The 57,671-nt window shown below is 43.5% G+C and carries 57 protein-coding genes and 5 pseudogenes (1 of these 62 cut by a window edge); 10 read left to right on the top strand and 52 right to left on the bottom strand.

All coding sequences use genetic code 11. The annotated features are described in order from the left end of the window. From NXM86_RS06990 to NXM86_RS06970, 5 genes are all read right to left on the bottom strand, one after another. A protein-coding gene (locus NXM86_RS06990; RefSeq protein WP_089097782.1) for an EAL domain-containing protein crosses the window boundary here: on the bottom strand, positions 1 to 1,224 show its 5' portion. Its footprint begins 807 nt before the window's first position; the window shows 1,224 of its 2,031 coding nt (coding positions 1–1,224); it begins with the start codon at positions 1,222 to 1,224; its stop codon lies off the left edge, out of view. Between the two features lie 152 nt (positions 1,225 to 1,376). Continuing rightward, the gene (locus tag NXM86_RS06985) at positions 1,377 to 2,123 is read right to left on the bottom strand and encodes an IucA/IucC family C-terminal-domain containing protein (protein WP_015864148.1); all 747 of its coding nucleotides are present in this window, start codon (positions 2,121 to 2,123) and stop codon (positions 1,377 to 1,379) included. Then, complete coding sequence (locus NXM86_RS06980; protein WP_062677957.1) at positions 2,120 to 2,935, bottom strand: ABC transporter ATP-binding protein; 816 nt, start codon at positions 2,933 to 2,935, stop codon at positions 2,120 to 2,122. The genes NXM86_RS06985 and NXM86_RS06980 overlap by 4 nt, the downstream gene beginning before the upstream one ends. A gap of 18 nt (positions 2,936 to 2,953) precedes the next feature. Beyond that, positions 2,954 to 4,000: a FecCD family ABC transporter permease gene (locus NXM86_RS06975; protein ID WP_089097784.1), complete on the bottom strand. Its 1,047-nt coding sequence runs from the start codon at positions 3,998 to 4,000 to the stop codon at positions 2,954 to 2,956. Then, the gene (locus tag NXM86_RS06970) at positions 3,997 to 4,998 is read right to left on the bottom strand and encodes a FecCD family ABC transporter permease (RefSeq protein ID WP_062755181.1); all 1,002 of its coding nucleotides are present in this window, start codon (positions 4,996 to 4,998) and stop codon (positions 3,997 to 3,999) included. The genes NXM86_RS06975 and NXM86_RS06970 overlap by 4 nt, the downstream gene beginning before the upstream one ends. Before the next feature lie 182 nt (positions 4,999 to 5,180). On the opposite strand from NXM86_RS06970, the pseudogene NXM86_RS06965 reads away from it, so the two are divergent. Both NXM86_RS06965 and NXM86_RS06960 read left to right on the top strand, forming a co-directional pair. Further along, a pseudogene (locus NXM86_RS06965) lies at positions 5,181 to 6,156 on the top strand (ABC transporter substrate-binding protein). A 147-nt stretch (positions 6,157 to 6,303) separates the two neighbouring features. After that, positions 6,304 to 6,798 (top strand): PCYCGC domain-containing protein, encoded by a 495-nt coding sequence (locus tag NXM86_RS06960; protein WP_097354954.1) that lies wholly within the window; start codon positions 6,304 to 6,306, stop codon positions 6,796 to 6,798. Between the two features lie 65 nt (positions 6,799 to 6,863). Here NXM86_RS06960 and NXM86_RS06955 read toward each other — a convergent pair whose 3' ends face one another. The 3 genes from NXM86_RS06955 to NXM86_RS06945 form a co-directional block, all read right to left on the bottom strand. Further along, the gene (locus NXM86_RS06955) at positions 6,864 to 7,271 is read right to left on the bottom strand and encodes a VWA-like domain-containing protein (protein WP_062755294.1); all 408 of its coding nucleotides are present in this window, start codon (positions 7,269 to 7,271) and stop codon (positions 6,864 to 6,866) included. 93 nt (positions 7,272 to 7,364) lie between these two features. After that, positions 7,365 to 8,195, bottom strand: coding sequence for an EamA family transporter (locus tag NXM86_RS06950; RefSeq protein WP_498958798.1), 831 nt, complete (start codon positions 8,193 to 8,195; stop codon positions 7,365 to 7,367). A 93-nt stretch (positions 8,196 to 8,288) separates the two neighbouring features. After that, positions 8,289 to 8,486, bottom strand: coding sequence for a YozQ family protein (locus tag NXM86_RS06945; protein ID WP_062677965.1), 198 nt, complete (start codon positions 8,484 to 8,486; stop codon positions 8,289 to 8,291). Positions 8,487 to 8,790: 304 nt separating this feature from the next. Between NXM86_RS06945 and NXM86_RS06940 the strand changes: the two genes are divergently transcribed. After that, complete coding sequence (locus NXM86_RS06940) at positions 8,791 to 9,252, top strand: YndM family protein (protein ID WP_328268505.1); 462 nt, start codon at positions 8,791 to 8,793, stop codon at positions 9,250 to 9,252. Between the two features lie 29 nt (positions 9,253 to 9,281). On the opposite strand, the gene NXM86_RS06935 is transcribed toward NXM86_RS06940, so the two are convergent. Continuing rightward, on the bottom strand, positions 9,282 to 10,472 hold the full coding sequence (locus NXM86_RS06935; protein ID WP_062755172.1) for a toxic anion resistance protein: 1,191 nt from the start codon (positions 10,470 to 10,472) through the stop codon (positions 9,282 to 9,284). A gap of 16 nt (positions 10,473 to 10,488) precedes the next feature. Further along, positions 10,489 to 11,121 (bottom strand): 5-bromo-4-chloroindolyl phosphate hydrolysis family protein, encoded by a 633-nt coding sequence (locus NXM86_RS06930; RefSeq protein ID WP_498958797.1) that lies wholly within the window; start codon positions 11,119 to 11,121, stop codon positions 10,489 to 10,491. A gap of 222 nt (positions 11,122 to 11,343) precedes the next feature. Between NXM86_RS06930 and NXM86_RS06925 the strand changes: the two genes are divergently transcribed. Both NXM86_RS06925 and NXM86_RS06920 read left to right on the top strand, forming a co-directional pair. Further along, entirely contained in the window at positions 11,344 to 11,478 is a 135-nt protein-coding gene (locus tag NXM86_RS06925; RefSeq protein ID WP_015864160.1) for a hypothetical protein, read from the top strand. 19 nt (positions 11,479 to 11,497) lie between these two features. Next, entirely contained in the window at positions 11,498 to 12,160 is a 663-nt protein-coding gene (locus NXM86_RS06920) for an SIMPL domain-containing protein (protein ID WP_015864161.1), read from the top strand. Between the two features lie 35 nt (positions 12,161 to 12,195). Here the strand turns inward: NXM86_RS06920 and NXM86_RS06915 are convergent, their stop codons facing one another. After that, entirely contained in the window at positions 12,196 to 12,960 is a 765-nt protein-coding gene (locus tag NXM86_RS06915; protein ID WP_015864162.1) for a TcaA second domain-containing protein, read from the bottom strand. Between the two features lie 225 nt (positions 12,961 to 13,185). Further along, on the bottom strand, positions 13,186 to 14,457 hold the full coding sequence (locus tag NXM86_RS06910) for an MDR family MFS transporter (protein ID WP_062755170.1): 1,272 nt from the start codon (positions 14,455 to 14,457) through the stop codon (positions 13,186 to 13,188). 344 nt (positions 14,458 to 14,801) lie between these two features. Here NXM86_RS06910 and NXM86_RS06905 point away from each other — a divergent pair. Beyond that, positions 14,802 to 16,242: pseudogene (locus NXM86_RS06905) on the top strand (IS1182 family transposase). A 281-nt stretch (positions 16,243 to 16,523) separates the two neighbouring features. Here the strand turns inward: NXM86_RS06905 and NXM86_RS06900 are convergent. The 17 genes from NXM86_RS06900 to hpaB all read right to left on the bottom strand — a co-directional run bounded on the left by NXM86_RS06900 (position 16,524) and on the right by hpaB (position 32,342). Then, on the bottom strand, positions 16,524 to 16,709 hold the full coding sequence (locus NXM86_RS06900; RefSeq protein ID WP_375781772.1) for a flavin reductase family protein: 186 nt from the start codon (positions 16,707 to 16,709) through the stop codon (positions 16,524 to 16,526). A 97-nt stretch (positions 16,710 to 16,806) separates the two neighbouring features. Then, the gene (locus tag NXM86_RS06895) at positions 16,807 to 17,562 is read right to left on the bottom strand and encodes an ABC transporter ATP-binding protein (RefSeq protein ID WP_062677969.1); all 756 of its coding nucleotides are present in this window, start codon (positions 17,560 to 17,562) and stop codon (positions 16,807 to 16,809) included. Continuing rightward, positions 17,563 to 18,339, bottom strand: a complete 777-nt coding sequence (locus NXM86_RS06890; RefSeq protein WP_143415307.1) for an ABC transporter ATP-binding protein — start codon at positions 18,337 to 18,339, stop codon at positions 17,563 to 17,565. Then, positions 18,336 to 19,400 (bottom strand): branched-chain amino acid ABC transporter permease, encoded by a 1,065-nt coding sequence (locus NXM86_RS06885; RefSeq protein WP_062677971.1) that lies wholly within the window; start codon positions 19,398 to 19,400, stop codon positions 18,336 to 18,338. Before NXM86_RS06885 ends, NXM86_RS06890 begins: the two co-directional genes overlap by 4 nt. Positions 19,401 to 19,414: 14 nt before the next feature. Then, positions 19,415 to 20,296, bottom strand: coding sequence for a branched-chain amino acid ABC transporter permease (locus NXM86_RS06880; protein ID WP_062677972.1), 882 nt, complete (start codon positions 20,294 to 20,296; stop codon positions 19,415 to 19,417). Between the two features lie 82 nt (positions 20,297 to 20,378). Further along, positions 20,379 to 21,548, bottom strand: a complete 1,170-nt coding sequence (locus NXM86_RS06875) for an ABC transporter substrate-binding protein (protein WP_498958796.1) — start codon at positions 21,546 to 21,548, stop codon at positions 20,379 to 20,381. Between the two features lie 252 nt (positions 21,549 to 21,800). Further along, positions 21,801 to 22,445 carry a GntR family transcriptional regulator gene (locus NXM86_RS06870; RefSeq protein ID WP_062677974.1) on the bottom strand — a complete coding sequence of 215 codons (645 nt, stop codon included), beginning with the start codon at positions 22,443 to 22,445 and terminating at the stop codon, positions 21,801 to 21,803. 53 nt (positions 22,446 to 22,498) lie between these two features. Next, positions 22,499 to 24,013 (bottom strand): 5-carboxymethyl-2-hydroxymuconate semialdehyde dehydrogenase, encoded by a 1,515-nt coding sequence (hpaE, locus tag NXM86_RS06865; protein ID WP_062677975.1) that lies wholly within the window; start codon positions 24,011 to 24,013, stop codon positions 22,499 to 22,501. Between the two features lie 22 nt (positions 24,014 to 24,035). After that, the gene (locus tag NXM86_RS06860) at positions 24,036 to 24,422 is read right to left on the bottom strand and encodes a 5-carboxymethyl-2-hydroxymuconate Delta-isomerase (protein ID WP_062677976.1); all 387 of its coding nucleotides are present in this window, start codon (positions 24,420 to 24,422) and stop codon (positions 24,036 to 24,038) included. Positions 24,423 to 24,440: 18 nt separating this feature from the next. After that, positions 24,441 to 25,178: a fumarylacetoacetate hydrolase family protein gene (locus tag NXM86_RS06855; RefSeq protein ID WP_081188911.1), complete on the bottom strand. Its 738-nt coding sequence runs from the start codon at positions 25,176 to 25,178 to the stop codon at positions 24,441 to 24,443. After that, entirely contained in the window at positions 25,153 to 25,968 is an 816-nt protein-coding gene (locus tag NXM86_RS06850; protein WP_062677978.1) for a fumarylacetoacetate hydrolase family protein, read from the bottom strand. The genes NXM86_RS06855 and NXM86_RS06850 overlap by 26 nt, the downstream gene beginning before the upstream one ends. 24 nt (positions 25,969 to 25,992) lie before the next feature. Continuing rightward, the gene (gene hpaI, locus NXM86_RS06845; protein WP_081188912.1) at positions 25,993 to 26,910 is read right to left on the bottom strand and encodes a 2,4-dihydroxyhept-2-ene-1,7-dioic acid aldolase; all 918 of its coding nucleotides are present in this window, start codon (positions 26,908 to 26,910) and stop codon (positions 25,993 to 25,995) included. Between the two features lie 123 nt (positions 26,911 to 27,033). After that, complete coding sequence (locus tag NXM86_RS06840; RefSeq protein WP_498958795.1) at positions 27,034 to 27,912, bottom strand: adenylyltransferase/cytidyltransferase family protein; 879 nt, start codon at positions 27,910 to 27,912, stop codon at positions 27,034 to 27,036. A gap of 4 nt (positions 27,913 to 27,916) precedes the next feature. Beyond that, entirely contained in the window at positions 27,917 to 28,393 is a 477-nt protein-coding gene (locus NXM86_RS06835; protein WP_172713570.1) for a flavin reductase family protein, read from the bottom strand. A gap of 23 nt (positions 28,394 to 28,416) precedes the next feature. Next, positions 28,417 to 29,838, bottom strand: coding sequence for an aldehyde dehydrogenase family protein (locus NXM86_RS06830; protein ID WP_097354635.1), 1,422 nt, complete (start codon positions 29,836 to 29,838; stop codon positions 28,417 to 28,419). Positions 29,839 to 29,858: 20 nt separating this feature from the next. Next, on the bottom strand, positions 29,859 to 30,842 hold the full coding sequence (hpaD, locus tag NXM86_RS06825; RefSeq protein ID WP_062677982.1) for a 3,4-dihydroxyphenylacetate 2,3-dioxygenase: 984 nt from the start codon (positions 30,840 to 30,842) through the stop codon (positions 29,859 to 29,861). Between the two features lie 24 nt (positions 30,843 to 30,866). Then, positions 30,867 to 32,342 (bottom strand): 4-hydroxyphenylacetate 3-monooxygenase, oxygenase component, encoded by a 1,476-nt coding sequence (hpaB, locus tag NXM86_RS06820; RefSeq protein WP_062677983.1) that lies wholly within the window; start codon positions 32,340 to 32,342, stop codon positions 30,867 to 30,869. A gap of 255 nt (positions 32,343 to 32,597) precedes the next feature. Here hpaB and NXM86_RS06815 point away from each other — a divergent pair. Next, a pseudogene (locus NXM86_RS06815) lies at positions 32,598 to 33,763 on the top strand (IS256 family transposase). Between the two features lie 167 nt (positions 33,764 to 33,930). Then, a complete protein-coding gene (locus NXM86_RS06810) occupies positions 33,931 to 34,821 on the top strand; it encodes a LysR family transcriptional regulator (RefSeq protein ID WP_062677984.1) in 891 nt (296 codons plus the stop codon). Positions 34,822 to 34,891: 70 nt separating this feature from the next. On the opposite strand, the gene NXM86_RS06805 is transcribed toward NXM86_RS06810, so the two are convergent. Then, positions 34,892 to 35,596 (bottom strand): CAP domain-containing protein, encoded by a 705-nt coding sequence (locus tag NXM86_RS06805; RefSeq protein ID WP_498958794.1) that lies wholly within the window; start codon positions 35,594 to 35,596, stop codon positions 34,892 to 34,894. Positions 35,597 to 36,072: 476 nt separating this feature from the next. Here NXM86_RS06805 and NXM86_RS06800 point away from each other — a divergent pair, with 476 nt between their 5' ends. After that, positions 36,073 to 36,381, top strand: a complete 309-nt coding sequence (locus tag NXM86_RS06800) for a hypothetical protein (RefSeq protein ID WP_223812193.1) — start codon at positions 36,073 to 36,075, stop codon at positions 36,379 to 36,381. On the opposite strand, the gene lpdA is transcribed toward NXM86_RS06800, so the two are convergent. The 10 genes and pseudogenes from lpdA to NXM86_RS06750 all read right to left on the bottom strand — a co-directional run bounded on the left by lpdA (position 36,373) and on the right by NXM86_RS06750 (position 46,864). Beyond that, positions 36,373 to 37,821 (bottom strand): dihydrolipoyl dehydrogenase, encoded by a 1,449-nt coding sequence (gene lpdA, locus NXM86_RS06795; RefSeq protein WP_062755149.1) that lies wholly within the window; start codon positions 37,819 to 37,821, stop codon positions 36,373 to 36,375. The genes NXM86_RS06800 and lpdA overlap by 9 nt on opposite strands. After that, positions 37,822 to 39,075 (bottom strand): dihydrolipoamide acetyltransferase family protein, encoded by a 1,254-nt coding sequence (locus NXM86_RS06790; RefSeq protein WP_062755147.1) that lies wholly within the window; start codon positions 39,073 to 39,075, stop codon positions 37,822 to 37,824. A gap of 17 nt (positions 39,076 to 39,092) precedes the next feature. Then, on the bottom strand, positions 39,093 to 40,088 hold the full coding sequence (locus NXM86_RS06785) for an alpha-ketoacid dehydrogenase subunit beta (RefSeq protein ID WP_081189488.1): 996 nt from the start codon (positions 40,086 to 40,088) through the stop codon (positions 39,093 to 39,095). Next, on the bottom strand, positions 40,085 to 41,155 hold the full coding sequence (pdhA, locus tag NXM86_RS06780) for a pyruvate dehydrogenase (acetyl-transferring) E1 component subunit alpha (RefSeq protein ID WP_062755145.1): 1,071 nt from the start codon (positions 41,153 to 41,155) through the stop codon (positions 40,085 to 40,087). Before pdhA ends, NXM86_RS06785 begins: the two co-directional genes overlap by 4 nt. Positions 41,156 to 41,173: 18 nt before the next feature. After that, a complete protein-coding gene (locus tag NXM86_RS06775; protein WP_081189487.1) occupies positions 41,174 to 42,310 on the bottom strand; it encodes a Leu/Phe/Val dehydrogenase in 1,137 nt (378 codons plus the stop codon). Between the two features lie 14 nt (positions 42,311 to 42,324). Further along, the gene (locus tag NXM86_RS06770) at positions 42,325 to 42,723 is read right to left on the bottom strand and encodes a thioesterase family protein (RefSeq protein WP_062755141.1); all 399 of its coding nucleotides are present in this window, start codon (positions 42,721 to 42,723) and stop codon (positions 42,325 to 42,327) included. 149 nt (positions 42,724 to 42,872) lie between these two features. Next, positions 42,873 to 43,667 carry an ABC transporter ATP-binding protein gene (locus NXM86_RS06765; RefSeq protein ID WP_062755139.1) on the bottom strand — a complete coding sequence of 265 codons (795 nt, stop codon included), beginning with the start codon at positions 43,665 to 43,667 and terminating at the stop codon, positions 42,873 to 42,875. Next, a pseudogene (locus NXM86_RS06760) lies at positions 43,642 to 44,632 on the bottom strand (ABC transporter permease). Before NXM86_RS06760 ends, NXM86_RS06765 begins: the two are co-directional and overlap by 26 nt. A gap of 20 nt (positions 44,633 to 44,652) precedes the next feature. Then, positions 44,653 to 45,666, bottom strand: a complete 1,014-nt coding sequence (locus NXM86_RS06755) for an ABC transporter substrate-binding protein (protein WP_062755135.1) — start codon at positions 45,664 to 45,666, stop codon at positions 44,653 to 44,655. A gap of 244 nt (positions 45,667 to 45,910) precedes the next feature. After that, positions 45,911 to 46,864: an NAD(P)H-dependent flavin oxidoreductase gene (locus tag NXM86_RS06750; RefSeq protein ID WP_081189486.1), complete on the bottom strand. Its 954-nt coding sequence runs from the start codon at positions 46,862 to 46,864 to the stop codon at positions 45,911 to 45,913. Positions 46,865 to 46,932: 68 nt separating this feature from the next. On the opposite strand from NXM86_RS06750, the pseudogene NXM86_RS06745 reads away from it, so the two are divergent. Continuing rightward, positions 46,933 to 47,456 (top strand): annotated as a pseudogene (locus NXM86_RS06745) (gamma carbonic anhydrase family protein). 61 nt (positions 47,457 to 47,517) lie between these two features. Here NXM86_RS06745 and paaX read toward each other — a convergent pair. The 12 genes from paaX to paaA form a co-directional block, all read right to left on the bottom strand. Next, complete coding sequence (gene paaX, locus NXM86_RS06740) at positions 47,518 to 48,393, bottom strand: phenylacetic acid degradation operon negative regulatory protein PaaX (protein WP_062755293.1); 876 nt, start codon at positions 48,391 to 48,393, stop codon at positions 47,518 to 47,520. Positions 48,394 to 48,524: 131 nt separating this feature from the next. Next, positions 48,525 to 49,313, bottom strand: coding sequence for an enoyl-CoA hydratase-related protein (locus NXM86_RS06735; protein ID WP_081189484.1), 789 nt, complete (start codon positions 49,311 to 49,313; stop codon positions 48,525 to 48,527). Positions 49,314 to 49,327: 14 nt separating this feature from the next. Next, positions 49,328 to 50,536: a thiolase family protein gene (locus tag NXM86_RS06730; RefSeq protein WP_081189483.1), complete on the bottom strand. Its 1,209-nt coding sequence runs from the start codon at positions 50,534 to 50,536 to the stop codon at positions 49,328 to 49,330. Next, a complete protein-coding gene (locus tag NXM86_RS06725) occupies positions 50,530 to 51,408 on the bottom strand; it encodes a 3-hydroxyacyl-CoA dehydrogenase (RefSeq protein ID WP_062755125.1) in 879 nt (292 codons plus the stop codon). Before NXM86_RS06725 ends, NXM86_RS06730 begins: the two co-directional genes overlap by 7 nt. A 97-nt stretch (positions 51,409 to 51,505) precedes the next feature. After that, on the bottom strand, positions 51,506 to 53,023 hold the full coding sequence (locus NXM86_RS06720) for an aldehyde dehydrogenase family protein (RefSeq protein WP_062755123.1): 1,518 nt from the start codon (positions 53,021 to 53,023) through the stop codon (positions 51,506 to 51,508). A gap of 25 nt (positions 53,024 to 53,048) precedes the next feature. Next, the gene (locus tag NXM86_RS06715; protein WP_498958792.1) at positions 53,049 to 53,822 is read right to left on the bottom strand and encodes an enoyl-CoA hydratase-related protein; all 774 of its coding nucleotides are present in this window, start codon (positions 53,820 to 53,822) and stop codon (positions 53,049 to 53,051) included. A gap of 16 nt (positions 53,823 to 53,838) precedes the next feature. After that, positions 53,839 to 54,615 carry an enoyl-CoA hydratase/isomerase family protein gene (locus tag NXM86_RS06710; protein ID WP_081189481.1) on the bottom strand — a complete coding sequence of 259 codons (777 nt, stop codon included), beginning with the start codon at positions 54,613 to 54,615 and terminating at the stop codon, positions 53,839 to 53,841. After that, positions 54,608 to 54,919, bottom strand: a complete 312-nt coding sequence (locus NXM86_RS06705; RefSeq protein WP_062755118.1) for an EthD family reductase — start codon at positions 54,917 to 54,919, stop codon at positions 54,608 to 54,610. Before NXM86_RS06705 ends, NXM86_RS06710 begins: the two co-directional genes overlap by 8 nt. A 28-nt stretch (positions 54,920 to 54,947) precedes the next feature. After that, positions 54,948 to 55,427, bottom strand: coding sequence for a 1,2-phenylacetyl-CoA epoxidase subunit PaaD (gene paaD, locus NXM86_RS06700; protein WP_062755116.1), 480 nt, complete (start codon positions 55,425 to 55,427; stop codon positions 54,948 to 54,950). A gap of 32 nt (positions 55,428 to 55,459) precedes the next feature. Then, positions 55,460 to 56,302 (bottom strand): 1,2-phenylacetyl-CoA epoxidase subunit PaaC, encoded by an 843-nt coding sequence (gene paaC / locus NXM86_RS06695; protein ID WP_062755114.1) that lies wholly within the window; start codon positions 56,300 to 56,302, stop codon positions 55,460 to 55,462. Further along, positions 56,278 to 56,631, bottom strand: a complete 354-nt coding sequence (paaB, locus tag NXM86_RS06690; protein WP_062755113.1) for a 1,2-phenylacetyl-CoA epoxidase subunit PaaB — start codon at positions 56,629 to 56,631, stop codon at positions 56,278 to 56,280. The genes paaC and paaB overlap by 25 nt, the downstream gene beginning before the upstream one ends. Positions 56,632 to 56,649: 18 nt before the next feature. Continuing rightward, positions 56,650 to 57,618: a 1,2-phenylacetyl-CoA epoxidase subunit PaaA gene (gene paaA / locus NXM86_RS06685; RefSeq protein ID WP_062755111.1), complete on the bottom strand. Its 969-nt coding sequence runs from the start codon at positions 57,616 to 57,618 to the stop codon at positions 56,650 to 56,652. Between the last annotated feature and the right edge of the window lie 53 nt (positions 57,619 to 57,671).

The raw sequence follows: 57,671 nt of genomic DNA, 5'->3' as shown, positions 1-57,671 counted from the left end.
AAACTCATAACCATTTTTTCCTCTTTTTTTCACATTATATAGAGCTTGATCGGCGTATTTCATGACTTGCTCGATTCGGTCGCTATCTTTTGGGAAAAAAGCAATTCCCATCGATAGCGTAGACTGAATAAGCTGTTTTTCATAATAAAACGGCTTATGGAACGTTTGAACAAGCTCATCGGCGAGTTTCGTCACTTCTTCTTTTGCTATGTTCGGAAGCAAAAGCACAAATTCATCTCCGCCAATGCGCGCAAAAAAATCTTCGGAGCGCAGCACGCTTTGCACCCTTCTTACCGCTTCCTGCAAAAAATAGTCGCCAGCTTGATGGGAAAAGTGATCGTTAATCCATTTAAATTTATCAAAATCCAAATAACATAACGCAAAATCGGTTTGGCTTTCGATCAGCTGCTTTATGTATCTCTCAAAATAGCTGCGGTTCGCAATGCCTGTTAACGAATCAAAGTAGGCAAGCTGCCGTAACTTTTCCTCGTATTTTTTCCGTTCGCCAATGTTTTTCACCGTCACAATCACATAATCAAGTTCATTTTGTTCATTCACAATCGCTTTCCCTTGCGCTTCCATCCATATCCATTTTCCTTCGTTATCGCGCTTGCGAAATTCAGCGATTTGAGTGTCATATGTACGATATAGCTCATCAAACTTCCTCACAATGTTCGGCAAATCATCAGGATGCACAAATTGTAAGATATCTTCATACGAATATTGGTGAATTGCCGTGCCTACTTTCTCAAGAGATGATGGTATGTATAATAGCTCACGTTTATTGGAAAAAATAAGAATATAATCCGTAGAATGTTCAGCGATGAGTTGAAAATGTTGTTTGCTTTCTTCCAATGCTCGTTCTAGTTTCTTTTCCTTCGTCACATCGCGGCATACGCACAAAATCGAATCGATTTCTCCTTGTTCATTTACAATCGGCGAAAAAACAGCACTCACTGGAACGATACGGTCATCCGCTTTTTTAATCGTCCATTCTACATTATGTATGGATTTCCCGTTTCTAACCGATTGCAATAACGGTTCTACTACGATGGTTTCCATCTCAGCAATGGTTTCAAAATGGGCGTGTCGTACCGCGCCGCTGCCATTTGTACCTAACAGTGCTTGAAACGCAGGATTCGTATAAATGACATATCCTTCTGTATTTAAAATCGCGACTGCCTCGGTAAAATGATGGAAAAAAGCAGCATACTTACCTGTCATGAAGCAATTACCTCTCAATGATAGTTTTTAAGAAAAGCTGCCTTGTATACTTTCATTTTTACGAAAACATATACAAAAATCAACAAAATTCGCGAAAATTTCTTGAAAAAAAAGAAACAACACCGCTTTTGCGATGTTGCTTCATCAGGTTATCAGCTGATCGCCTGACAGCGCTGACTAGCTATACAAGGACATGTCTGACAATGTGTTCCTCCATCTGTTTGGTAATAAAGGCAACATGTTGACCGCTGTCTCGGATGAGCGTTTCCTTTCCAAAATCGTTTTAACGGATTTTGTCGAGGAGTGCCGAATAACGCTCCATCTGCATCGTGAACGAGATAATGAAAATCATCGCAAAGCTGTTCGTGGACATGGGCAAGGGTTTCATCATTCATAAGCGTTTCATACAGCCAATAAATGTAAATCGCGATATTCTCCCATAATATATGGGCAGATATTTTTGTGATTTTCCGCAATTTTTCTATCAGCGGGAAAAGGTGCACCGCAAATAGCTGTCTCACCGTCTCTTCCCGCCATTGATCACGACAGCCCGTGCATATTTCTGTCTTGGGCTCCTCAAAACGAAAAGTCGGCAGCCACCTATCATCATGATCGTCCGTTTCCATCCAAATCCGCTCTGGTGACAGCACAAGCCGTTTATTCCAAACGGACATCGCATAAAGCGACATCGCGACAAGGAAGCTATATCGTTTGATCAACATCGATGCCGCGACAGCGTCATTGGCAGCGCCAAGCCTGTCGCGCACTTTTGCTACATAATCGATGAGCACGCTATCCTCAGACAGACGATCCAAGCGAATCGATAGCGGCGAATTGGTTTGAACGGTTGAAATCCGATATGTTTCTAATACCTTTATTTCCTCCGCGGAAAGAATCATGATGAAACGCCTTCTTTCTGTAGAATGCATCTTCCTTTTCCATATGGAATGCAAAGTGGAGTTCCAAATAGCGGATCATATGTCACTTGACAATCCATTTGAAATACGTCTTTCACCAATTGACAGGAAATGATTTCTTCCGGTTTTCCTTGCGCATATATTTTTTTATCGCGAATCGCCACAATATGGTGAGCGTAGCGGCAAGCCAAGTTTAAGTCGTGAAGCACCATGACAATCGTGCGCTTTTCCTTCTCGTTTAACTCAAACAATAAATCAAGAATTTCAATTTGGTGCGTCATATCCAAATACGTCGTCGGTTCGTCCAATAAAATAATGTCCGTATCCTGCGCCAGCGTCATCGCAATCCAAGCCCGCTGCCGCTGTCCCCCTGAAAGCGAATCGACCGGACGCTCCGCTAATTCTGTCATCCTCGTTGCTTCGAGCGCACGCCGCACCGCTTTTTCATCTTCTTCGCTCCATTGTTTCAGCCACGTTTGGTACGGATATCTCCCTTGCTTAACAAGCTGCAGCACGGTCAATCCTTCCGGAGCCGTTGGCGACTGCGGCAAAATCGCTAACTTTTTCGCCACCTCTTTTGTCGGCAATTTCGCGATTTCCTTTCCTTCCAGCAAAACCGCACCGCCCGCCGGTTTCAAAAGCCGTGCCAAAGCGCGCAATAACGTCGATTTCCCGCAGCCATTTCCCCCGATAAATACGGTAATTTCTCCTTTTGGAATCATTAAATCTAATTCATCAATAATGATCGTGTTTCCATATGATAACGTTAGCTCCTTTGCTTGTAAGGCGTTCATGTTCTTCCACCCCTTTTATTATCGGCTTTTATATAATAAGTAAACAAAATACGGCGCCCCAACTGCCGCAGTAAACACCCCGGCTGGAATTTCCATCGGCGCAAACAACATGCGCCCAGCAAGATCAGCGGCCATCACGAAAATAGCTCCTAATAGCGCGGAGGCCGGAAGAAGCGCTCCAAATGAGGAACCAACAAGCCTTCTCGCCATATGCGGCGCCATCAACCCGACAAAGCCAATGCCTCCCGCGAAAGCGACCGCTCCTCCAGTTAAGGCAGTGCTTAGTAATAGAAGGAAAAAACGCTGCTTTTGCAGGGAAACTCCCGCGCCGATTGCCAATTCATCGCCTAATTCTTGAATGTTCATCTTCCGTACTGATAAAAAACTGATTGCTAATAAGATCAATGCCCATGGTGCAAGCAGTGTAACATGTTTCCACGAAGCGCCATAGACGCTTCCGGTAATCCAAACGTTCGCCTGACTCGCCCGATAAATCGGTCCGGTAATCATCAATAACGTTGTGCATGCCTGCATGAGTGCCGATATTCCAACCCCAATTAATACAAGCCTTAGCGGTGCCATTCCATTTTTCCATGAAAGGACATAGACAAGAAGCGCCGTTATTGTTGCACCAAGAAAAGCGGCGAACGGCAGCCAATGAATACTAATAGTCAAGGAATGGTTTTCATCGCTAAACAACGTCAAAAACGCAACGACCGCTGCCGCGGCCCCGCCCGTAATGCCGAGCACGTCTGGCGAGGCGAGCGGATTGCGAATCATCCCTTGCAAGATCGCTCCCGCCGCCGCAAGCAACATTCCCGCCAACAGTGCGACAAGAATCCGCGGCAAGCGAAACGTATAAATCACGACTTCGTTCATATCCGAACCATTTCCAAACAACGTCTTCGCTATTTCCAACGGGGAAATATACATTTCGCCGCTTCCAATGCTGACAAGAAATATAACCACATTAACAGCTAATAGTATCAAACTAATAGTTATCGCTTTTTTGTCGACTAAAAACGAGATCGACTTCCCAATTCGCAACGATGTATACTTCTTCATTTCGCTAAAATCCCCCTACGGGCAATATAAACAAAAAACGGAACGCCGAGAAACGCTGTCACTATTCCGACCGGGACTTCGCGCGGCATTAAAATATAGCGGGCCCCGATATCGGCCGCAATTAATAAAATCGCTCCGATCAAGGCACAGTACGGCAATACCCAGCGATGGTCCACGCCAACTAGCGCACGCGCAATATGAGGAACGATGATGCCGATAAACCCGATCGGTCCGGCAACAGCAACCGAACTTCCGGCAAGCAGCACGACAAGGAGCGCTGCTCCTGCTTTCACCGCATTCGTGCGCTGTCCTAAACCTTTCGCCACATCATCTCCCATCATTAAAATGTTCACCTTTTGCGCAAACAGCAGCGAACCAATCCAGCCAACGATAAAGTATGGAAGAACGGCTGTTAACATTTCCAGCTTCCGTCCGGCTACCGAACCAGCCAACCAAAATAAGACTTCTTCAAGCGCCTTTTCATTCGCCGCTAACATTCCTTGTGTTAATGAAGCAAACAAGGCGGCGACCGCCGTGCCGGCAAGCGTTAATTTCAAGGGGGTTGCTCCGTCTTTTCCAACAGCGCTAATGATGAACACGATTGCCGCTGCCAGCGCGGCACCGCTAAAAGCGAGCCATGTAAATACTTGCAGCGAATGTACTTGGAAAAAGGTCACAAATAGAACGATAAAAAAGCCAGCACCTGCATTAATGCCGAAAATTCCCGGAGAAGCAAGCGGATTTTTCGTCAGCGCCTGCATGAGCGCTCCCGCCATTGCTAAACTCGCTCCTACCGCCGCAGCAATCAGCGCCCGCGGCAGACGGACCGTTTCAATAATGATATGGGCATTCGAACCGTTATTGTTTGTAAATGCCTCTATCGCATTTTTCCAACTTGTATCGGTATATCCGTAAATGATGCTCATCCAAATGGTTGCAAGCAACAACAAGCATAGGAGGAACAAGCCAATCGATTTCTTCTGGTTTGTGGCTAACATCGTAAATCTCCCTTATATATTATCTATCTCTATCGATAAGTCTATTTGATAATGACTCTCAACGTCAATGGTTTTTTATTTTATTTTCACTCATATTTTTTATTGACAATGATTATCGACATCATTTATTATTTTTGGTGTAAATGAAAATCATTATCAAATAAACTAAAGGGGGATACATAATGTTCAAATCTAAACTCTCCTTTCTCATCGCCGCCGTTCTCTCTCTTCTTGCCATTCTCGGCGGCTGCGGCAAAAATGAGGAGGCAGATCCAAAACAAACGAACAGCAATAAAAAACAAACAGAAACAACCTATACCATTGAACACGCCATGGACACCACAGAAATAAAAGGAACACCGGAGCGCGTCGTCATTTTAACGAATGAAGGAACCGAAGCGCTATTGGCGTTAGGCGTCAAACCGGTCGGCGCGGTCAAATCATGGACAGGCAACCCATGGTACGATCACATTAAAGACAAAATGGAAGGCGTCAAGGAGCTTGGAACGGAAGCAGAACCAAACCTAGAAGCGATCGCGGCATTAAAACCGGATTTAATTATCGGCAATAAACTGCGCCATGAAAAAATTTACGAACAGCTAAAAGCCATTGCCCCGACTGTTTTTTCCGAAACGCTTCGCGGTAACTGGAAAGATAACTTTATGCTCTATGCCAAAGCAGTGAATAAAGAAGAAAAAGGAAAAGAAGTCATCGCTGAATATGACAAGCGTATTGAAGACTTAAAAGCAAAATTAGGCGATAAATTGAAAATGAAAGTATCCATCGTTCGCTTTATGGCAGGAGATGTCCGCATTTATCATAAAGACTCCTTCTCCGGTGTCATTTTAGATCAGCTAGGATTTTCCCGTCCGGAATCGCAAAATGTCAACGACTTTGCCGAAATGGCGTGTAACGAAAGAACGCATCCCGGCGATGGACGGCGATATCCTCTTCTACTTCACCTATGAAACAGGAGACGGAGAAGCAAGCAAACTAGAAAAAGAATGGATTAACGATCCGCTCTTTAAAAGCTTAAACGTCGCAAAACAAGGAAAAGTGTACAAAGTAAGCGACACGATTTGGAACACGGCAGGCGGTGTGCTCGCTGCCCATTTAATGCTCGACGACATCGAAAAATATTTCTTGCAACAACAATGAATGCAATAAAGCTGCCCTGCATACGCAGGGCAGTTTTTTGTGCAAGCAGCCTCCATCAACAGCGCTGTCGGCAGAAAAACGTTGCCGCTTCCGCTGCACTATGTTAGATTGAAAGTACAAGTTTATTATAGAAAGGATGACGATGGCATGAAGCGCACCGCCATTATGGCAGCGTGTCTGCTTTCATTTGGCATCATCATGGGCGCTTGCTCCGATGACAAAGCAAGCGAAACAAAGCATGACCATTCCATGACATATACAACCAATTCCGGGGATATCCGCGAAACGACAAAATCGATCGACCATCTTCCAACCTTTTTAAGCAATTTTGAAGAAGATATGGCTGTTTTGTATCAGCAAGCCGCCAAGCATAAAGACTTGCTCGAGCATATTCCTTGCTACTGCGGCTGCGGAGAAGCGGCGGGTCATAAAAATAACTACGATTGTTTCGTTCATGAAACGAAAAAAGATGGCTCCATCGTTTGGGATGATCACGGAACAAAATGTGGTGTATGCCTTGAAATCGCAAAAGAAGCGATTACGGAATATGACCAAGGCAAATCGATCAAAGAAATACGGAAAATGATTGACGAGAAATATAAAGAAGGCTACGCGGAACCGACACCAACGAAACCGCTGTAATGCAAAAGAGGCTGTCCCCAAAAGGTCGGTTTAACGACCTTTTGCGACAGCCTCATTCTGTCCGCTTACGCCACGCGGATTGGTTTGCCAAACGGCACACGCGGCGTATAATCATCGGGAACAATCCAAAACACTTCGTAATCCACTTCCAATTCTTCGTAAAAATATCCGGTTACATCGGTAATGTAAAAAAGCGTATCGATTTTTTGTTCTTTTGCCCATTCCAATACTTCCGTATATGACGATTTTCCATGTTTAAAATATTTAATAGCCGCCATTCCGACAGGAGACACGTCACGAATTTTAAAATCGGCCTGTACTAACAATGTATCCGGTCTTACTTTTTCAAACAGCTTAACAATGTTTTGAATTAAAATCGGGCGTGACGGACGATTGGATGTATCAATCGCCAAGGCAATGGAATGATCTTTTCGTTCCTTCAGCAGTGAAAGAAGCGCCCTTTGCCATTTCACGATCATCAGCCTCCTTAATTATGATGTTAAAAATCAGTATTAGTATGGACGGGAAGGAAGCTGAGTACGAACTGTTTTTCTTTCCTCTTTCTCCTACAATTTTGTCAAAATCAATCCGAATAACGCAGTAATAATTCCAATAAGCTGGTATGATTTCAATTTTTCCTTAAATAAGTAACAACCAAGCACTACTACGACTAAACAGTTTAAACTAACAATCGGAAATACGATAGAAGCAACACCTTGGTTCAGCGCATAAAGGTAACAGCTAAATCCGATGACGCTAAATAGCGCCACCGCTGTCCCAAGGCGCAACTCCCGCTTTTGTATCATTGTGTTGCGACAGTTCCAAAATAAATACATCCCTCCACCGCCATACATAGCAGTCAGCAAATCCAATGAACCGATGCCGATAACAGAACACCACTTCATCAAAACCCCAACCGCTCCAAACGAAACAATCGCCGTGCCGATATGGATCAGCCAAGGTATGTATTCATAATTTCCTTTCGCCTTCGGAGTGTATTGGATAATGGCAGCAGAACATAACATGCATAAAACGCCAATCCAATGCAGGAGTGGAATGTGTTCGCCAAATACCATTCCAGCCGCCAGCACAGGAAAAATCGCATTCACCGCAATGAGCGGTGCCGTTAAGCTAGCTGGACCTTTTTCAAACGCTTCGGACATTTGAATGTTTCCCGTTGCGTTGCAAATTCCGATGAACGCTCCGAGAATAATCGATGCCACACTAGGATGCAGCGATTTCGTCATCCATCCATACAACGCCATGATAAAAAATGCGATGACATAAAAATAAAACTGAATATGTTGTTTCGACATCGAATGGCGCGTGCTCCACTTCAACAGCGTATTGTTAATGCCGAAACAAACAGCGGTGAATACAGAAGCAGCCAACCACACTTTTGTCTCTCTCCCTGGTGACGATGTACAACTTTTATTATAAATCGAGAAGATGAAATAACGTCAAGGATTTTCACACCTTGACGCCTTTGCTTACTGCTCATTTTGTCCAGAAAGGGGAATATCTTTTCCATTTACATCCTCAATGACCCCATCGACTGTCCCTTCCATATACACATCGCTCACTTGTTCGTGCGTTGTCGCCAACGTGGAAGATAAAGAATCAGTACGTTCATAATCAGACGGATCATATTGTTTTCCCGCAATATTTAAGTTTTCTTGTTTTTTCATTATTCATGCCTCCTTGTTCATTCTACTCATTATTAATGTGAAACAATCAGAAAAAATAAAAAGAGGGAGTTTATGGTTATTTACATGTATACGTTCACACTAAAAAGACAAACTAATGATAAAGAATGATAAGAGAGGATGAACGCAACTTGAAACAAGAAAACAAAATAAGAGCATCGAACAACAACAAAAAGACCGCCAACCGGAAAAAGAGATGGAGAAACAATCCGGATACGGGGATAAAAAACTAGAAGGACCAAATTTTCCGGCTGAATAATTGTTTGCTAAAAGATGACGTTCAGCGATGAGACATTTACTCGCTCTTGCATGGAAATACATGTTGCTTGCCACTGTCTTTTTTGCGATAATCCCGTTATTTTTACGCGTTTCCTCAGCAGAACTGTTATGGTTCAGCTTATGGATGACGCTTGTGGCTTATGCGCTCGGCGATTTATACATTCTTCCGCGTTTTGGCAATTTATCAGCGGTGATTGCCGATTTTGGCCTCGCTTTTGTCGGCGTATGGATCGGAATCGGCATTTTTTACAATGCTGGCGGTGCTGCTGTTATAAACGCCGCATTCTTTTCCGCACTGCTTGTCGCACTAGGCGAAATATTGTTTCACGCCTATATGAATCGAATCGTTCTTCGCCATCAAGATGAGAAAAAAGAACATTCTATGCGGCGAGGGCTGCAAACAGAAATTGCGGAAGAATTTGATGTTCGAAGCGCAACAGACCAAGAGGAAGACAAACAAGAAAGCTGACCTCACTCGATAAGAGGTCAGCTTTTTATTCATCGCTCGTCTCGCTTTAATGACAACAACGTTTGTTTCAGCTGTTCTTCCATCGTAACGAGCTCTCGTTCTACTTGCTGCCGTTTGAGACGGCCTTCTTGCTGGATTTTTAACGTTTCTTCTAATGTCGTCACTAAATTTTCCTGCGTTTTTTTCAACGTTTCAATATCAATGAGCCCACGTTCATTTTCTTTCGCGACTTCAATGCTGTTTGTTTTCAGCATTTCCGAATTGCGAAGTAGCAAATTGTTCGTCGTTTCCGTTACTTGTTTTTGCGCCTCGACCGCTTTTTGCTGGCGGAATAATGTCAGTGCGATCACAACTTGGTTTTTCCATAGCGGAATCGCGGTTAAAATCGAGGATTGAATGCGCTCGACCAGCGTCTGGTTCATATGCTGAATCATGCGGATTTGCGGCGCGGTTTGAATCGTTACTTGCCGGCTTAATTTTAAATCGTGGATACGTTTTTCCAGCCGATCGGCAAACTGCAACAAATCATTCACTTCTTGCATTTCCATTTGGTTTCCTGACCGTTCTGCTTGGGCGCGTTTTTCCGGAATCACTTTCGTCCGCAATTCTTCCAGTTTATGCTCTGCCGCCGCGATATAAATGTTAAGCGCATCAAAGTATTCTTTATTTTTTTCGTACAATGTTTCTAGCATCATAATGTCGCGAAACAGCAATTGACGGTGCTTTTCCAGTTGATCGGCGATTTTATCAATTTCCACGCCAATTTTTTGATACTTCGCGATCATGCCTTGCAGCGATTTTGATACAGAGCCAAACAGCCGCGCAAACAATCCTTTTTTCGCCGGAAGCAAGTCATCCGGATTCACTTCTTTAATTTTCGTCATTAAATCACTGATCACTTCCCCAACGGGCCCTGCATCTTTTGTTTGCACATGATGTAAAATCGTATGGGAAAACTTCGACAGCTCTGCCTGCGCCGCAACCCCGTATTGAATGATGGCTTGCTGGTTGCGCGGATCGATTTGTTTCGCAAGCTGCAGTGCTTTGTCGCGATGTTCCGGCTTTAACGTATCGATCAGTCTTGTCGGCTGCGTTTGTTTATGAATATCCGTCTCCTCTTGTTCATTCGGTAAGGAAAACGGATTTTCCAAAAGCGAATCCAGCGAGCTTGTCCACTGCTCGCGAAGATCGTTTGCCGGCATGTGATCAGACGGTTTCATAGTCGTTCTCCTTTCTTCACTTTATCGTTTCTGGCAGCTTTTGTTGCTCTAACGACTGCTCGAGCAGTTTCGTTTCTACTTGTAAATCAAACACATCATTCGAAAGTATCTCCAATAACCGCCGCTCCGCCGAAGCGGCTACTTCATCAAGAAGCCGTTCCGTCTTCCACAACGCCTCTTTCATCTCTTGATTGCGTACAGGCTGATTGATTAAATAAACATATTTTTCGATCATCGTCACCGCCATTGGCAGTTCGTTTAAGAAAAACGATTGGGCAAGACGAAATTGATGTGGATGTTGTTCCACCGCGCGAATCATTTTATCGACAGCCGTACATATTCGCGAAATTTTTTGCCACATGACAAGGGAGCGAACGCGGAAACGAGCGATGCGCATTTGTTTCCATTTTTTCCGCGCCTCATGAAGCTGTGAGTGAATATACACTTTCTCTTCTTTTAAAAGCCCTCCCGGCGTAATTTTTCCATCCCTCTTTTTCATCACGAACGATGTAGCAAGCATTGCTCCCATTCCGGATAAAAAGGAAGGAAAAAAGCGAAAATCAGCAAGAAAAAACGTTGTTACCGCCACTATAACACCTACATTCCAAGAAACAAACCAGCGCCATAACGTTCTAAGCAACTGTTTCATCGTCCATCCCTTTCTCCTGATCTATTTACTTTCATTATAGCATGTCCACTTTCTTTCATACGTGTCAATTGCCGATTTTGTTTCATTTATCTAACTGGTAATCGTTAGAGTTCATATGGAAAATTTGTGACGCTGTCATGGATCCATCACCTCTTCGCGCATAGGACAACATAACGGACGAATATGCTGTAACAAAAAGCATATACAAAGGAGCTGGGCCGCATGAAACATATTGATTGGCAAATGGTATATTTTGTCGGTGCCACGTTATTAAAAGAATATTGGTGCTATATCGGGCTGCCGCGCGTTTACTATTGGAGCATCAACGATTATGAGGATAATAATAAAGCAGCGTAAAAATGAAAGGAGAATCATGATGCAAGAATGGTATATGCCGATTCAAAGAAGCAAGCCAGCCGTGAAAACGATCACGGTCACCGGACAAGGGACCATCATTACGAAACCCGATACGGTCATCATTACACTCGGAGTACGAACAGAACATAAAAACGTACACGAAGCGCTCGCAGAAAACGCAAAACGAGCGAATGCCATGATTCACGCGCTGAAAGCAATTGGAGTGAGGGAAGAAAATATCGATACTGCTTCCTTTTCGATTTATCCGAAATATGATTACTCTAACGGAAATGCCGCTTTAATCGGCTATGAAGTAGAGCATATTTTCGACATTACCGTCAAAGATCCAAAATCCGTCGGCAACATTTACGATACCGCTGTCCAAAACGGCGCAAATATTGCCCGCCACATTCAATTCCGCCTCGCTAATGAACAACCGTACTACCAGCAAGCACTTTCTCTTGCCGTAAAAAACGCGAAAGAAAAAGCCATCGTGATTGCCCGCACTCTCGGTCTTCCATTGCACGACATACCGATCCAAGTAACAGAAGAAAGTGTCGCTCCATCGATTCCGCGCACTCCTTCCTCCATCGCAACGCTAGCCGCCTCAAAAGCAGTCACGCCGATTCAGACGCAAGATATTATCATCACCGCTACAGTGCAGGCCGTATTCCCATATTAGACAAAAAGATCCTTCCACTTCGTGAAGGATCTCCATCATTCTCTCGTCAAATCCACTTCATGTACTCGTGAACCGCCAAATAAAGCAACTTTTTTTGTTTGTTTTTCACGTTTTTCCCCGTCCTTTTTTACGCTAGTAATCGTATATGTCCCAGGCAAATACGGACCGACCTTTTTCACCAATGGATCTTTTGTCGGTTTTCCTTTTACTTCCTTGCCATTAATGATAATTTTATCATCCGGCTCATTCAAACGAATGTTAAAAAAGTACAAGGTCGGTTCAAAAACGTAGCGATCTCCATATACTTTAATGGTAAAAATAGGAGGTTTTGACGTCAGCCCTTTTATATATACGTGCTTCATTTTCTGCTGTTTCTCAAAGTCCTTCTCTAACTTTTCATACGCGTTCGGATGATCCTTTAAATAGGCGAATAAAGGCTGAAGCGTCGTTTCATTGACGGAAAGCGACTCATCAGGAATACGGATATACTTTTTCAAATCGGCGATATCTTCGTCTTTTAAAGCTTGTTCCAACCGCATAATCGCCACTTTTCTCTCCGCAGTATTTTTGAGGGCTCCATATCCTTTTAAAATCAGCCCTCCAATGCCCCATACCGCCATGACAGCGAGAGCGATGCGCCAAATGAGGCGATAATATTTTTTTCGCCGCTTTTGCATAAAAAGACGCGCTTGTTTTCTCTGTTCATAGCGCGCTAACATCGCTGTGCCGCTTCCCTCGGTTCTTGTTTCTGTACGATTTGACCCCCTTATCGTTTCATCGAGAGACACCTGTTGTTTCACTGTGCTTCCCCTCTCCTGTCTTTATTTCTAGTTCATCTTTATGCCAGAATCAGGGAATCTATGTTACGAAAACAACCAGTATGCCCTAGTGTTTATTATTATAAAACGTGTACAAAACCGCATGCCAATGTTTTGCACTTGGCGATGCGGTTGGTTTCCAGCCTTCATTCTTTAGTTGCGCACAAACAAGGCGCTTGCACCTGTCACCTTCATTGGTTTTGAACATTATGTTAATGCTTTGTGTGTTTGCCGTTTTTCAAGCAATTGAAACATAATCATATATAAGGCCGCACTTATGAAAGAAAGCATACTTAACAAGAAAAACGTCCATTCATACCCGAGCCATATCGTTGCCGTGATCGAAAGCGGGGCAATCGCCCGTCCGATCGTCCAGCGCAAGCTCGCAGCCGCAAAATACTGCCCGCGCATCTCCTCCGGAGCAAGCTTGGAAATAAACGTTTGCTGGATTCCTACTGTCATCAGCTCCCCAAACGTAAACAATCCCATCACCAAAATAAGTCCCCAAATCGATGTCGTTTGTCCAAACAAAAAAATCGCAATTCCATAAACAATGGACGACCCAACAAACGCCGTCCGTTCATGATAACGTTCCATCCATTTCGTTACCCACACGGTAAACAGCACAACAAGCAAGCCGTTTTCGGAAATAAGAAGGCCAAATGCTTTCTCTCCAGTAAGCGTAAACGACCAATCACCGAAGGAAAATAACGTTTGCCTCTCCACCGTATCTTTTGTATACACAGGAATCAGTAAATCCAGCTGCATAACCGTCTGTGCGACAAGAATACCTGCAATGATAAACAATAGAAATATTCGGTCGCGCACAATCACGCTGTACTGACGGACTTGCTGCCACAAAAACTCATACCATTTCCCGTGCACCAGCTCTCCGTTTTCACGCGCGGGCACAGTCTCACGAAGCCATTTTGTCAATACCGCAGCGAGAAACAGAAACAAAAATGCCGTAGCAAGCAATAACTCAAAAAGATAATGTTCATAAAACACCCCGCCAATAATCGGTCCGACCACAACAGCAACATTGATGGACATATAAAACACGGCAAAGACGCTGCTGCGATGTTCTTCCGGCACCACATCGGCAACCATCGCCTGGCTTGCGGGCCAGTAAAACGCCCCGCAAATTCCGGCGATCGTAAAGCAAAGATACCCCACGAACGGCGAAGTAAACCACGGAGAACTAGCAAGCGCAAAAAAGAAAAACGCTGCCCCTTGACCATAGGCAGACAACACCATCATCCGCTTGCGTCCGAATACATCCGCGCAATATCCGCCCATCAAACTAGCGATCACGGAAAAAATTTGCGAAACAATCAATAATAGTCCTGCTTTATCCTTTCCAAATGACTCAGTAAAATATATCGCCATAAACGGAAAAAACATCCAAAATGCGATATGGACGAGCGCCTCGCCAAATAAGCGCATCTTTAAATTCCGATCCCAGTCGCGTATTCTCATATACACACCTCCCTTCTCTTTTGCTGCATCCTAGTAGACAAATATCTGACACAATCACTATATCGCCTGCCAATTATACCATATAGTTTTATGTTTGTATCTTTTCGGGAATATTTTTTAGCGAAAACACTATTTGTTTTCATCTGTAACTATTGAGTCTAATACAAATATTCTGTTGTCAAGAGTCGTATAAAATAAAAGAGACTGTCCCAAAAGTGTTCGCATAGCACTCGCTTTTGGTCAAAAAAAGAAGAAAACCGTTCCTTTTTGGTATACACAATCCTACCAAGAAAGGACAGTTTTTTATGTACATTTATTATAACCGATTTTGCCATGGATCTTGAATTCTCATTCCCGAACATCATCTTTGCCGGATCGCGGATCTAGCAGTAGAAAAAATGGATCCAGCTCTGTTCGTTTCCCTCTATCCTGGCGGAGGCCGCCCAGCCTATCACCTGAAAATGATGTTGAAAGTCATCCTGTATGCCTACGCCAATCGGATCTACTCCTCTCGCCAAATCGCCAAGCAGTTGAAAGAAAACATTTACTTTATGTGGCTCTCCGGCCATCAAACACCGGATTTCCGCACGATCAACCGATTTCGCTCGGAACGGATGAAGGACGTCATTTACGAAATATTCTTCTCCATTGTCGATCTTCTGCGTCAAGAAGGGCTCGTCAAACTAGAGGATTACTTTCTGGATGGAACGAAAATCGAGGCCAATGCCAACCAATACGACTTTGTTTGGTGCAAATCAACAGAAAAGTACGATCAGAAGTTGGAAGAGAAATTCCGAAAAATCGTTGCCTAGATCGAACAGGTGGCAAAAGAAGATGAAGAGACGGAACAAGAAGGGGATTTTCAAGAAAAACTGGAGGCTTCACCGATCACGTCGGAAGAGATCGAAGCCGTGATCGAACAAGTGGAAGAACGCTTAAAGAAAGTTCCGAAGAACCGCACGTTAAAGAAAGCCAAACGGGCAATTGGGATAAGATCTTCTCCTTCGCAAGAAGAAATATGAAGAATACAAAAAAAGTGTTAGGCGAACGGAACAGCTTTTCGAAAACGGATCCGGATGCGACATTCCTGCAGATGAAAGACGACCATATGAAAAATGGGTAGCTAAAACCGGGATACAATGTACAAATAGGAACAGAAAACCAATTTATCATTGGGTTTAGCGTGCATCAACGGGCAGAGGATGCCGGATGTTTCATTCCGCATTTGGAGCAATTGGCCGCCTATGGACGCCCAATGCCCAAACGGGCCATTGCGGATTCCGCCACAACACGCTGGGCCTAGAACAAACGAATCGTAGGCGAAAGAGATCGGCCGAATCGAGAACATGACGTATGATGAGGAACTGGATGAGTGGATTTGCGCCAAAGTGGAACAGTTGGGGTTTGTGTATGAACGGAACGAAACGACCGACAACGGGCACGTCACCGTCAAACGGACGTATCGTTGTACGATATGTGCCGGATGCCCGTTTCAAGCGGCATGCACCAAAGACAAAGACACAAAAACCATCCACGTTTCTTTGAAAAAACAACAACGGCAGGAAATTCGGGAACGGCTGTCCACGGAAGAAGGAGCGGCAACGTATCGAAAACGAGCCGGTGCTTGGGCAAATCAAGCATAACCAGCAATTCCAGCGCTTTTTGTTAAGAGGTCTCCCAAAAATTACCGTGGAATGGGGACTTATTTGTGCTGCCCACAATTTGAATAAGTGGGCGGCCACCGTCAACCCAATGAAAAGAAAAAGGGAGAACATACAGGGATAAGAAGAAGCAGATCCTTTGAGAAAGCAAAAAATATCCAAATGAAGTAAAAGCAAAGCAGAAGGCTGTCCTCAAAATGTCGTTTTACGACCTTTTGGGACAGCCTTTTCGTTTATTATTCCTTCGCGGTGCTTCGCTTCCCTTCAAAGAACAATAAAGGATCTCCAGCTTCGTCTTTCATCAAAATGTCCCGCACTTCGCCAAAATACATCGTATGATCCCCGATAAATAGGAGCTATGTATTTACATAAGGTAAAATCGGTTGTCCGTTTACCCATAGAAATCTACCTTTTCCCTTCCTTTAGTTGCTCGGCAAACAGGCGGGGAAGATCCTCATGCTCTCTCACTAAAATGTTCACAGCGAACTTGCCCGTTTGTTTAATAATTGGATTCATTCTTGCCTTCTCCCTAATAGAAACGAGAACTGTCTTCGGATTAAGCGAAGCGGACATGGACGCGTTTGATGCCATTCCTTTTATTTCTCCTTGAAAATGTCGATATAACCGTAACACCTGTCGCGAATTTTCCCATCGCGTTTCAATGGAGTTAATTAATTATGTTATGTTCCTACTTGTTTGATATTGTTGTCTCATCATATGAGGTCCTTTTTTGAATTCCTAAATAAGCATTTTTTACTCGTTCATCGTGCAATAGCTCATCCGCTTTGCCTTGAATAGCGATTTCACCGCGGTCGAGCACACAAGCATAGTCTGCAATTTGCAATGCTGCTCGTACGTTTTGTTCTACTAGCAAAATAGTCATGCCAAGCTGATCCCGTAATTGCTCGAGCAGTTTCATAATCTCTTTCACAACAAGCGGAGCAAGACCTAAAGAAGGTTCATCTAACAACATCAATGTCGGTTTTGCCATTAATCCTCGTCCGATTGCCAACATCTGTTGTTCTCCTCCACTCAACAAGCCCCCGGGTCTGTCTAGCATCGTTTTTAACTTTGGAAAAACTTCCAACACGTTTTCATAATCCCTCATCACTTGCTGAAAATCGTGCCGATATCGATGATACGCTCCTAACAGTAAGTTATCTTTTACAGACAAATCATCGAAAATTTGTCGGCGCTCCGGAACGAGGCAAATCCCCTTTTTTACGATTTGTTCTACTTTCCCATAAGGAAGTGCCTCGTTTTCAAAAATAATTTCGCCCTCTTTCGGTAGATATATGCCTGCAATTGTACCTAGCAACGTGCTCTTTCCTGCTCCGTTTGCCCCCACAATCGCCATAATTTCCCCTTTACCAATTTGCAAATGAATTCCTTTTAGTACGTGCAAATGACCGTGATAAACATGAAGATCATTTAACGCCAGCATCTATATCATCTCCTCCTCCCCTAAATACGCTTTAATGACATCCGGGTGCTGTGAAATTTCTTCAGGGCTCCCCTCCGCGATTTTCTTTCCGTAATCTAATACAACGATTCGATCCGCAATCGACATCACCGTTTCCATATCATGTTCGACAAACAAAAATGCCATGCCATTGCTTCTCATAGTCAATAAAACCTCGACTAATTTTTTTGATTCATGCGGATTTAACCCAGCCATCGGCTCATCTAACAAAATAAGGGAAGGATTGGAGGCAGCTGCTCTTGCGATCTCTACTAACCGCTGCGTTCCGTACGGTAATACGTCTGCTTTTTCAAAAGCAAGATGTTCAATTCCAATTTGTTGCAGACATGCGAATGCTTGTTCCAGCGCTTGTTTCTCCTCTTTTGACACCCGCGGCAAACGAATCCCCGCGCTGAATATCCCCGTTTTTAACCGCGGGTGCAGACCAACCATAACATTTTCAATTACGGTCATATTTCCAAACACTTGAAGATTTTGAAACGTTCTTGTTATTCCTAACTGTGCAAGCTGAAAAGGTTTTTTACCAACGGTGGAACTCCCTTTGAAAACAATAGAACCGCTCGTTGGCGAGAGAATACCTGTAATAACATTAAACAGCGTCGTCTTACCTGCCCCGTTCGGTCCAATGACCGCAACAATTTCTCGATCATGAACGTGAAACGAAACGTTCTGCACGGCATGAACGCCTCCAAACGATTTTGATAATTGATGGACTTGTAAAAGTACATTTTCCTTCATAGACGTTCGCCCCCTATAGAACTGGCATTCTCATTTTCCGAAACAAGCATTGACTCGTTTTTTCGGCGCCAGGCAGGTAACACTCGTTTTACTATTTTCGATATGGAATGAGACAATCCGTTTGGCATGTAAATAAGAATAATAACAAGCAAAATTCCAAAAAATACAATCTCAAATTCCCCGCTCGCATTCGGAATAAATAGCGGGACAATCTCTTTTAACAGCTCTCCTAGACATACGTATACTGCCGCGCCAATCAAACCACCCCAGACGTTTCCAGTTCCACCTATTACAACCATAATTAAAAAATAAATAGACGTAATCATTTCAAATAATTGCGGGTTAATAAATGTAACATAATGCGCGTACAAACTGCCTGCAACGGCTGCATAAATGGCGCTGATCATAAACATTTGCAGCTTATATTTTGTAATGTTCACTCCTAGCGAATTCGCTGCAACTTCACTTCCATGAATTGATAACAACGCTCTGCCTATTCTAGATTGAACAATATTACGAGCAAAAAGAATGCCGATCAATGCGAAGATCCATACAAGATAATAAAACTGAAAATCCGTTTGAATGGTAATCCCAAATAGACTGATAGGCGGAATTCCAAAAAATCCGTTTAGTCCACCAGTTATTTCTTTCCATTCCTTAAAAAAAGTGAATACAATGACACCAAAACCTAAAGTAGCCAATGCTAAGTAATGTTCTCTTAATCGAAATGCAGGAATGCCAATAATAAATGCTACCATTGCCGCGATAACCGCTCCCACCATCATGGCAAGCCATGGAGAAAGTCCAAAGTGGGTAGTGAAATATGCAGACGTATAAGCTCCTATTCCGTAAAATGCCGCTTGTCCTAGCGATATTTGTCCTGCGTATCCCATCAGTAATGTCAATCCTGTGCTCACAATCGTATAAAATCCAATCATAATAAGCGTGCTTAACAAATAGTTATTCGTTGAAAAAACAAGTGGCAGGCCAAGCAAAATTACAACAAACAGAATCGATCCTTTTGTGCTTCTGTTATATACTTTATTTAAATCTAGGCCCATATTGCTTTTCCCCCTTATACCCGTTTCCCAGACGCCTTTGCAAAAATTCCATTTGGCATAAAAAACAAAACAAGCAAAAGTAATCCGAAACTAATCGCATCTTTATACCCTGAAGAAAAATATCCCTCTGTAAACGCCTCCAAAATCCCTATTATAAAAGCTCCGACAATGGCAGCGGGCGCATTTGTCAGTCCTCCAATTACCGCGGCGATAAATGCTTTTAGTCCTATCATCACTCCCATGTCATACGAAGCGCCAGAAATAGGAGCAATAATGATTCCTGCTAATGCCCCAAGCCCCGCGCTGATAACAATGGCCCCAAATGACATTTTTCGTGGTTGAATTCCCATTAGACGAGCAGCAAAAGGATTCACGACGCAAGCTGTCACCGCTTTTCCCATATAGGTCTTATTAAAGAAGAAATATAAAACGGCTAAACTTATTAAAGAAATTCCAATCGCCCATATATTTTGTGTTTGAATGACAGCCCCGAAAATCTGTAAGGAATCATTGCCGGTAAACGGTCGTAACGCATAAGGCTGCGTTCCCCAAACAAAAATCGCGATTCCACGAAAAACAAACGCTACCCCAATCGTAATAATAATTAATGTAGCTGTAGATGAATGCCTCGCTGGATGAATGGCAGATCTTTCAAATAATACACCAATGATCATCACTAAAACAACACTAAGCAATATAGAGAGAATAAAAGGAAAACCGCTGTTTACAAAGGAAATGCAAATAAGCGCCCCCAGCATCGCAAAATCACCTTGAGCTAGGTTTAAAATACCAGTAATGCTATAGGTAATCACAAATCCCAGTGCGACTAATGCATAAATGCTACCAACCGTCAATCCCGAAAAAAGTAACTGCACAAACTGACTCCATACATCCATCTTCTGTCCACTTCCTTTTCTAATCATTCTTTAATGTAAAAGAAAGGGAATTAGTCATCTAATTCCCTCCTTATACGAGGTTTTACTCCGCAAGCACAAACTTGCCATCTTTGATTTGCACCATTACTAAGCTATCCGCTGTTAATCCGGTATGATCGTTTTTCGTCATATTAAAGATTCCCGATATTCCAATAAAGTTTTTCGTGTTTTCCAATTTTTCTTTTATTTTTTCTTTATCCGTTCCTGCTTCTTTGATCGCATTGATCAATAAATGGAACGCATCCCATGCATGTCCGCCAAATGTAGTTGGTTCATAGTTATACGCTTTCTCAAAATCTTTCTTATAATTCAGTAACATTTCTTTTTGCGGATCACTATCCGGCAATTGTTCTGCCACTAAAATACGTCCAATTGGGAAGATAACCCCTTCCGCTGCTTCCCCCGCTAAATCAATAAAGCTCTTTGTACCGATTCCATGGCTTTCAATAACTGGTATATTAATACCTAACTGATGAATATTTTTTGTAACAACTGCTGATTCTTGAGTGGTCCCCCATACGATAATCGCTTGAGGGTTTGCTTTTTTCACTCTCGTCAGCATCGCTTTTGCATCGTCTACGGTTGCTTCAAACTCTTCTTCAATAATTGCTTTTATCCCGTAATTAGGGGCTAAACGTTTAAATTCCTCATGTCCGCTTGTTCCGTAAGCGTTCGCGACATTGAGCCATGCCACTTTTTGTAGGCCATTTTCTTTTAAATAGCTTAATAGTTTAGAAATCACGATGTCGTCACCTTGAGCGGTTTTAAATGTCCAATTTCTTGGAGAATGATCATCAGGTTGGACTATTTGTTTACTAGCTGCTAAGGAGATGTATGGAATACCTGCTTTTTCGATTTGAGGAATCATGGCGAGTGCATTACCGCTAATCGTACCACCAATAATCGCTGTGACTTTTTCTTGTTCAATAAGTTTTTTCGTGGATAATACAGCTTCATTTTGATCAGACTTATCATCATAAGTAATCAATTCTATTTTTTTGCCATTAACCCCACCATTTTCATTCAGTTCCTTGACTAGCATCTTCACTGTTTCCATTTCCGGTTTTCCTAATGGCGCAGCTCCCCCAGAAGCAGAAAATATTCCACCAATTTTAATCACTTCGGATTCGGAACCGCTTGAAGGTTCCTTGCCACACGAAGCAAGAATGAATACGCATAACATAGATATCATGACCAATAAAAACTTTCTCATCCCTCATCGAATCCCCCTTAAAAATCCTGATAAATGGTACCGTTTTCATTTATGCGAAGTCTACACACAGCTGTGTGGCACGAATTATTTATGCAAAGAGAGGCAAAAAACTGGAGTCGTAGTAAGATAGGAGGTAGCATTTATACATTTTCGGTATATGAAATAATATATGACAAAGCGTAAATGACAATCACTTATTTATCATCCCATTCAACTAAAGCATTACCGCTTTAGTTGAATGGAGAAGTGATACTAGCGATTTTTGAAAGCTTCCACCGTATTTAATTTGTGCTGACGAACAAAGCCCTCAATTTCGTTTCGTGGCGCTTGTTCCTTTAACAGACGGATAATTTCTTCATGTTCTTTAATGGATTCCTTCGCCCGCTGCGGCACAAAGGTAAACCCATACGCGCGGATTCGCCTCATTCGCTGCCAAATTTGCTTAATTTGCTCTTCTAAATACGCGTTGCCACAATGTTTGTAAATGAGCGCATGAAATTCATAATTGAGTTCACTAAATCGCTCAAAGTCAAATTCCTGCAGCGCCTGCTCCATCTTTTTATTTAATTCTGTTAATTGTTGAATCATCCCCTCCTTCATATTACTGGAGCTTAGCGCTGTCGCGTATCCTTCAAGCACCGCCAAGACAGACAACGTTTCTAAATATTCTTTCTCGTTAATGTTGCTGACGATAGCACCCGTGTAAGGCTTATATTGAATCCACCCTTCCGCTTCCAATTGGCGGATTGCCTCCCTGACCGGAATGCTACTCAAGCTTAACTCTCGGGCAATTTGATCGATGACGATCCGATATCCCGGCCCATACAAGCCGTTTTCGATGCGAGAAAGAATATATTCATAGGCAATTTGTGTTTTGTTTTTTGTTTTGGATTCCATACTATTATCATATATCATATGCTATATGCTCACAAGCATGTAATTTTTCTATTTTATCCATGTTGGGCGGAAGCAGCGGAAGGTTGTTTGAATTTTCCGAATTTTGGTATCGGATGATCGCCGATAGAAACGTGAATCACTTGCACTTCCGTATAAAAGTCGAAGCTGTAATGACCGCCTTCGCGGCCGATACCACTGTATTTCGTGCCTCCAAACGGAATGCGCAAATCCCTGACGTTTTGCGAATTTACCCACGCCATTCCGCTTTCGATCGATTGGGCGATGCGATGGCCTCGTTTTATATCGTTCGTCCATACATATGCCGCTAGTCCGTATTTTACGTCATTTGCCATTCGAATCACTTCTTCTTCCGTTTCGAATGACATTACTGCCATAACTGGGCCAAAAATTTCTTCCTGCGCCACTTTCATGCTGTTATGACAATTCAATAGCAGCGTAGGCGGTACAAAGTTTCCTTTTTTCAGCTCCTCCGGAACGTCCGCCGAATAAACTTCCGCTCCTTCTTGTTTTGCGATTTCGATATAATTCATCACCGTTTCCCAATGTTTTCGGTGAATGAGTGGTCCGACTTCCGTCAAAGGATCCATCGGGTCGCCAATGGAAATATTTTTCACTCGTTCCTTGAGTTTTTCGACAAACGAATCATAAATCGATTTTTCTAAAAACAGGCGGGAATTGGCGGTGCATCTTTCGCCATTGAAGGAGAAAATGCCCCATACTACCGCATCAAGCGCTTTTTCTAAGTCCGCGTCTGCAAAGACGATGACCGGAGATTTTCCTCCTAATTCCATCGACGTCTTTTTCAATGTATCGGCACTGTTTTTGATAATCTCCGAACCCGTTGTCGTTTCACCTGTAAAGGAAATAAGCCGCACATCCGGATGGGCGACAAGGGAAGCTCCCGCGGTTTCTCCAAAGCCGTGCACAACGTTAAATACCCCTTTTGGCAGTCCCGCTTCATGAATAATTTCTGCCAGTTTGTTTGCCGTCAGTGGCGACCATTCCGCTGGCTTCAACACAACGGTATTTCCAGTAGCCAGAGCCGGCGCAACTTTCCATGTTTCTAGCATAAACGGCGCGTTCCACGGCGTAATTAATCCTGCTACACCGACCGGTTTGTAAATGGTATAATTGAGAAATTGTCCGTCCACGTGATACGCTTCCCCAACCATGCGGCTTTTCACCATTTCCGCATAAAATCGGAAGTTTTCGGCAGCGCGAGCCGCCTGCTTTTTCGTTTGGCTGATTGGCAGCCCCGTATCAAGCGATTCCAAATACGAAATTTCCTCCGCATGTTTTTCAATTAAATCGGCAATCCGCAAAATATATGTCATTCGTTCTTGGACGGACATCGTTCGCCACGGTCCATTGTCAAACGCTTCTTTCGCCGCACGGACAGCTGCGTCAATATCCTCTTTCAAGCCTCCCGCCACTTCATTAATGACTTCGTTCGTAAATGGATTTATATTTTCAAAATAGTTGCCTGATGCGCCTTCAACAAATTCTCCATTGATATAGTGGAGCACGTTGCTGATTTTGGCTGCCATGCTTTTCCCTCCTAACGAGTAATTACGTTTGGTAACGGCGATGAATATTATTATGTTTGTATGTTCCCGATTCACTAAATTCATGTAGTTCTAGAGATAGCGCCAAGTACCGCTTCTCGTAAAGCGCGGAGAAATGCTCCTTCATAACGCTAAAAATTTCCTCGCAAACCGCTTTTTTATCCTCTTCTGAACGTCCTGCGCCGATTTTCAGCGTGCCGTGCACAAACGCATCGTCCTCTGTGCCGTCGGCAACGTAATATTCTTTCAATTCAATCGCTCTTGAACGAATGCCGCCGATCGGGAACAAATCGCTTTGCGAGATAAGCACTTGATGAACTTTGCGCAATAGTTCATGAATATTCGCTTCTTTTGCGATATTATCGGTGTATTCCAAAATAAAGTGAGGCATGAAAACGGGCCCCCTTTGTCATACGATTTTGTTCATTAATCGGCCGATTTTTTCGATTTCGGCGACGACCTCATCGCCTACATTGACATTGACTGCTCCTTTTGGTGTTCCAGTGAGTATCATATCGCCGGCATTCAGCGTCATAAAACTACTTAAATACTCGATTAGTGCCGGGATACTAAAAATCATATCTTTCGTATTTCCTTCTTGTACCAACTTCCCGTTCACATATGTCCGCAACGTGAGATTCATCGGGTCATCAATATCGGCCTTATCGACCAGCCATGGACCAATCGGCGTGCAGTCATCGCGATTTTTCACACGGAAATTCGGGCGATAATAATTCTCCAAATAGTCGCGAATTGCGTAATCGTTCGCAATTGTATAGCCTTGCACATATTCATATGCTTCTTCCGCCTTAACTTTCCGCGCCGTTTTTCCGATTACAACAACAAGCTCACATTCATAATGCATAAACGTTGCATCGGGAGGTCTTGGTGTTTCGCCGCGATGTCCAATTAATGTATTTCTCCCTTTGAAAAAGACAAGCGGCTCTTTCGGGGCCGAAAACGATAATTCTTGTGCATGATCGGCATAATTTAGTCCTAACGCGAAAATCGTCCGCGGCTCAACAGGAGGAAGCCATGTTACTTCCTCTTCTTTCACGGTGCGTCCATTATTCAATCGCAGGAGCCCACTTTCCTCTACTACCGCCCCGTAAACAGCACCGTTAAACGCTACGCGCGCGCGTTTCATGACGTCCAATCTCCTTTATCCAATCGCTTTCATGCACAACCGTGTTTTCTAAACTTCCGATTTTTTCGATTTCAATGCGTACATGATCTCCTGCTTTCACAAGCGGCGCACCTTCTGGAACACCAACAAGTAGGACATCCCCTGGATATAGCGTCATAAACTCAGTAATATCAGCCAATAATGACGCTACAGGACGCATTAAATGTTTCGTGTTATTATGCTGGACTAAGCGGCCATTGACAAACACTCGTATATCGAGCGAATCTGGGTCAACCACTTCCTTTTTCTCGACCACCCAAGGTCCCATCGGAGCGAATCCATCCCTTGAGCGTTCCTTTACAGCGGGACGATAAATCGTTTCGTGCGGAATGGTAACATCGTTTACGATCGTATATCCATCGATATAATCGAATGCACGTTCTTTTGCGACCTTTGTCGCAGTTTGCCCAATGACCACGCCAAGCGCCGCCCCGACCTGCAGCTCAGACGCATCATCTGGCAATGGAATACATCCCCCATGCACATTTACCGTATTGCTTGGTTTCATATACAAAATCGGAGCACTAGGAGGGTGATGGTACGGCGGCTTCGTCATTTGCTTCCGAAACCGCTCCCATTCCTCTTTGTAGTTTAAAAGTACGCCGTAAATGGCACCCATCGCTGGTGCTCCCCATTGCAGTTGATTCGCATTGTACTCCGTTCCATCAATGATCACTGTATTTCTCTCTGGATCTACTTCCGACTCCATCGTATAAGAAATTCCAGCAATTTTAAAAAATGCTTTAGCCACCTGTTTCCACCACGCTCCCGGCAATCATGATGTTACTTCCGTTAATAGATTGTATTTCACGAGCGTTTGCCGGATTTTCTCTTGAATCTCTTCGCTTGGCAAATCAAGCGGCAACCGTAGCTTCGGTGTAATTTTTCCCATCATTCCTAACGCTGCCTTTACCGGTCCTGGATTCGTTTCTATGAATAAAATATCGTTTAACTCCATCAGTTCAAAATGAAGATCTTGTGCCCGTTTCACATCTCCTTCAAACCATGCGTTGTGCATTTCCGCTACTTTTGCTGGTGCCACATTTGCCGTCGCACTAATCGATCCTGCTCCACCAATTGCTAGCATCGGATAGCATAATAACTCAATACCGGAGAATAAGAGAAAATTTCTGCCGCAATAAAGAAGAACGCGATTGACGTGTTCAAAATCTTTATTGGACTCTTTCACTCCGATAATATTCGGACAATCTTCTACTAGCCGCGCCATCGTCCGCACTTCTAAATTCACTGCCGTTCTTCCTGGAATGTTATAAATAATAATCGGAATATCTACCGAATCAGCGACAGCTTTGAAATGCTTATAAAGTGCCTGCTGGGATGGTCTATTATAGTAAGGCACAATCACCATAGCAGCATCCGCGCCAATCTCTTGAGCAAACTTTGTCAATTCAAGTGTTTCCGCATGATTCGTGGAACCGGTCGCCGGAATAAATGGGACTCTTCCATTTACTGCTTTTTTCGCTGTTTCCATTACTCTCTTACGTTCTTCAATCGTTAAGGAACTAGGTTCTCCCGATGTTCCTGTGACGGAAATTCCATGGCTTCCACTTTCAATTTGCCAGTCAATTAATTTTTTCATCGTTTCAAAATCGATATTCCCTTCGCTGTCAAACGGTGTAATGACAGGAGCGATGGACCCTCTTAATCTTTGTTTAATCTCTTCGTAAGCCATAAAATATGCCCTCCTATAATTTCTGTTCATTTCTTAATTTTCTAAAATTTGATTATATTATATATAAAATTATATATGTTTTCAACGAGTAAATCATATATGATATTTCGTAAGCTAGTTTTTCTATATAACTGACTTTAATTTTTTATTATTGGCAGATGTTTCTTCATTTGACAGACGTCTAATAAAAGCGAGCTTTATAGATTGTTTATCGTTTATTTTGTTTAATCCAATAATCGTTCCATTCAACATATTCGTGTGTAAAGTTTTGGCAGAAATATTGCAGATTCCTCTATAATAGTTTCTGCCTATTTCTATTTGAACGACATATTCACCTATTTTCGGAATCATATAATCATATTCTAATCGGGCATGAAAAGTCATCTTTTCTTTATCCTCTTCTTCTGAATTAGTGATCGTACACAAAACACTATAATAATCCCCAAGATAATGCGGAACATCATGAACCATTCCGGACAATAATAACTGCCGAATCATCGAAGAACTAATTTTTTTGTTTTGATACTTCACTTCTGGAACGGTTGTAACTTCAAATATCCCCTTTCCGTCCTGTTCGAGCTGTTCCATTGTCCCTTTTCCCTTATATCCGTACGTAAAATCAAATCCTGCCACCGCATGACGGCAGCAGAGAGAAATAAGAAATCGATCAACAAATTCTCTATGAGAAAGTTTCGAAAAATCCTCATCAAATTTGACAATATAAAACTTTTCCACTCCTAATTTTGCAAAAATCTCTTGTTTTATTGATAGAGGGGAAAGATACGAGTTCACTTTTTTAGATGTCGGAATCACTTGGCTTGGATGCGGAAAAAATGTCATCACGGCCAGTGTTAATTGTTTCTTTTTTGCGAGGCGTTTTGCCGTTTCAATAATCTTTCGATGACCTACATGTACTCCGTCAAAAAAACCGAGCGCCATTACACATGGTTCAGGCTTAAAGGCAGACAAGTCTGTGTTTTTGTCTATATAAATAACTTTCACCGACTCATCCCCCATTTGAAAGGCTAGCGATATTGCGGTATTTTCCTTCAAAAAATAACAGCGGATCGCCTTCTTTCATGTAAATGTCTGTTACTTTTCCAATATATAACGTATGGTCCCCTGCGATATATGATGTATCGACATCACACAAAATATTGGCTAAGGCATCTGGTAATATCGGATGGCCATCAATCCAATTAAATTCCACGTTCCGCTCTTCTTTTAATTGTCCAGCAAATAACATAGAAAGATCTTGTTGTTGATCAGATAAAATATTGACAGTAAATTTCCCTGTTTGTTGAATGACTGAATTCATTTTAGCCTTTTCTCCAACAGAAATAAGAATCAACTTCGGATTTAATGACACTGACATAAATGCATTTGCTGTCATTCCACGCACTTGACCGTCTAAAGAGGACGTAATGACAGTAACACCGGTTGCAAATTTCCCCATCGCATTTCTAAATGTACGATCGTCCACTTTCTTCACTCCTTTTATCACGATCACTGTCGGTTTATCACTACTAATTTCAACTCTGTCATTTCTTCTATAGCATATTTAATCCCTTCTCTTCCTATCCCGCTTTCTTTTACTCCACCATACGGCATATGATCAACACGAAATGTTGGAATATCATTGATCATTACCCCGCCTACTTCTAACTTCTCTGCCGCATCCAAAGCACGGGCAATATGATTCGTATAAATTCCTGCCTGTAACCCATATCGAGAATCATTAACAAATTGAATTGCTTCTTCTACGGAAGCTACTTTATTGACGAGAACGACAGGGCCAAATACTTCTTGACAGGAAACTTTCATATCTGGCTTTGTATGAAGCAGCACCGTAGGATGTACGATGTTTCCTGTTATATCTCCTCCAGTTGCCACCGTAGCCCCTGCTTGTTTTGCTTCTTCAATCCAATTTAATACACGCTGCACGTCATTTTTAGAGATTAATGCAGATATATCTGTGCTGGCATGGAGCGGATCGCCGATTGTCAATGTTCTTGTTTCTGACACAAATCGATCAACAAATTCTTCGTATATATTTTTATGCACATAAATTCGTTGCAAAGATATGCATACTTGACCTTGGTTGGAAAATGCCCCTTTCACACATCTCGGAACAATTGAACGTAAATCTACACCTTCATCAATAATTACTGCTGAATTGGAACCAAGTTCAAGTGTGACACGTTTTAACCCTGCTTTGTTGCGAATCGCAATTCCTACTTGAGGACTTCCTGTGAACGTAATCATTTTCACTCGTTCATCCTGTACAATTTGGTTACCAATAAGACTCCCTCTACCTGTCACAACATTTAATGCACCATCAGGCAAGCCAGCCTCTTGCAGTAGTTCGGCGATAAAGAAAGCGGATAGCGGTGTTTGCGAAGCTGGCTTTAAGACAATCGTATTTCCAGAAGCAATAGCAGGTCCAACTTTGTGAGCAACTAAATTCATCGGAAAATTAAATGGAGTAATCGCCCCGATCACACCAATTGGCTCCCGAATAGTATAACCAATTCGATTTTCCCCACCAGGTGCCGCATCTAACGGCAGCGTTTCGCCATGAATCCTCTTTGCCTCTTCTGATGAAAATTTGTATGTTTGGATCGTACGATTGACTTCTTCTAATGCTGTGCGAAGCGGTTTAGCGGACTCTTGTGCAATGATGTGTGCAGCCTCCTCTTTTCGTTGTTCTAACAAGGAGGCTACGTTTTCTAAAATTTTTGCCCGTTCATGTTTCGGCATTTTCGCCATTTTTTCACGCGCATGGTAAGCAGCTGCAATTGCTTGATCGACATCGTTTAAAGTAGCAACAGGAATTTCAGCAATGATTTTTTCATTATATGGAGATAGAAGTGAAGTGTATTTTTCGGCTTTCACCCATTTTCCATCAATAAATAATTTTTTTCTCATATCTCTCTTCCCTTTATTTTTTAAATAATGAATGTAGGTTTCATTTTTTGCAAAGTTGGTTCTTTTACTTCTACCGTTTTATCGTCATGAACATCTAGCACTATGGATGCCTCTTCAAACCAGCTGTCTGGAGCTTGATGTCCCCAGAATGTTTGGCGACGCGGATCGTTAATATCCCAACGAATCGGTTGAAAATCAGGATCACTTGTTAAATAATCTCCCGTATATAATTCAATTCGATGCCCATCTGGGTCCCGCAAATAAAGGAAAAAGGCATTGGACAACCCGTGGCGGCCCGGCCCTCGTTCGATGCTCGAGGCATATCCCATCGAAGCAAGCACATCGCAAGCGTGAATCAGGCTGAGTTGATCGGAAAGCCAAAAGCCAATATGATGAAGACGTGGCCCTTTGCCATTCATAAACGCAACATCATGAACGTTCGGTTTCCGATGCAACCAAGCTGCCCATAACTGTTTATCTTCTGTTTCTGTATATTCTGAACAAGCAAACCCTAATTCTTTTACATAAAAATCGTACGCTTTTTGCACATCTGTAACCATGCAGTTAAAATGATCAATTCGCTGTACTCTCGCACCACGATACAAGTCATATCGCTGCAACAGCCGTTCAACCGTATCCATTTTCACAAAAAATTCCAATGGGAGGCCAGATATATCTTGAACACGGAAGGCTCTTCCAATTGCATGTTGTTGACCTTCTTCTATCCATTTCGGATTCAGCTGTTTTTGTCGGAAAAAGTGATACAAAGCCTCTAAATCTTCTTCAGAATGAACTTTATAGCTAATAACTTCTACACTAGGTTGTTCCGCTTTTTTCAACAATAAACTATGATGATGGTATTCCTCCAATCCTCTTAAATATAGATGGTTGTTGTCTGCTTCAGTCACAACAAAGCCTAGAGCACGTTCATAGAAATCACGTGAAGCATTTAAATCGGTCACTCTTAACACTGCCCTCGCACAGCGGATAATATTAAACTTCATACGATTTAGCCCCCCTCTTTTTGATTAATTAGTATTGACAGAAACATTAGCAAGCTTCGGTGTTCCTAAAAATTCGTAAATTAAATTTTTGTAATAATCTTTTTCATAGTTATCAAAATAAGTCATTCCCATACGGATTGGATCACCAAAAAAGTAGTATTCATAATGCGTTTGCCGGCTTCCGAAGGCGCTCATTGTCATATCCCACGCCAAACGGAACAATTGCACGCGCTCATATCCATCGATATTTGCCCCTTGCATCGCTCTTCGCACAATCGAGCCGATTTCTTCATTGTTGAAGTCAGCTTCGGTCGGAATCGCCATCAATCCAGAGGCGCCAAGAATGCGCACAATTTCTGCTAGACGCGGATAAATCCTCGGATACCAATTTCTTGCAGCGTCAAGCGCCTCAAAATCTGGCGTCATCGTTCCCCATTTGTCCAATTTAGCGTTATGTTCCGCCCGATATAAATGGCTGCGCATCGTCTCGAGCACTAACATAATTTCTGTTCCTTTGTCTTTGACATGCTGGAATTGTTCAATACCAATTGCATCCATAATACAAAGAACAACACCGAGGATAAATTCTGTTTTCACAATATTTTTGGCTACCACTTGATGAGACATATGAACAACTGCGTTTGTTTCGCGGAACGTCCGATTGCAAATGGAAGAATTCCCACAAACAAACACACGCTCCCATGGAACGAATACGTTTTCAAATGAAACGATGGCATCCCCTTCTTCAAAACGCGAGCTTAGTGGATGATCCCAAACGCTTTTGCCGTAGTCAAACGCTTCACGGCAAATAAATTTTACACCTGGAGTATTATTTGGAATGGCAAACGCTAACGAGTATGGATCTTCACCTGATCCCACTTTTTTAACCGTGGACGGAAATACTAAAATTTCGTCAGTAATTCCACCTTGCGTCGCCAATAGACGGATACCATCAACGATAATGCCATCTTTTCTTTTTTCCACTAAATGCAAAGGAACGTTTGCATCTTTTTGTTCATGTTGAGCTTTTGAACGGTTCATTTGTGGATGAATGAGTGTATGTGTAAGGCTAATATCGTTTTCGCGTGCATATTCATAATAATTTCTCGCGTTCTCAGCAAACATCGGGTCATCTTCGGCAAACAAGTCATTAGCTACTCCCATCGCCATCACTTCCGCATTCAAGTAATCTGGTGAACGCCCCATCATTCCCGCGGAAGTACGTGCCCATTCTTGCGTTGCTTCCCGTCTGGCAATCAATTCTTCCTTCGTCGTAGGCTGAATATATGTCATACCAACTTTGTTTCCCGTTGTTGGTGACGTATATAACATTTTTCCCGGCTTTTCGTATTGAAGATCATACAGACGTGCCATCGATTGAATGACATTTTTAAACGCTGGATGTTCGGTAACATCCTCAACTTTTTCCCCGTGAATATAGACATTACTTTTCGCTTTTTTTAAACGTTCGATATACTCTTTACCTGTTTTTGCTGGCATTTGTTATTCCCTCCTACATTCTTTTTCCATTTTCATGTATAATTACAATAGTAAGCGATTTCTTTTGTTTAAAAACTCACCTCTTTCACCAGAATTATTTTCTGAATCTTTAAATTAATATAACAAAAAAAAAAAAAAAATAAAAAAGCGATGATGTATAAAATTTTGTGTAAAGCATTTTGCTAGACCAAAAGAAAAAAGGTAGGGTATTCTCTGATTGAACCCAAACATTCCAGAGAAAGGAGAACCCTACCTATGTCTAAAAGTATACCGAATGTCGACTGGGCAAATCAACTGGAAAGTGTCATTCGTCAGTTTGTAAAGGAAAAATTAGAACTGATCATGCGGGAAGAAATCAAGAATTTCCTCGAAATAGAACAGGCCGGAACATCAAATATGAGAAACGGCTACTATCAGCGAAATCTAGATACGCAATATGGCCGGATTGAGGGTCTTTTGGTTCCAAGAGACCGAAACGGGGAATTTCAAACACAGTTGTTTGCCCTTATCAACGCCACACCGGCTGGCTGGAGGAAGCCATCATCAGGATGTATCAAAGTGGCATGAGTACACGGGAAATTGGCAAGTTTATCGAACGAATTCTAGGAAATGCTTATTCTCCAGCGACGATCAGCCGTATTACCGATGTCGTGAAAGAAGACATCGAGAAATGGCACCATCGTCCACTATCCAAACGTTATTCTGTCTTATATTTGGACGGCTTGTACGTGAAACTTCGCCGGGATACGGTAGAGAAAGAAGTTATTTATGTGGTGTTAGGAGTGAACGAAGAAGGATATCGCGAAATTCTGGATTTCTTCGTGGGAGGACAAGAAAGCGCCTATGGATGGCGGGAGATTCTCCAACAGCTCTACAAAAGAGGCGTCAAGGAAGTGCTTCTGGGCGTATTCGATGGACTACCGGGGCTGGAGGAAGCCTTTAAGGCGGTGTATCCGAAAGCCGATGTGCAGCGCTGTGTCGTGCACAAAGTCCGCAACACCCTCAGCCGTGTTCGGAAAAAAGACCAATTCGAAGTGGCCGAGGATCTCAAGCTGATTTATCGCGCGCCGAATAAGGAGATGGCGTTACAAATGTTTCAACAGTTTGAGTCGAAATGGTCCAGCAAGTATCCGAGAGAAGTTCAATCTTGGGCAAATGAGTTGGATGTCCTCCTTACATTTATGGATTATCCAAGCAGTATTCGAAGTGTGATTTACACGACCAATGCCATCGAACGAACGATCAAGGAGATTCGGAAACGCCTAAAACCGATGAACAGTTTGAATAGTTTAGAAGCCGCTGAAAAAATCGTGTATTTGACCATTCAAGATTTTAATGAGAAATGGGCAGGGCGAAAGTTGCGAGGATTTGCCGAAGCGCATGAAGCCCTTCAACGAATGTTTGAAGAACGTTATCATTAACCAAATACTGTAAATAAACAAAATAGGGGGATTCTCCCTTTCCACACAGGAGACTGAATATTCAGTCTCCTGTGTGGAGAAAATCAGTCCCCTATCAATTCAAATCCATTTCAGAGAAACCCTACCCCATTTACATTACACAAAATTCTTGACGGTACCGAATAAGCATGATTGATATAAAACAATTAAAATATTTTGCGACAATTGTTGAAGAAGGGCAAATTACAAAAGCGGCTAGAAAACTACATATTGCTCAACCTCCGCTAAGCCAACAGCTAAAACAGCTCGAAGAAACTTTGGGAGTTACGTTGCTAGAAAGAAACGGTAAAAAATTAGAATTAACTGAATCAGGAAAAATTTTATATCATAAAGCAAAACAGTTACTACAGCAATTAGATGATGCCATTTTAGAAGTTCGAGAAACAAATGAAGGAATCAAAGGTATACTGTCCATAGGATGCGTAAAATCTTGTTTTTTCTACTTACCTGAAACAATAAAAAAATTCAACAAAAATTTCCCAGATGTTAAATTTCATTTAAGAGAGGGAGATAGTTTTCTAATTAGCGAATTGTTAAAACAACGAGAAATTGAAATTGGTATCGTTCGTCTTCCAATTGATTCTAATCAATATGAAATTATTAGTTTGCCAAGTGACCCTTACGTAGCTGTTATACCAAAGCAATGGAAATATCATCACCATTATATTTACATGAAAGAATTTACTGATATTCCTCTTCTTCTTCTCCATCGAATCAGTGGAAAAGGTCAATATGAACTCGTTATTAATGAATGCCGACGTCACGGTTTTGAACCAAAAATTATTTGTGAGTGCCCTGACGTTACTATATTATTATCGCTAGTTTCCAAAGGAGTTGGAGCAACAATTGTACCAAAATCTACTGTTTCCATTTTCCGGATTCCAGAAATCACCGTACTTGAAATTATAGATTCCTCTATCCAGGCTGAAGCAGCAGTTATTGTTGAAAAAAATCGCTATATATCAAAAAGTTCTATCCATTTTTTAGAAATTTTAAAAACAGAACTCAGTAGTAAATAACAAAATTATGGAGGCTGTCCCAAAAGGCCGTAAAACGACCTTTTGAGGACAGCCTCAGAATCATTGATCCTTATTTTCTTATAAATTGTTGTGTCCAGATATATCCGTTTTCTTCAAAACCTACTCCGATATGCGTGTAGTTTTTGTTCAAAATATTCGCCCGATGGCCTGGGCTATTCATCCAAGCCGCCACTACTTCTTGCGGAGTCCGTTGGCCTTTTGCAATATTTTCTCCAGCGTCCGTATAAGAAATGCCGAATTTTCTCATCATTTCAAACGGAGAACCATATGTCGGGCTGTTATGGGAGAAATAATGGTTCACTGCCATGTCTCTTGACTTTTCACGGGCCACTTTGCTTAACGCTAAATCAACCTTTAAAGGCGGCAAGCCATATTTCGCTCTTTCTTTGTTCGTTAAATCTACTACTTGTTGTTCATAAGCTTTTAATCCTGCTTCATTTACATTTGCTTTTTGACTTGGTGCAGGCGCCTGCGTTGCTGGCTTGCTTACAGGAGTTTGTACATTCGCTGATGGTTTTTGGACAGTAGTTGTGGCTGTTTTTGCCACTTCTGCATATCCTGTTTGATCTAAAATAAACTGCACCCATTTTTCGATATCTTGAATATTAGATGGATAGACAGTTTTAACTTCATAGTTTTGGATAGACGGACATGGGGCAGGCCCTGCCGCTTCCGTTTTCGCTGTTGTAGTTGTAAAAGATGCTCCTACAATCGCTAAAGATGCAGCAAGTGAAAATACGATTTTTTTATTCATTGTTTCTCCTCCTTCAATCTCACCCTTGCTTGCACATACATCATAACACGAGTTTTTTGTAAAATTTTTAGATAAATATGGTAATTACATTAATTTACCATTATTGTTCTGCAAGAAGGGATTTTTTCATAAAAAAATCCTAGTCTATCCCCGATGAGAACTAGGGTTGTAAAAAATTATCTTTCATTATTATTAAATCCTTTTTTGTAATGAATAGTAATCCTACCCATCTATTACTTAAAAATAAAGATTGACAAAGTTTAAGAAAAGGGTAAAAATTAACATTTTTTACGATAGTGTTACAATATAACATTTTGTTTGAAAGTTTTTGCAAGAATTTTTTATAGCGTCTCGTCAAGTCTTTATGATTTCATGACAATTTTTCGAACATTGTCTTAAAATCATTATATTTGCTTTAATTTTGTAGTATAGTAATAGTGCGATTAGGTAATATTTCATATTCTAGGGAGCGTGCAATGATGATCGTTCATGAGTTAGTTGGTACGGAAAACTTGTTTGCAGGGCAGTTAAAGGAAGGATATTACGTTGTTCGTGAGAAATACAACATGTTAGATATCCATCAGTGTAGCGCGGATGTGTTTCAACAATTTGACTGCGGAACGGAAGAGGTTATTACTGTTGTTTTTGATCCTGGCAATGAATATTCTCTTGTCTGCCTTGATGTATATACATTTGAAAACAAATCTCCTTCCCTCGCCGAATTGAAACAGACACTTCAAATAAAGCACCATGACCTTTTCCAAACAGAAGCAGTCTCAGTGTGAGACTGCTTTTTTCTCGCTCTTTTTCTGCTTTGCTGGCAGGAGATGAACTGCTTCCGCTCGTAATGCTTCTACTGCTTCTAACAAACTTTCATTGCTACTCGGATGCGGGTAAAAAGGAAATTTCATATCCTCCTCACGTGCGGCCATTTCCAATCCAATAATTCCGCTCGAAATGAGATCAACCGCTCCCGCACCGATCATATGAACGCCTAGTATCACATCTTGTTTTACATCACTGATGATTTTTACCAATCCATCTTTTTGGCCAATAATACTAGCATATCCGTTTCCAGTTATTGGAAAACTTCCGACACGAATGTCCTCATACTGCACTCTTGCTTCGTCTTCCGTCAATCCAACGCTCGCTATCGGCGGAATGGAATGTACAATCGTTGGAAGAAAGGTGAGGTCGATTTCGGACTGTTTTCCAGCGATTGTTTCAGCGGCGACTTTTCCTTGTTTGACTGCTTTCACTGCAAGCATCGGCCCGCCTGTTACATCCCCCACAGCGAAAATATGGGGAAGCGATGTTCTCGCTTGATGGTTGATCTCAATAAATCCTTGCTCCGTACGCTGGATGCCAAGACGGTCGATGCCTAATTCATCAATGTTCGCTTTCGCTTCGCATGCCACAAATACATGCGAGCCCTCGACCGTCACCGTTTCTCCTGTCTTTGTCTTTAACGTGACGGCAACGGCATCCAGCAATAACGTGACGCTTTCTACTTTACAATGCTGATAAAGTTTGATTTTCCGTTTTTTCCATATTCTCTGCAATTCATTAGCGACCGTTTCATCTAGCCCAAATGTGCCATCATCCGTAATGACAGACACTTGCGAACCAAACGCGCGAAAGCTCATTGCCACTTCAATCACGATATAGTCGTTTCCGTAAACGATCAAATGATTGGGTAATGTTTCCAATCCATATATCGAATACACGTTTAAAATGCGTTCATGGTCAATATTGATGGATGGTGGTGAAACGTACGATGCCCCGGTGGCAATGATGGCGTGCCGAAAGCGGTACACGTCAAACACTTCTCCCGATTCAACGCCGATGCGGTCTTCCGCTAAAAAGGACGCTTTGCCGCGGATGACTTCGATACGGTTCGCTTTGCAAAGCGCTTCTACGCCTTGACGAAGCTGAGTAACTACCTTTGTCTTATAGTTTTGTAGTTTTCCTAATTGAAACGAAACATGTCCCAATTCAATCCCGATTTCCTCAATGTGAGGAAGCTCTGCCATTTTCTGCGCAGCATGAGTGAACACTTTTGACGGAATACAGCCTTTGTTCAAGCAAACACCACCGAGCTCCTCTTTTTCGATGAGTGTGACAGACAGACCAAACTGGGCAGCGCGAATCGCAGCGTTATATCCGCCTGGTCCTCCGCCAATGATGACGACATCTCGTTCATGGGCAAGTTCTCCAACTACCATTTACACCAACTCCATTAACATTAGTTTTGGATTTTCGATCAGTCTTACAAAATAGTTTGTAAACGCCACAGCCGTCGCACCATCGGCGACGCGGTGGTCAAATGACATCGAGATGTTCATGATTGAGCGAACTGCGATTTCATCATTTTCCATGACAACAGGACGTTTTTTCGTTTTATGGAACGCCATAAGTGCTACTTCCGGATAATTAATAATTGGTGTTGCGCCAATGCTGCCACCGAGCGGACCTACGTTGCTGATGGTGAACGTGCTTCCTGTCATTTCTTGGAGCGTCAATTTGTTTTCTTGCGCTTTTTTCGTGAGATGTTTCGCTTCTTCATGAATCTCCCGCAGTGACTTGCATTCGACATGTTTGACGACTGGCACGATTAATCCTTCTTTTGTGTCGACGGCAATGCCAATATGATGCTCTTGTTTAAGATGGATCACTTCGCGTTCTTCATCAAGCTTAGAATTAAATATTGGAAACTGCTTTAACGCGAGCGACAACGCTTTAATGAAAAACGCCGTTGCGGAAATATGGAAGTTTTGCTGTTTCAGCTCTTCACGGAATCGGATGAGCTCGGTGACATCGACTTCTTCAAAATGCGTACAATGCGGAATCGTATATAACGATTGCGCCATTTTTTTCGCGATTTGCTTGCGGCGACCGTGGAACGGGATGATGGAAGATGATTGTGAGTTGTCACCCACTTTTTCGAATGATTGAGCTTCCACATCGCTGCCTGCGATCGACGAATGATTCGTTTGCTTCGTATTGTTAGTTTCGATAAAGCGGTACACGTCATCGTCAGTAATTCGGCCGCCTGGTCCTGTACCGACAACTTGTTCCAAATCCACTCCGTGTTTGCGGGCAATTTTCCGTGTATACGGCGAGGCAAGCACGCGCCGTTTTATCGTCCGCTTAACGGAAACAGTCTCTTCTTCTTTGATGGCAAACGGGCGAGTGGATTCCGTCGCCACATTTGGCTGACTGGACGGCGTTTCCGCAAGTGGCGATGATTTTGTTTCTAACGTAAGAATCGTCGTGCCAACTGAAATCGTTTCCCCCTCGGGAACGAGAATATCTTGGATGATACCTGCGGCTGGTGCGGGAATTTCCGCTACCATTTTATCCGTTTGTACTTCGACTAGCGGTTGGTCTGCCTTTACATGATCTCCTTTTTTGACCAGATAATTTAATACGGTAGCTTCGGTCATTCCTTCACCGATATCATGAAGTTTCACTTCCATTGTTTCTACCCCTTCCGCTAGAAGTTCATTACTTTTTCAATCGCATGCAAAACGCGCTCTGGTGTAGGTAAATAATCATCTTCATAAGCAAAAAACGGCACGGGAACGTCAAATCCAGTCACTCGTTCTACTGGCGCTTTTTGATATAAAAACGATGTATCGTTAATAACAGCGAGAATGTCATTCGCCAATCCACCAGTGGCGTGAGCTTCCTGCACAATAACCGTCCGCCCCGTCTTTTGAACCGAATCGGCGATGATATCTTTGTCAAGTGGGTAGAGTGTGCGCAAGTCGATAACATCGACATGAATTCCTTTTTTTTCCGCAGATTCGGCTGCTTTCATCGCTACTGGCACCATCGCCCCCCACGCGATGACGGTTACATCGTCTCCTTCGCGCAATTTTTTTCCTTTGCCAATTTCAATCGTATATTTTCCTTCTGGTACATCCTCTCGAAATGCACGATAGATGCGCATTGGCTCTAAAAACAGCACCGGGTCGGGGTCTTCAATGGCGGCAATGAGTAAACCTTTTGCGTCATATGGCGTAGATGGGCAGACGACTTTGATACCTGGCATATGGGTAAACAGTGCTTCGGTGCTGTCGGAATGAATTTCTGGAGCGCGAACTCCCGCGCCATACGGGGCGCGGATGACCATCGGCACGGTAAAATGTCCCATCGTCCGCGCGCGCATCCGTGCGGCATGCGTCATAATTTGCTCGTATGCTGGATAAATAAAGCCTAAAAACTGAATTTCAACGACAGGCCGAAGTCCATTGATCGCCATCCCGATCGCCGCACCAGTAAATCCTGCTTCGCTTAACGGCGTGTCGATGACCCTATCCTCGCCAAATTCCTCCTGTAATCCTTCCGTGGCGCGAAATACACCCCCGTTTTTTCCGATATCTTCTCCAAGCAAAATAACATCTTCTCTCTCTTTTAACATCGTGCGAAGTGCATCATTAACCGCTTGCACAAGCGTTAGTGTCTTGGTGTTCACCGCTGTCGTCATCCTTCGATCCCCCGTTTCCATTGGAAATACGCGTTTTTCTGTTCGGCAATCGTCCACGTCGGTTGGGCAAAAACATAATCAAACATGTCAGCTGGGTTCGCTTTTGGATATCGTTCCATTTCTGCTACCGCTTGCTCGATTTCCACGCTCACTTCCTTCTGTACTTGATTCATCCATTGTTCATCCCACCAACCTTCCTGCTGCATAAATCGCTCAATCCGCTTGATTGGATCGGTCGTTTCGCGTCTTCGCTTACTTTCTTCTTGATCGCGGTATTTCGATGGGTCATCGGAAGTAGTGTGGGCGCCATAACGCCATGTGACCGCTTCAATTAATGTTGGTCCTCCTCCATTTCTTGCTCGTTCAAGCGCTTGTTGCGTTTCAAAATACACGGCAAAAATGTCGTTTCCATCGATGCGAATGCCAGGAATGTCATACGCCAGCGCTTTTTGCGCGATCGTCTTCGATTTCATTTGGCGAGTAATCGGCACGGAAATCGCATATTGATTGTTTTGGTTGAAAAAGACCACAGGTAAATTGAAAACGCTTGCAAAATTGAGTCCCTCGTGAAAATCTCCTTCAGATGTTGCCCCATCTCCAAAATAAACGATAACCGCATTTTTCGTTCCTTTCCTCTTTTCGACGTAGGCTGCTCCTGCTGCATGCGGAAGCTGCGTGGCAATCGGAACGCTCGGCGGAACGATTTTTTTTCCTTCAGATGGAACACACCCTTCCGTTCGACCTTTCCAATATAGAAGCGTTTGCGTTAAGGAGCGGCCGAACGTCATCATCGCTCCGTGATCGCGGTATGTCGGAAACATCCAGTCACCATTGCGCAATGCAAGAGCGCTTCCAACTTGACACGCTTCCTGTCCCTCGTACGGAACATAAGTACCAATGCGACCTTGCCGCTGCAGACTGACACATTTCCGATCAAACATTCTGGTGCGGATGAGATGACGGTACATTGTCATCACCAGTTCTTTTGTAATTTGTTCGCGATATTCAGATCGCACAATGCACCCTTGTTCATTCATAATTTGTATAATAGGAAACTGAAATTCCATCGAATCCCTCCTTTGCCGTTATCGTCGGATATCCCATTTTGGCCGTTTGCGGTGCGTAAAAAAATTATTGCGGCGGCTACGCTGCTGCAACCGTTCTTCACAAAAGCGATTCGCTGCTTCGATCGTTGTGATATGGTCCGCTTCCGCTCGGGAATAAATATGAAGGAGCGTCGAATAAATAGTTTTTGTTTTTTGTAGTACACGCTCTTTATTCGGTCCGTATAGTTCATCAGCTACTTGAATGAGCCCTCCAGCGTTAACGATGTAATCTGGCGCGTATAAAATTCCTTTCTCTCTCAACATCTGTCCGTGGCGCACATCAAGCAATTGATTGTTGGCAGAACCGACAATCGCTTTTACTTTCAACACATGTATGGTGTCATCATTTATGACATTGCCGAACGCACATGGAACAAATATATCCGCGTCCGTTCCGTAAATTTCTGTCCCATGCACGATCTTTACACCCGCTCCAAGTTTTTTTCCATACGATACAATTTCCTCAACCGCTGCTTCGTTAATGTCGCACACATATAAATCCGCGCCTTCTTCCAATAAGCGCTTTGCTACTTTCCTACCCACTTTTCCTAACCCTTGAATAGCGTATGTTTTTCCGTGAAGCTCGTCGCTTCCCCAAATCACTTTGTTGGTAGCTTGAATACCGTAAATGACACCTAACGCGGTCGGCACGGAAGAATCGCCGCTGCCACCATACTCCTCGGGAACACCTACGATGCAGTTTGTTTCTTTCATCGCATGAACGAAATCATCTGGCGTCGTTCCCATATCAGTACCCGTATAAAACCGACCATTCAACGATTCGACAAACTGACCGAACGCACGGAACAGTTCCGGTGTCTTGTCTTTGCGCGGGTCTCCAATAATAACCGCTTTTCCGCCTCCAAAATCGACGTCTGCTGCAAGACATTTGTACGTCATCCCTTTCGAAAGACGGAGCACGTCAAATAGTGCGTCTTCGACTGCCGCATATGGGTACATTCGGCATCCGCCAAGCGCTGGACCTAGCGTTGTGTTATGAATGGCAATAATCGCTTTTAACCCCGTTTTTTCATCATTACAAAATACGACTTGTTCATGTTCACGAATTTGCGTAAATATATCAACCGCTTTCCACTGACTTGTGACGGTATTCATATTCTTTCAACCTCCTATGAATGCAACTGTTTCTGTAACATTTGCGCGATTTTTTGTTTCGGTAAAATTACTTGTTTCACTTCGCCGATTCCGATTACTTGCATCTCGTTTTTCGCTTCCACTTTTGTCACGACGACATTGTCACGAATCTCGGTCACTGTCGCTGTCACCGTCACGGTCGATCCTTCCGTTGTTGGAGCAATATGTTTCACGGATACAGCTACTCCCATTCCTTCTTCATGTTCTTCTAAATAAGGTAAAATAATTTTGCGGGAAGCCCATTCCATGTGATATACCATCGATACGGTGGAATAAGCTGGATGGACGACATTCCCTTCAAATTGTGCAAACATATCAGGAGTCACAACCGCTTCTACCACAGCGGTATCCCCCATTTTCATTCCCGGTTTCATCTTGTTTCACCTCTTCATTATTATTAATACTCATATATAACTTATAAATATATATACGTTTTAAAAACGTTATATTTATTATTTATTATATTTTTTAAATCGAAAAAAGGGGATAAGCTTGAAAACGCTTATCCGATTCTTTTCATTGTTCAACTTAACACCGCGCGATCGCTCGCTAGTTGTGTGCCGCGAATACGCTGGAATTCTGCCAATAATTTTTCTACTGTTAAACCTTTCTTTTCGTGTTCATCCACTTCCAAAATGATTTGTCCTTTGTCCATCATGATAAGGCGATTTCCTAAGTCGATGGCTTGCTGCATGTTATGGGTGACCATCAATGTCGTTAATCCGTACTGCTTAACAATATCTTTCGTTAAATTGGTAATCAATTCTGCTCTTGCCGGATCCAAAGCGGCCGTGTGCTCATCCAGCAGTAAAATTGCCGGTTCCGTAAACGTCGCCATCAACAAGGACAGCGCTTGCCGCTCTCCTCCCGAAAGCAAGCCTACTTTCGCCTGCAAGCGGTTTTCTAATCCAAGATGAAGCGTCTCGAGCACCTCGCGAAAGAAATCGCGCCGCTTTTTCGTCACTCCGCGACGGAGCGTACGTTTTTGATTGCGCGCGTACGCCATCGCGAGATTCTCCTCAATCGTCATGCTTGGTGCCGTTCCTGCCATTGGGTCTTGAAACACTCTTCCAATGTAACATGAGCGAACATATTCCGGCATCATCGTCACATCCTGGCCGTCAATGTAAATCGTTCCTTCATCAGGAAACAGTACACCCGAAATCAAATTCATCAGCGTTGACTTTCCTGCGCCGTTGCTGCCGATAATCGTAACAAAGTCTCCTTTTCGAAGTGTCAAATTGATATCTTGAAGGGCAATTTTTTCATCGGGCGTCCCTTCGTTAAACACTTTATAAATCCGATTTAATTGCAACATCGCTTTCACCCTTTCCGTTTGCGGAGATCGCGATGACCTGCGCACGCTCCCGTCTTTTCTGCTCTTTGCGCTTTTTCTCTTTTTGTTGGCGAACGATTTGCGGCATGACGAGCGCTAAAATGACAATGCATGCCGTGATAAGCTTCACGTCTCCTGTTTCTAAAAACTGCGCACGCAAAGCAAGACTGACAACAATGCGGTAAATGATCGATCCGCCGATGACCGCAAGTGTCGTTCTCGCAATCGTTTTTGTTCCAAATACCGCTTCCCCAATGATAACGGAAGCAAGACCGATAATAATCATGCCGATTCCCATGCCAACATCGGCAAACGAACCGTACTGCGCAATAAGCGCTCCTGAGAATGCAACCATTGCATTAGAAAGCCCAGACCTAAGACGATGAGCAAATTCGTATTCGCCGACAAGCTACGAATCATACGCGGGTTATCACCCGTGGCCCGAATCGCAAGCCCGACTTCCGTCTGTAAAAACCAGTCCATGAAAAATTTAAACAGAAGGGTAAGAATCGCCATCGATACGAAAATTCCCCACGTTTTCGCCGCCGCTGAATCAAGACCGAGCTTCGTCCCCCACTCTTGAATCATTGTAAATACCGTTTTTTGGTTTAAAAGTGGTACATTAGAACGTCCCATAATACGAAGATTGATGGAGTACAGTGCAATCATCATTAAAATCCCTGATAAAAGAGCGTTAATTTTCCCGACTGTGTGAAGAAATCCAGTCATGCATCCAGCAGCAAACCCAATAAAGAGCGCTAGACATGTAGCTACAAACGGATTTACTCCGCTGACAATAAGTGTCGCCGCGACAGCAGCTCCCGTAACGAAGCTGCCATCCACCGTTAAATCAGGAAAATCTAAAATACGAAACGACAAATATACTCTAACGCCATAATTGCATAAATAATTCCTGATTCGATCGCACCTACCATCGCCGTCAACAAAGGCATTCATCCTTTCGAATTTATTCGATGTATTCCGCCATTTGATCCCACTCAGGCTTCAGCTTTATTCCTTGCTTTTCTGCTGCTTGTTTATTGATAACAAGCTTTAATTTGCTCGGATATTCCGGTTTAATTTCCGATGGCTTTTTCTCTCCTTTTAAAATTGCAACGGCCATTTCTCCAGCTTGATAACCGATGTCATAGTAATCAAACCCATACGCCGCAAAACAGCCTCGTTTTAGTGAATCTAGCTCTCCCGCAAAAACGGGGATTTTTTTCTCATTTGCAACGCTCACGACCGACTCAATTGCCGATACAACCGTATTATCGGTTACAATGTAAAACACATCCGCTTTGCCAACTAACGACTCTGCCGCCTGTTTCACTTCCGCTGTTGTAGAAACGGACGTTTCAACAAACTTCAAATCAGTGTTTTTCGCGGCATCTTTCACTTTTTCAATTTGTGCCACCGAATTTTGTTCTCCTGCGTTATAAATGAGTCCAACCGTTTTGGCGTCGGTTTGTTCATCAATAAATTGAATTGTTTTTCGAATCGCATCTGGATGACTATCTGTTGTTCCAGTAATGTTTTCACCAGATTTATCCATAGATGGAACTAAACCAGCACCGACTGGATCAGTAACAGACGTAAATACGATTGGAATCTCTTTCGTTGCGTTTAGCGCGCTTTGTGCACTTGGAGTAGAGTTGGCGAAAATAAGATCAACCTCATCAGACACAAAATTGTTAGCAATCGTTTGATTATTGTTCATATCTCCTTGCGCGTTTTGCACATTGTACTTGACGTTTTCCCCTTCTTTAAATCCGCCATCTTCCACTGCTTTCTTAAACCCGTTGAAAGCAGCATCCAATGATGGGTGCTGAATAATTTGCGTGACGCCAATCGTGACCGCTTTTCCCTCCTTCTCATCCCCTTTAACACCATTTTTCGCGGCCTCCTCCTTCGCACATCCAGAAAGCGCTAACATCCAAACAAGCATAGGCGCCGCTAATCGTTTGATTACTCCTTGCATCCTTACTCCCCCTTGTTTTTATCAAAATTGACATAGTACCAATTTTCCTCTTGTTATGTACTTTATTTGGGAACGCTTACAAATAAACATCATAAAAATGTTTAGTAACGTTAAAATAACGTTATGCTAAATAAATATTATCAATTAAAAAGATATAAAGTCAATAATTTTCTAAAAAATAATAATTATAAAAAAATAGAACATCTTGGCAGGAAGATGTTCTTTATTCATCAATGAAGAAATATTATGAATGGAGAAGCGTATGTAATTTATGCAGCTGCTGTTTCGCCTCTTCCATCATTTGCTGAAATAGCTCTGCCACTGTCGGCATGTCTTCGATGAGTCCGGCAATTTGCCCTGCATTGACAAATCCTTCATGAAAATCTCCTTGAAGCGCTCCGCGGCGATGACGGTCTTCCGATGTATATTCATTGAACATTTCGAGCGGCATTCCTTCTTTTTCATATTGCAACAATTTATCCGCATATGGAGTGCGCATAATTCTCCGCACTCTTCCAACTGAGCGACCAACAATCACTGTTTCGTTTTCGCTGGCATTGGTGATTAACTGTTTGTACGCCTCATGAAATGGTGCGTCTTTTGTAGCGATCAATCGCGTACCTAGTTGTACTCCTTGAGCACCAAGTGCGAACGCGGCAAGCAATCCCCGCCCATCTCCGATTCCTCCAGCGGCTACGACAGGAACGCGGACAGCGCTGGTGATTTGTGGAATCAACGTCATCGTCGTCAACTCTAACGTCGAATTAATTCCCGCTGCTTCATACCCTTCAGCAACAATAATATTCGCTCCTGCTGCTTCCGCTTTTTTCGCTTGTTTCACCGAAGCGGTCACGACAATTATTTTCACTCCTTGTTCCGTAAGACGTGGAATAAGCGGTGCTGGATTCCCCGCTGATAAAGAAACGACAGGAACCTGATGTTTTAAGACTAACGATACCATTTCGTCTACATACGGTGTTACTTGAACAGGAATATTGACGGCAAATGGTTGATTTGTTCGTCGTTTTGTTTCAATGATGATTTCTTCCACTTCATCAGGCGACATTGTACCAACACCAATCGTCCCAAGTCCTCCCGCTTCGGATACGGCACTAGCCAGCTGCGCGTTACTAATATTGCCCATTCCCCCTTGAATGATCGGGTAACGAATATGTAACAAACGGCAAACATCATTCATAAAATTCCCACCCCGTTAAAATTATGTTATACTTATCATAACCTTATCATATTTTGAGGAGGATGAGAATGCTTTATTGTTACAATGGTAAAATGCCAAAAGTGGACGATACAGTATTTATCGCTCCTGGTGCTCATATTATCGGCGATGTTACGATTGGAAAAGAATCAACAATTTGGTTTAACGCCGTGTTGCGAGGCGATGAAGCACCGATTATTATTGGAGAACGCTGCAGCATTCAAGATAATTCGACATGCCATTTATATGAGGGATCACCTCTTGTTGTGGAAGACGAGGTGACGGTCGGTCACAATGTCATTCTTCACGGTTGCACAATTCGAAAACGCTCTATTATCGGCATGGGTTCCACGATTTTAGACGGTGCTGAAATCGGGGAAGAATGCATTATCGGGGCAAACACGTTAATTCCTTCTGGTAAAAAAATTCCTCCACGCTCTCTGGTCGTTGGGTCGCCGGCAAAGTCGTGCGCGAAATTACAGAAAAAGACTTGGCTTTGATTCAACTATCGATTGACACGTATGTGCAAAAAGGAAAAGAGTACCGTCAATTGCTAGCCAACCAGCACAAATGAAAGGAAAGCAAACGCGCTGCTTTTACGGGGTAGCGCGTCTCTGCTTTTCTGCAAAAAAGCATCACTCCACAATAAAAGGATGGTCGTACACGTCGTACTCCTCATCTTTTTTCTTTAACTCATTTCCGTCCATAAACACCGATTCGAAGAAGCGGCTCGCCGGCACCGCCAATTCCTTGTAATAGTCGCTGAACAGCGCCGCAGCATGGCCGCCCATCCATTCGTTCGGCAGCAACTCCTCCGGCAGGCCCGGGTCGATAAAGAGAAACTTGCGGTACTCGTGGACAAGCTTTGTTCTCTCGACAAAACATTCGGCATCGGACATTTCTCCGCGCTGGATTTTATGTTTGTCGATGATGTATTTTTGGCTGTAGACGGAAATAAACTCCTCATATTTTTTATTGATTTCTTCTAAATCCCAACATTTCTCGACTAACAGCTTGTTCGTATGCGGTCCATCATATTGGGCAATAAAAAAATCGACGTACGGTTCAATTTCATATTTATCGATCAGGTCGTACACTTGCTTTTCTAAGTTGTTCGGTGAAATCCAACAGCTGTTTGAGATCGTGCCAAATCCGCTCCACACGAGCTCTTTGCGCAATTCGTCGCGCACGCTCCGCTTTTCTTCTGGAATCGTATACACTAAAATGCGCCACTTTCCGTCCCATTTTTCGGGGCGGATTTTATAAATGCGTTTTGCCGCTTCTTCCATTCGCTTCACTCCACGCTCGGTGAGCGAATAGTAGCTTTTATTGCCGCGCTTTTCCGCTTTGACCCATCCTTGTTTGCTCATGCGCGAAATCGCCGCGCGTACCGCTTGGTCGTTATGGCCAAACTCTTTCAGCAGCCGAATTAAGCTGCCGATCCAAATTTCATTGCCGTAATGGCGGATGTAATCGCCGTAAATCGTAAAAATCATCGATCGCGTATTCATGCTCATTGTGGACACCCTTTATCTCGTTTTCAAGACATAATCGTAGCAAATTTTTATTACGATGACAAGACGAGCAAAAAAAAAACGTTAAATTGTCATTTTGGATAAAAAGAGGGAGGCTCGGCGATGAGTCACTCCCCTATAAATTGTGGTTTGCGCTTTTCACTAAATGCAGCTAACGCTTCTAAACGATCTTTCGTCGGAATCGTTAATTCGTACGCTTTCGCTTCAATGGCAAGACCTGTCTGCAAATCGACATTCATGCCTTGTTGAATTGCATACTTCGCTTGCTGCAAAGCAATCGGACCATTTTGCATCATCTCGTGTGCCAACGCTTCACAGCTAGGCATTAAATTTTCTTTTTCTACTACTTTTGTTAACAGACCGTATTCATAAGCTTGTTCGGCGGTAATTTTACGGGCTGTTAAAATTAACTCTTTCGCCCTCGCTTCGCCAATTAACCTAGGAAGCCGTTGCGTTCCGCCAGCTCCTGGGATGATCGCCCAGCTCACTTCAGTTAAGCCCATGACCGCTTCTTTCACCGCTATTCTGAAATCACAGGCAAGCATTAGTTCAAATCCGCCACCAAGAGCATAGCCATTTACCGCGGCAATCGTCGGCTGTGGCAAGTTGGCCACAGCATCAAAAACATCGCGAATTTTTTTCACGTTGCGACGCACTTCCATTTCGTTTAACGTCTTTCGTTCTTTTAAATCCGCGCCAGCGCTGAACGCTTTGTCTCCCGCGCCAGTAAAAATCACAATGCGAATGTCGCGGTCAAGATGAATACGTTCAACCGCTTCTCCAAGCTGGCATAGCGTAGCGTAATCGAAACAATTCATCACTTCCGGACGGTGCAATGTCACGTAGCCGATATGGTTTTTCTTTTCCAGCAATACGTTGGTCATTGTCATTTCCATATCATTCCCCCTCTTTATTCCTCCGTATTTTCTACGATCGTGGCAATTCCTTGTCCGACACCGATGCACATCGTTGCCAGTCCATATTTCACGCCTCGTTTTTTCATTTCATAAATAAGCGTCGTTAAAATGCGGGCACCGCTGGCTCCAAGCGGATGCCCAAGGGCGATCGCTCCGCCGTTGACATTGACCTTCGTGCGGTCTAATTCCAGCTGGCGGATGCATTCAATCGATTGCGAGGCAAATGCTTCGTTCAATTCGACGAGTCCGATGTCATCGATGGTCAGTCCAGCGCGGCGAAGCGCTTTTCTCGTTGCGAAAATCGGGCCGATTCCCATCACGGCCGGTTCTACGCCCGCCACGGCAGACGTGACGTATTTGACGAGTGGTTTCAGCCCGAGCTCTTTTGCTTTTTCCGCGCTCACTAGTAGCAGAGCCGCTGCCCCGTCGTTGACGCCGGAAGCATTTCCCGCTGTCACCGTGCCGTTTTCAAACAGCGTCGGCAGTTTGGCTAGCTTTTCGAGTGTCGTATCCGGACGTGGATGTTCATCTTTGTCGACGATGACGCGATTGCCTTTTCGGTCATAGTAGACGACCGGCACTAATTCATCGGCAAAGCGGTTCGTTTCGATGGCTTTTTTCGCTTTCATTTGGCTTTCATAAGCAAATTCATCCTGCTCCTCCCGAGTGATGCCGAACCGTTTCGCAACATTTTCCGCCGTCTGCGGCATGCTGTCAGTTCCGTACATTTCCTCCATTTTTGGATTGATAAAGCGCCAGCCGATCGTCGTATCAAACATTTCGATATTACCGCGCGGAAAATCGGAGCTTGGCTTTGCCATGACAAACGGCGCGCGCGTCATGCTTTCCGTTCCGCCGGCGATCATGATTTCCGCCTCTCCTGTCATAATCGCACGCGCTGCGTAATTGACAGCATCGAGCCCAGAGCCACATAAGCGGTTTACCGTCGTTCCCGCCACTTCGATCGGCAAGCCAGCCAACAGCGCCGCCATGCGCGCGACGTTGCGGTTATCTTCCCCCGCCTGATTGGCGTTGCCAAACACTACATCTTCAATTTGTTCGACCGGAAGACTCGGATTGCGATCCACGAGCGCGCGGATGACCGTCGCCGCCAAATCATCGGGACGGACGTCTTTGAGCGCTCCTTTATATCTCCCGATTGGCGTGCGCACCGCATCGACAATCACGACTTCTCTTAACATGATTCGTCCCCCTTGTTTTCTTGTTTGGTGTAATCATATACCCCTTTTCCCGTTTTGCGACCAAGCCGTCCCGCTTTCACGTATTGCTCGAGGAGCGGAGCAGGACGGTATTTTTCTCCCAACTTTTCATGCAAATATTTTAAGTTGTTCAGCCTTGTATCCAGCCCGACTAAATCGGCGAGCTCAAACGGCCCCATCGGAAAGTTAAGGCCAAGTTTAATCGCCTTGTCAATCTGTTCCGGCGTTCCGACTCCTTCTTGAAGCATGTAAAACGCTTCATTGCCGATTAACGCGCTGATGCGGCTTGTCACAAATCCCGGAAACTCGTTCACGACGACCGTTTCTTTGCCCATTTTTTCCGCGACGTGCTGAATAACGTTGACTGTATCATCGCTCGTTTCTAAACCGCGGATGATTTCGACGAGCTTCATTTTGTGGACCGGATTGAAAAAGTGCATCGCGATCACTTTTTCCGGCCGCTTCGTAAACGAGCCGATTTCCGTCGGACTCATTGTCGATGTGTTCGTCGCGAAATAGCAAGACGCCGGCGCATACTTGTCAATCGTCTCAAAAACTTGTTTTTTCACCTCTAATTTTTCCGGGACGGCTTCAATCACTAAGTCCGCTTCCCGCACCACTTCGGCTAAATCCAAGAAGTAACGCAGGCGCGATTCCGATTCCTGCCGCTCGGCTTCCGTTAACTTGCCGCGGGAGACAGCTTGTACAAAAATCTCGGTTATTTCTTGTTTCGCGCTTTCCAGCTGTTCTTCCTTCACATCGACGAGAATCGTTTCAAAACCTCCTACGGCACTGACATAGGCAATTCCTCTCCCCATGACTCCAGATCCAACAACAACAATGCGGTGAACCATAAAAGTCCCTCCTTAATCGTTCTATATGTATGTTGGACAATGGAAAATAAGCACTCCACCCTGCCGGATAGAGTGCTTTGCTGCCATATTTTTTTGTTTACACGCCAAACGGATTGAGCGGACGGCTTCCGTAATAAGAAAGAATGCTTTTCGTTTCCGTATATAAATCGAGGGTTTCGATGCAAAGCTCGCGCCCGAATCCGGACTGTTTATATCCACCAAACGGCGTTCCTGGGAACGCGGAGAACGGGCTATTAATCATGACAATACCGGCTTGAATTTGTTTCGCCACGCGAATTGCGCGTGCATGATCTTTCGTCCAGATGGCCGATCCTAAACCATATTCACTGTCATTAGCCAATTTAATGACTTCTTTTTCATCGTTAAATTTCATCACAACGACAACCGGACCGAAAATTTCTTCTTTGACGACTTTCATTTGATGATTGACGTCCGTGATAATGGTCGGTTCGTACCAAAAACCGTTTTCAAACCCTTCCACTTTCGCTTCTTTCCCGCCAGTGACAATCGTAGCTCCCTCTTCGATGGCAGATTTAACATAACTGTCAATAACTTCTAGTTGTTCGCGGCTAATGATGGCACCGACATGCGTATCTTGTTCAAACGGGTTGCCAAGCTTTAATTTTTTCGTTTTTTCTACAAACTTTTCCATGAATTGATCGTAAATGCTCTCATGTACGTACAAACGGGAGCGCGCTTCACAAGATTGTCCGGTATTATAGAAAATTCCGAATAATGAGCCGTTAACAGCTGCATCAATGTCCGCATCCTCGAAGATGATGTTCGGCGATTTGCCGCCAAGTTCTAATGTTACTCGTTTTAGCGTTTTCGACGCTTTTTCCATAATATTTTTCCCAACCGGAGTCGAACCAGTAAATGCGACTTTATCAACAAGCGGGTGCTCAACTAAATAATTACCGACTTCAGAGCCAGACCCGGTAACCACGTTGACGACGCCTTCCGGGACACCAGCTTCATGGCAAATTTCAGCAAGTACAATACATGTCAATGGCGTTAGTGAAGCCGGTTTGACAACAACAGAGCAGCCTGCTGCAATCGCTGGGGCAATTTTCCACGCCGCCATCATTAACGGGTAATTCCATGGAATAATTTGCGCACATACCCCAACAGGCTCTTTTTCTGTAAAATTATGAAACGCACCTGGCATGTTGTTGACCGTACCACGATGGCCGACAATGGCGCTGGCGTAAAATTCAAAGTCTTCAATTGCCTGCATCACTTGTCCTTGTGCGGCGGAAAGTGCTTTTCCTGTATCTAAAATCTCTAATTCTACTAGCTCGTTAAAACGAGAACGCATAATAGAAGCAATTTTGTTTAAAATACGCGCCCGTTTGTTGACAGGAAAATGGCGCCATTTGCCGTAGTCAAATGCCTGACGTGCCGCTTGAATTGCACGTTCCGCATCTTCTTTCGTTCCTTTCGCCACTTTCGCAACCGGCTCCCCTGTAGCAGGGTTATATGTCGTAAACGTTTCGCCAGAAACGCTTTCGGCGCGTTCTCCGTTAATAATAAGATGATACATTTCACGTTTTGTTTCGAGCTTCTCCATTTTTTGTTCTTTTACTGTTGTCATTTACTTTCCACTCCTTTTCCTTAACTTACTTTCCTTGAAATGATGGTGAGCGTTTTTCAAAGAAAGCACGAATGCCTTCTCGGTGGTCTTCCGTCAGTCCAGCAATACGCTGACCGTATGCCTCTTTTTCCAAATAGTCTTCGAACGTGCAATGCCAGCTTTCGCGCAAATAGCGTTTTATCAAACCAACCGCTTTCGTCGGCATGTTGGCAAGCCGATCAACAAAACGCTGTACTTCCTCTTCCCAGGATTGTTCAGGAACAACAGCGGTGGCAAGTCCGAGTTCGACCGCTTTTTGCGCGGAAATTTTTTCGCCGAGAATCGCTAATTCAAGTGCTTTCGCATGCCCGACTAAACGCGGCAAATAATACAAATTTCCCGCATCCGGAATGAGACCAACGTGAATAAACGCTTCTACAAAACTCGCTTTCTCCGAAACAAGCCGAAAATCGCACGCGATCGCCAAGCTCATTCCCGCGCCGGCCGCAACACCATTCACAGCGGCGACCACTGGTTTTTCAAAATGATAGAGCGTTTTCATCATTGGCGCATAGCGCGTCCTTAGCACTTCCCCGTGATTCATTTCCTCCGTCACACCGCCGAGATCTTCACCGGAACAAAACGCCCGTCCTGCCCCAGTAATCACAAGGCAGCGAACGTTTTCATCATTAGCAGCTTGCTTCAGTGCTTTCGTAATTTCCCTGTTCATTTGTTCGGTAAACGCATTCAGTTTGTCAGGACGGTTTAGCGTAAGCCATGCTATACGGTCGCGCACTTCATAATGAATCGTTTCGTACAATCCGACAGCACCTCCTTTATCTTCCTTGAAAACGCGGCTTCCGTTTTTCGATAAATGCCGCCATTCCCTCTTTTTGATCCTCAGACGAAAAGAGAAGATAAAAATTTTTTCTCTCAAACTGCATGCCTTCATATAGTGAATAATCTACCGCCTTATAAACGGCTTCTTTAATTAAGCGAACGGATAAAGGAGGCTGTTTCGCCAACTTTTTCGCAAACCGCATTGTTTCTTCATACAATAACTCTGGCGCGATAACACGGTTGACAATTCCTAATTCATACGCTTCCTTTGCCGACATACGCTCGCCTGTCCAAAGCCACTCGAGCGCTTTTGTTTTGCCGATTAATTTAGTGAGACGCTGCGTTCCGCCCGCACCTGGCATAACACCGATATTCACTTCCGGAAATCCGAATTCCGCCGTATCGGCCGCAAATAACAGGTCACAGCTAAGCGCAAGTTCAAATCCGCCTCCTAATGCAAAACCGTGTACAGCGGCAATCGTAGGCTTTTTAATAAGCGCAAGGCGATCCCATTCGGCAAATTGATTAAGCAATTCCAGCGTAATGGAATCATCGTTTGCCATTTCGTCGATATCCGCTCCTGCTGCAAACGCACGACCGCTTCCCGTCAAGACGATGACGCGCACGCGTTCATCACGGTCGTAAATTTCCATCGCTGTGACGATTTCCGTTACCATTTTCCTGTTCAATGCGTTCAATACGTCAGGACGATGCAGCTCAATCACGGCAATATTCTCATCAACATGCGTGCGAATGTGCGCAAACTCAGTCATTTTTCACTTCCTCGCCTACCATTAATGTTACGAGATCGCCTGCAAACGACATTAAGTCTTTTCCCGACGCTTTCGCTTCACTCGTTTTCATTGCTTCTTTGAACGCTTCATAACTGTCATAGTACATTTCGCATAATAAGTAGTATTCACTCTCCCCTCCCATCGGCGTACCGGTAATTTTCGTTACTTCCATTTTGCGAAGTCCCGGAATTTTCGCGGTAATTGGAGCGTGCGTACCAAAATAATGTTCATCAAATTTTTCTTTATCTTTTGGTTGCTTGTAAAGAGCAATCATCTTAACCATCGTTCTCTTCTCCTTTTCTATAAAATTTTTACATCCATGTTGAAATCGGTTTCAGCGCTTCAAACGGATTTTTGCATTGTTTACAGTAGAAAATGCTTCGGCAAGCGGTAGGTCCAAACAAGTTTTCTATTACTGTAAAGGAGGAGTGGCAATACGGACACTCGACATGCCACTCTCCGGTTGGACCGACTTGACGCGGCGGTGGCGCAATACCAAATTCTTTTAACTTTTCCCGTCCCTTCTCCGTAATTCGGTCAGATGTCCATGGTGGATGGCGAATAAATTCTACATTAACGTGCTCGATCCCTTCTAACCGCAAAAGAGTCTGTTCGACACGTTGTCGAATAATATCGAGTGCCGGGCAGCCGATAAACGTCGGAATCAGTTTGACTGTAACTTCACCGTGTTGCACCTGAACGTCTTCGACCATTCCTAAATCTATGATACTGACCGAATCAATTTCAGGATCTTTGACGGAATCTAATGTTTCTATAATTCTTTCTACCATCGTTACCCCCTTCTTTCTGAAAAACTTGTAGATTACCACGCCGCTAGAGGGTCGATGCGATATACTTCCGACAATGTCATAATCGCTTCATCTAAATCTGCCGTATGTTCCCCGTTTCGTCCGTTGCCTCGCTTCATGCCGAACTCGCTTGGCAAATCGAGGTTTACTTCTTCAAAAATCGGTTTCATCGCTTGAACCCAACGTTGTTTTAACGTCTCTTCGCTTTCGATAATTTCGAATTCCGCCATTCTATCTCCTTTCGCTCCGAGCGTCAGCACCCCGCCAAAATCTTCAAATACTTTCGCAACCGCATTTTTCATACGTTCGCGAGCCTCTCCTTGAACATTCGTAAGTTGAATGAACCATGTTCTCCAATGCATGAGGTGGTAATAAAGTTCCATGTTGATTTTGACAGCAACTTGAGCGAGTGGTTCATACGAACTATGTTTCAACGAGTCGATGCGCACTTTTTTCGCCTGCGTGTAAAAATAATGACGAACAACGGTAAACGCCCAATCATAGCGGGGCTCGTGCAAATAATGACCAGGACCGTTTACCTTTTCGAGCAAAACTGCGTTTCGGCGTTCGGACGATGGACGTTGGTGCGCCAAATCGTCTGCCTTTCCGATACCAATGTCTTCTAGCAATTGATAATACATTGCCGCATGACCCATCGTATCTTGATTAATGGAAGAAAATGCGATATCCTCTTCAATGTGCGGCGCGAGCCCAAGCCATTCCGAACCGCGATAAGCGAGAATAAAATCGTCATCCGCTAGCTGAAACAATAGCTCAACAAGCGCTTCTTTATATTCGGGATGTTGCTGAAGTTCCTCTGGTTTCGTGATTTTCATCGTTGGATCTCGCCCTTCCATGAAAGAATCTCTTTTTCATCGAACATTTTCTGTTCGTATTGACGCCATTTCTTTTTCAAGTATCCATACCCTTTTGTAGTACGATAATCTTTATTATCAAGTCTCTTTAACGATTCTTTTTCTTCTTCCGTCATCATGCGGATGTCCGATCGTTTCACGACCCATATGTCGGAAACAGTTTCGCGCCGCATAAAATTTTCTTGCGCCATCACTAAAGCGATTTCATGGTTTGGAGCAAGCAGGCTAAATTGATGCTGAAGCGGCGCTGTGTCATTTCTCCTACTAAATACCTCAAACACTTGATAAAAACCTTTTCCGCTATCACTCATTGCCCATTCCCCCACTTCTCACACTGCTGCTGATTGACCGCCTAACGCTTCACGAACCCAAGCGTTATTGTGGTACGATAACTCTCGAAGACGAAGCCGCTCTTTCGATTTTGGTCCATTGTTGCGAATAATTTCTTTGAACCTGTCCCAATCTGGCTGTTTGTAAACCCATTTCCCTTTCACTTCATCAAAATGCATCGTTTCATCTGGAAGTTTTAATCCTATCGACAAAATGCGTGGCACATATTTCGTAAAGAAATCTTGGCGTAATTGTTCATTTGTTTTCGTCCGTATGCGGTATTTAATCGTAATGTCTTGCTTCGATGTTCCCGTTGTTGCTGCGCTATCAGGACCGAAAAACATTAACAATGCTTCCCACCAACGATTCAATGCGTCTTGCAGCATCTCTTTTTGCTCTTTCGTTCCTTCTGCAAGCGCCAAAATAATCGATTCGCCGTGCTGGGCGTGGAACACTTCTTCCGCACAAATCCGCTTTAACGCCCGGGCATACGGCCCGTAAGAAGCATCTAGCATGTTTGTCTGCGTAATAATAGCAGCTCCGTCAACGAGCCAGCCGATCAATCCTGCATCCGCCCAAGTCGGCGCAGGCATATGGAACACGTTATGGAACTTTAAATCTCCTTTGAACAAATCTTGCATAATTTCCTCGCGCGTTTTTCCAAGTGGTGCCATTAAATCTTCGGCAACGCGGAGAAGAAGCTGACCATGCCCCATTTCATCCTGCACTTTCGCCATAATGCCAAGCTTTCTTCTTAACGAAGGAGCTTTCGGAACCCATTCCTTCTCCGGAAGCGCTCCCATAATTTCGCTAATACCATGCATCGCAATAAGCTTAATTAACGTCATGCGATAGTCTTCTGGCATCCAATCATCTGCTTCAATTTTTTCCCCCGCTTCAATTCTCTTCATAAACCGCTCGTACTTTTCCTCTTCAGATAGCCGTCTAAACAATGTTACTACAGGCATCTCTCTCCTGCCTCCTAATTAATTATATAACGTTTGTTTAACGTAATTATAAA

Source organism: Geobacillus sp. CX412, from assembly GCF_027942335.1.
GTDB classification, from domain to species: domain Bacteria; phylum Bacillota; class Bacilli; order Bacillales; family Anoxybacillaceae; genus Parageobacillus_B; species Parageobacillus_B toebii.
Note: the sequence above shows the minus strand (reverse complement) of the source record. Positions and strands in the feature narration are given on the sequence as shown.

Excerpts from the sequence above, each read along its gene's own strand:
- NXM86_RS06910 (WP_062755170.1), bottom strand. The coding sequence starts at position 14,457 with ATGAGAATACGCGACTGGGATCGGAATTTAAAGATGCGCTTATTTGGC.
- NXM86_RS06895 (WP_062677969.1), bottom strand. The coding sequence starts at position 17,562 with ATGCTGGCGTTAAATGATCTTCATGTTTATCACGGTCATTTGCACGTA.
- NXM86_RS06900 (WP_375781772.1), bottom strand. The coding sequence starts at position 16,709 with ATGGCATCAAACGCGTCCATGTCCGCTTCGCTTAATCCGAAGACAGTT.
- NXM86_RS06870 (WP_062677974.1), bottom strand. The coding sequence starts at position 22,445 with ATGGAATCCAAAACAAAAAACAAAACACAAATTGCCTATGAATATATT.
- NXM86_RS06765 (WP_062755139.1), bottom strand. The coding sequence starts at position 43,667 with ATGTTGCAATTAAATCGGATTTATAAAGTGTTTAACGAAGGGACGCCC.
- NXM86_RS06805 (WP_498958794.1), bottom strand. The coding sequence starts at position 35,596 with ATGAATAAAAAAATCGTATTTTCACTTGCTGCATCTTTAGCGATTGTA.
- NXM86_RS06960 (WP_097354954.1), top strand. The coding sequence starts at position 6,304 with ATGAAGCGCACCGCCATTATGGCAGCGTGTCTGCTTTCATTTGGCATC.
- NXM86_RS06730 (WP_081189483.1), bottom strand. The coding sequence starts at position 50,536 with ATGTTAAGAGAAGTCGTGATTGTCGATGCGGTGCGCACGCCAATCGGG.
- NXM86_RS06720 (WP_062755123.1), bottom strand. The coding sequence starts at position 53,023 with ATGACAACAGTAAAAGAACAAAAAATGGAGAAGCTCGAAACAAAACGT.
- NXM86_RS06880 (WP_062677972.1), bottom strand. The coding sequence starts at position 20,296 with ATGGATGTATGGAGTCAGTTTGTGCAGTTACTTTTTTCGGGATTGACG.
- NXM86_RS06980 (WP_062677957.1), bottom strand. The coding sequence starts at position 2,935 with ATGAACGCCTTACAAGCAAAGGAGCTAACGTTATCATATGGAAACACG.
- NXM86_RS06860 (WP_062677976.1), bottom strand. The coding sequence starts at position 24,422 with ATGCCTCACTTTATTTTGGAATACACCGATAATATCGCAAAAGAAGCG.
- NXM86_RS06725 (WP_062755125.1), bottom strand. The coding sequence starts at position 51,408 with ATGGTTCACCGCATTGTTGTTGTTGGATCTGGAGTCATGGGGAGAGGA.
- NXM86_RS06940 (WP_328268505.1), top strand. The coding sequence starts at position 8,791 with ATGAGACATTTACTCGCTCTTGCATGGAAATACATGTTGCTTGCCACT.
- NXM86_RS06810 (WP_062677984.1), top strand. The coding sequence starts at position 33,931 with ATGATTGATATAAAACAATTAAAATATTTTGCGACAATTGTTGAAGAA.
- NXM86_RS06735 (WP_081189484.1), bottom strand. The coding sequence starts at position 49,313 with ATGGAAATGACAATGACCAACGTATTGCTGGAAAAGAAAAACCATATC.
- NXM86_RS06925 (WP_015864160.1), top strand. The coding sequence starts at position 11,344 with ATGAAACATATTGATTGGCAAATGGTATATTTTGTCGGTGCCACGTTA.
- NXM86_RS06755 (WP_062755135.1), bottom strand. The coding sequence starts at position 45,666 with ATGCAAGGAGTAATCAAACGATTAGCGGCGCCTATGCTTGTTTGGATG.
- NXM86_RS06890 (WP_143415307.1), bottom strand. The coding sequence starts at position 18,339 with ATGAAGGAAAATGTACTTTTACAAGTCCATCAATTATCAAAATCGTTT.
- NXM86_RS06930 (WP_498958797.1), bottom strand. The coding sequence starts at position 11,121 with ATGAAACAGTTGCTTAGAACGTTATGGCGCTGGTTTGTTTCTTGGAAT.
- paaX (WP_062755293.1), bottom strand. The coding sequence starts at position 48,393 with ATGAATACGCGATCGATGATTTTTACGATTTACGGCGATTACATCCGC.
- paaC (WP_062755114.1), bottom strand. The coding sequence starts at position 56,302 with ATGGAAGGGCGAGATCCAACGATGAAAATCACGAAACCAGAGGAACTT.
- NXM86_RS06785 (WP_081189488.1), bottom strand. The coding sequence starts at position 40,088 with ATGACGACAGCGGTGAACACCAAGACACTAACGCTTGTGCAAGCGGTT.
- NXM86_RS06855 (WP_081188911.1), bottom strand. The coding sequence starts at position 25,178 with ATGAAACGCGCGCGCGTAGCGTTTAACGGTGCTGTTTACGGGGCGGTA.
- NXM86_RS06970 (WP_062755181.1), bottom strand. The coding sequence starts at position 4,998 with ATGTTAGCCACAAACCAGAAGAAATCGATTGGCTTGTTCCTCCTATGC.
- paaD (WP_062755116.1), bottom strand. The coding sequence starts at position 55,427 with ATGGTAGAAAGAATTATAGAAACATTAGATTCCGTCAAAGATCCTGAA.
- hpaE (WP_062677975.1), bottom strand. The coding sequence starts at position 24,013 with ATGGCAGCCAAAATCAGCAACGTGCTCCACTATATCAATGGAGAATTT.
- NXM86_RS06975 (WP_089097784.1), bottom strand. The coding sequence starts at position 4,000 with ATGAAGAAGTATACATCGTTGCGAATTGGGAAGTCGATCTCGTTTTTA.
- NXM86_RS06830 (WP_097354635.1), bottom strand. The coding sequence starts at position 29,838 with ATGAGAAAAAAATTATTTATTGATGGAAAATGGGTGAAAGCCGAAAAA.
- NXM86_RS06945 (WP_062677965.1), bottom strand. The coding sequence starts at position 8,486 with ATGAAAAAACAAGAAAACTTAAATATTGCGGGAAAACAATATGATCCG.
- NXM86_RS06710 (WP_081189481.1), bottom strand. The coding sequence starts at position 54,615 with ATGACTGAGTTTGCGCACATTCGCACGCATGTTGATGAGAATATTGCC.
- NXM86_RS06920 (WP_015864161.1), top strand. The coding sequence starts at position 11,498 with ATGCAAGAATGGTATATGCCGATTCAAAGAAGCAAGCCAGCCGTGAAA.
- NXM86_RS06885 (WP_062677971.1), bottom strand. The coding sequence starts at position 19,400 with ATGGGCCTAGATTTAAATAAAGTATATAACAGAAGCACAAAAGGATCG.
- NXM86_RS06750 (WP_081189486.1), bottom strand. The coding sequence starts at position 46,864 with ATGAATGATGTTTGCCGTTTGTTACATATTCGTTACCCGATCATTCAA.
- NXM86_RS06790 (WP_062755147.1), bottom strand. The coding sequence starts at position 39,075 with ATGGAAGTGAAACTTCATGATATCGGTGAAGGAATGACCGAAGCTACC.
- pdhA (WP_062755145.1), bottom strand. The coding sequence starts at position 41,155 with ATGGAATTTCAGTTTCCTATTATACAAATTATGAATGAACAAGGGTGC.
- NXM86_RS06705 (WP_062755118.1), bottom strand. The coding sequence starts at position 54,919 with ATGGTTAAGATGATTGCTCTTTACAAGCAACCAAAAGATAAAGAAAAA.
- NXM86_RS06775 (WP_081189487.1), bottom strand. The coding sequence starts at position 42,310 with ATGAATACCGTCACAAGTCAGTGGAAAGCGGTTGATATATTTACGCAA.
- NXM86_RS06800 (WP_223812193.1), top strand. The coding sequence starts at position 36,073 with ATGATGATCGTTCATGAGTTAGTTGGTACGGAAAACTTGTTTGCAGGG.
- hpaI (WP_081188912.1), bottom strand. The coding sequence starts at position 26,910 with ATGGCTTACGAAGAGATTAAACAAAGATTAAGAGGGTCCATCGCTCCT.
- NXM86_RS06770 (WP_062755141.1), bottom strand. The coding sequence starts at position 42,723 with ATGAAACCGGGAATGAAAATGGGGGATACCGCTGTGGTAGAAGCGGTT.
- lpdA (WP_062755149.1), bottom strand. The coding sequence starts at position 37,821 with ATGGTAGTTGGAGAACTTGCCCATGAACGAGATGTCGTCATCATTGGC.
- paaB (WP_062755113.1), bottom strand. The coding sequence starts at position 56,631 with ATGAGTGATAGCGGAAAAGGTTTTTATCAAGTGTTTGAGGTATTTAGT.
- hpaD (WP_062677982.1), bottom strand. The coding sequence starts at position 30,842 with ATGAAGTTTAATATTATCCGCTGTGCGAGGGCAGTGTTAAGAGTGACC.
- NXM86_RS06875 (WP_498958796.1), bottom strand. The coding sequence starts at position 21,548 with ATGAGAAAGTTTTTATTGGTCATGATATCTATGTTATGCGTATTCATT.
- hpaB (WP_062677983.1), bottom strand. The coding sequence starts at position 32,342 with ATGCCAGCAAAAACAGGTAAAGAGTATATCGAACGTTTAAAAAAAGCG.
- paaA (WP_062755111.1), bottom strand. The coding sequence starts at position 57,618 with ATGCCTGTAGTAACATTGTTTAGACGGCTATCTGAAGAGGAAAAGTAC.
- NXM86_RS06985 (WP_015864148.1), bottom strand. The coding sequence starts at position 2,123 with ATGATTCTTTCCGCGGAGGAAATAAAGGTATTAGAAACATATCGGATT.
- NXM86_RS06935 (WP_062755172.1), bottom strand. The coding sequence starts at position 10,472 with ATGAAACCGTCTGATCACATGCCGGCAAACGATCTTCGCGAGCAGTGG.